At 62.0% G+C, this 56,316-nt stretch carries 54 protein-coding genes (2 of these 54 running past the window's edge); 29 read left to right on the top strand and 25 right to left on the bottom strand.

The window, feature by feature from the left end; translation table 11 throughout:
• The 5 genes from AC3ISR_RS19460 to puuE all read right to left on the bottom strand — a co-directional run.
• On the bottom strand, positions 1–811 hold the 5' portion of the coding sequence (locus AC3ISR_RS19460; protein ID WP_192296945.1) for a urate hydroxylase PuuD. 476 nt of this gene lie to the left of the window's left edge; only the first 811 of its 1,287 coding nucleotides appear in the window; its start codon is at positions 809–811; the stop codon falls past the left edge of the window.
• A gap of 51 nt (positions 812–862) precedes the next feature.
• Positions 863–1,366: an ureidoglycolate lyase gene (locus tag AC3ISR_RS19455; RefSeq protein ID WP_305392791.1), complete on the bottom strand. Its 504-nt coding sequence runs from the start codon at positions 1,364–1,366 to the stop codon at positions 863–865.
• 189 nt (positions 1,367–1,555) lie between these two features.
• Positions 1,556–2,551: an allantoicase gene (gene alc, locus AC3ISR_RS19450; protein WP_226455036.1), complete on the bottom strand. Its 996-nt coding sequence runs from the start codon at positions 2,549–2,551 to the stop codon at positions 1,556–1,558.
• A gap of 80 nt (positions 2,552–2,631) precedes the next feature.
• Positions 2,632–3,147, bottom strand: a complete 516-nt coding sequence (uraD, locus tag AC3ISR_RS19445; RefSeq protein ID WP_192296942.1) for a 2-oxo-4-hydroxy-4-carboxy-5-ureidoimidazoline decarboxylase — start codon at positions 3,145–3,147, stop codon at positions 2,632–2,634.
• Positions 3,144–4,070, bottom strand: coding sequence for an allantoinase PuuE (puuE, locus tag AC3ISR_RS19440; RefSeq protein ID WP_192296941.1), 927 nt, complete (start codon positions 4,068–4,070; stop codon positions 3,144–3,146). The genes uraD and puuE overlap by 4 nt, the downstream gene beginning before the upstream one ends.
• Before the next feature lie 386 nt (positions 4,071–4,456).
• Between puuE and uraH the strand changes: the two genes are divergently transcribed.
• Together uraH and AC3ISR_RS19430 are read left to right on the top strand one after the other, a co-directional pair.
• A complete protein-coding gene (gene uraH / locus AC3ISR_RS19435; RefSeq protein WP_192296940.1) occupies positions 4,457–4,810 on the top strand; it encodes a hydroxyisourate hydrolase in 354 nt (117 codons plus the stop codon).
• Between the two features lie 155 nt (positions 4,811–4,965).
• Positions 4,966–10,083, top strand: a complete 5,118-nt coding sequence (locus AC3ISR_RS19430) for a dermonecrotic toxin domain-containing protein (protein WP_463984530.1) — start codon at positions 4,966–4,968, stop codon at positions 10,081–10,083.
• Here AC3ISR_RS19430 and AC3ISR_RS19425 read toward each other — a convergent pair.
• The 3 genes from AC3ISR_RS19425 to AC3ISR_RS19415 all read right to left on the bottom strand — a co-directional run bounded on the left by AC3ISR_RS19425 (position 10,031) and on the right by AC3ISR_RS19415 (position 12,628).
• Positions 10,031–10,657, bottom strand: coding sequence for a LysE family translocator (locus AC3ISR_RS19425; protein ID WP_124529494.1), 627 nt, complete (start codon positions 10,655–10,657; stop codon positions 10,031–10,033). The two genes, AC3ISR_RS19430 and AC3ISR_RS19425, sit on opposite strands and share 53 nt — an antisense overlap.
• A gap of 12 nt (positions 10,658–10,669) precedes the next feature.
• Entirely contained in the window at positions 10,670–12,016 is a 1,347-nt protein-coding gene (locus tag AC3ISR_RS19420; RefSeq protein ID WP_463984529.1) for an NCS2 family permease, read from the bottom strand.
• Positions 12,017–12,193: 177 nt separating this feature from the next.
• On the bottom strand, positions 12,194–12,628 hold the full coding sequence (locus AC3ISR_RS19415) for a MarR family winged helix-turn-helix transcriptional regulator (protein WP_192296937.1): 435 nt from the start codon (positions 12,626–12,628) through the stop codon (positions 12,194–12,196).
• 81 nt (positions 12,629–12,709) lie between these two features.
• Between AC3ISR_RS19415 and AC3ISR_RS19410 the strand changes: the two genes are divergently transcribed.
• The gene (locus tag AC3ISR_RS19410) at positions 12,710–13,876 is read left to right on the top strand and encodes an aminotransferase-like domain-containing protein (RefSeq protein WP_463984528.1); all 1,167 of its coding nucleotides are present in this window, start codon (positions 12,710–12,712) and stop codon (positions 13,874–13,876) included.
• A gap of 10 nt (positions 13,877–13,886) precedes the next feature.
• Entirely contained in the window at positions 13,887–14,489 is a 603-nt protein-coding gene (locus AC3ISR_RS19405) for a glutathione S-transferase family protein (protein ID WP_192296935.1), read from the top strand.
• A gap of 104 nt (positions 14,490–14,593) precedes the next feature.
• Here the strand turns inward: AC3ISR_RS19405 and AC3ISR_RS19400 are convergent, their stop codons facing one another.
• Positions 14,594–15,490: a LysR family transcriptional regulator gene (locus AC3ISR_RS19400; protein ID WP_489324413.1), complete on the bottom strand. Its 897-nt coding sequence runs from the start codon at positions 15,488–15,490 to the stop codon at positions 14,594–14,596.
• Between the two features lie 111 nt (positions 15,491–15,601).
• Between AC3ISR_RS19400 and AC3ISR_RS19395 the strand changes: the two genes are divergently transcribed.
• From AC3ISR_RS19395 to AC3ISR_RS19385, 3 genes are read left to right on the top strand one after another with little or no spacing between them, the layout of a single operon-like run.
• Positions 15,602–16,894, top strand: coding sequence for a CitMHS family transporter (locus AC3ISR_RS19395; RefSeq protein WP_192296933.1), 1,293 nt, complete (start codon positions 15,602–15,604; stop codon positions 16,892–16,894).
• Between the two features lies 1 nt (position 16,895).
• Complete coding sequence (locus AC3ISR_RS19390; protein ID WP_463984527.1) at positions 16,896–18,218, top strand: acyclic terpene utilization AtuA family protein; 1,323 nt, start codon at positions 16,896–16,898, stop codon at positions 18,216–18,218.
• A complete protein-coding gene (locus tag AC3ISR_RS19385) occupies positions 18,215–18,535 on the top strand; it encodes an AtuA-related protein (protein ID WP_192296931.1) in 321 nt (106 codons plus the stop codon). The genes AC3ISR_RS19390 and AC3ISR_RS19385 overlap by 4 nt, the downstream gene beginning before the upstream one ends.
• A 142-nt stretch (positions 18,536–18,677) precedes the next feature.
• On the opposite strand, the gene AC3ISR_RS19380 is transcribed toward AC3ISR_RS19385, so the two are convergent.
• From AC3ISR_RS19380 to AC3ISR_RS19360, 5 genes are all read right to left on the bottom strand, one after another.
• Positions 18,678–19,049 (bottom strand): glutathione S-transferase N-terminal domain-containing protein, encoded by a 372-nt coding sequence (locus AC3ISR_RS19380; protein WP_192296930.1) that lies wholly within the window; start codon positions 19,047–19,049, stop codon positions 18,678–18,680.
• Positions 19,050–19,151: 102 nt separating this feature from the next.
• Positions 19,152–19,697 (bottom strand): GTP cyclohydrolase I FolE, encoded by a 546-nt coding sequence (folE, locus tag AC3ISR_RS19375; protein WP_003442011.1) that lies wholly within the window; start codon positions 19,695–19,697, stop codon positions 19,152–19,154.
• Between the two features lie 78 nt (positions 19,698–19,775).
• The gene (locus tag AC3ISR_RS19370) at positions 19,776–20,333 is read right to left on the bottom strand and encodes a Smr/MutS family protein (RefSeq protein WP_032888029.1); all 558 of its coding nucleotides are present in this window, start codon (positions 20,331–20,333) and stop codon (positions 19,776–19,778) included.
• Positions 20,334–20,408: 75 nt separating this feature from the next.
• The gene (locus AC3ISR_RS19365) at positions 20,409–20,729 is read right to left on the bottom strand and encodes a hypothetical protein (RefSeq protein WP_192296929.1); all 321 of its coding nucleotides are present in this window, start codon (positions 20,727–20,729) and stop codon (positions 20,409–20,411) included.
• 141 nt (positions 20,730–20,870) lie between these two features.
• On the bottom strand, positions 20,871–21,461 hold the full coding sequence (locus tag AC3ISR_RS19360; RefSeq protein WP_463984525.1) for a cysteine hydrolase family protein: 591 nt from the start codon (positions 21,459–21,461) through the stop codon (positions 20,871–20,873).
• 239 nt (positions 21,462–21,700) lie between these two features.
• Between AC3ISR_RS19360 and prmB the strand changes: the two genes are divergently transcribed.
• The gene (gene prmB, locus AC3ISR_RS19355) at positions 21,701–22,609 is read left to right on the top strand and encodes a 50S ribosomal protein L3 N(5)-glutamine methyltransferase (RefSeq protein ID WP_192296927.1); all 909 of its coding nucleotides are present in this window, start codon (positions 21,701–21,703) and stop codon (positions 22,607–22,609) included.
• 159 nt (positions 22,610–22,768) lie between these two features.
• Here the strand turns inward: prmB and AC3ISR_RS19350 are convergent, their stop codons facing one another.
• Together AC3ISR_RS19350 and AC3ISR_RS19345 are read right to left on the bottom strand one after the other, a co-directional pair.
• Positions 22,769–23,575, bottom strand: coding sequence for a hypothetical protein (locus AC3ISR_RS19350; protein WP_192296926.1), 807 nt, complete (start codon positions 23,573–23,575; stop codon positions 22,769–22,771).
• 98 nt (positions 23,576–23,673) lie between these two features.
• The gene (locus AC3ISR_RS19345; protein ID WP_305391279.1) at positions 23,674–24,636 is read right to left on the bottom strand and encodes an alpha/beta hydrolase; all 963 of its coding nucleotides are present in this window, start codon (positions 24,634–24,636) and stop codon (positions 23,674–23,676) included.
• Positions 24,637–24,779: 143 nt separating this feature from the next.
• Here AC3ISR_RS19345 and aroC point away from each other — a divergent pair, with 143 nt between their 5' ends.
• The 4 genes from aroC to AC3ISR_RS19325 all read left to right on the top strand — a co-directional run bounded on the left by aroC (position 24,780) and on the right by AC3ISR_RS19325 (position 28,094).
• The gene (aroC, locus tag AC3ISR_RS19340; RefSeq protein ID WP_192296924.1) at positions 24,780–25,871 is read left to right on the top strand and encodes a chorismate synthase; all 1,092 of its coding nucleotides are present in this window, start codon (positions 24,780–24,782) and stop codon (positions 25,869–25,871) included.
• A 64-nt stretch (positions 25,872–25,935) separates the two neighbouring features.
• A complete protein-coding gene (locus tag AC3ISR_RS19335) occupies positions 25,936–27,093 on the top strand; it encodes an MFS transporter (RefSeq protein ID WP_192296923.1) in 1,158 nt (385 codons plus the stop codon).
• The gene (locus AC3ISR_RS19330; protein WP_192296922.1) at positions 27,090–27,620 is read left to right on the top strand and encodes a 1,2-dihydroxy-3-keto-5-methylthiopentene dioxygenase; all 531 of its coding nucleotides are present in this window, start codon (positions 27,090–27,092) and stop codon (positions 27,618–27,620) included. The genes AC3ISR_RS19335 and AC3ISR_RS19330 overlap by 4 nt, the downstream gene beginning before the upstream one ends.
• Before the next feature lie 210 nt (positions 27,621–27,830).
• Positions 27,831–28,094, top strand: coding sequence for a response regulator transcription factor (locus AC3ISR_RS19325; RefSeq protein ID WP_192296921.1), 264 nt, complete (start codon positions 27,831–27,833; stop codon positions 28,092–28,094).
• Between the two features lie 56 nt (positions 28,095–28,150).
• Here AC3ISR_RS19325 and AC3ISR_RS19320 read toward each other — a convergent pair whose 3' ends face one another.
• Together AC3ISR_RS19320 and AC3ISR_RS19315 are read right to left on the bottom strand one after the other, a co-directional pair.
• Positions 28,151–28,429: a DUF3509 domain-containing protein gene (locus tag AC3ISR_RS19320; RefSeq protein ID WP_010208870.1), complete on the bottom strand. Its 279-nt coding sequence runs from the start codon at positions 28,427–28,429 to the stop codon at positions 28,151–28,153.
• Positions 28,430–28,578: 149 nt separating this feature from the next.
• Positions 28,579–28,785: a hypothetical protein gene (locus AC3ISR_RS19315; RefSeq protein ID WP_489324412.1), complete on the bottom strand. Its 207-nt coding sequence runs from the start codon at positions 28,783–28,785 to the stop codon at positions 28,579–28,581.
• Here AC3ISR_RS19315 and AC3ISR_RS19310 point away from each other — a divergent pair.
• From AC3ISR_RS19310 to AC3ISR_RS19290, 5 genes are all read left to right on the top strand, one after another.
• On the top strand, positions 28,784–30,610 hold the full coding sequence (locus AC3ISR_RS19310; RefSeq protein ID WP_489324411.1) for a long-chain-acyl-CoA synthetase: 1,827 nt from the start codon (positions 28,784–28,786) through the stop codon (positions 30,608–30,610). The genes AC3ISR_RS19315 and AC3ISR_RS19310 overlap by 2 nt on opposite strands.
• Before the next feature lie 112 nt (positions 30,611–30,722).
• Positions 30,723–31,229 carry an ankyrin repeat domain-containing protein gene (locus AC3ISR_RS19305; protein WP_226455052.1) on the top strand — a complete coding sequence of 169 codons (507 nt, stop codon included), beginning with the start codon at positions 30,723–30,725 and terminating at the stop codon, positions 31,227–31,229.
• 42 nt (positions 31,230–31,271) lie between these two features.
• Entirely contained in the window at positions 31,272–31,802 is a 531-nt protein-coding gene (locus AC3ISR_RS19300; RefSeq protein WP_489324410.1) for a hypothetical protein, read from the top strand.
• Positions 31,803–31,870: 68 nt separating this feature from the next.
• Positions 31,871–32,062: a PLDc N-terminal domain-containing protein gene (locus AC3ISR_RS19295; protein ID WP_003172956.1), complete on the top strand. Its 192-nt coding sequence runs from the start codon at positions 31,871–31,873 to the stop codon at positions 32,060–32,062.
• Positions 32,063–32,419: 357 nt separating this feature from the next.
• Positions 32,420–34,507, top strand: coding sequence for an LTA synthase family protein (locus AC3ISR_RS19290; RefSeq protein ID WP_489324409.1), 2,088 nt, complete (start codon positions 32,420–32,422; stop codon positions 34,505–34,507).
• A gap of 55 nt (positions 34,508–34,562) precedes the next feature.
• On the opposite strand, the gene AC3ISR_RS19285 is transcribed toward AC3ISR_RS19290, so the two are convergent.
• Positions 34,563–34,715, bottom strand: coding sequence for a DUF3309 family protein (locus tag AC3ISR_RS19285; RefSeq protein ID WP_015885095.1), 153 nt, complete (start codon positions 34,713–34,715; stop codon positions 34,563–34,565).
• Positions 34,716–35,014: 299 nt separating this feature from the next.
• Between AC3ISR_RS19285 and AC3ISR_RS19280 the strand changes: the two genes are divergently transcribed.
• The gene (locus AC3ISR_RS19280; protein WP_192296915.1) at positions 35,015–35,830 is read left to right on the top strand and encodes an SDR family oxidoreductase; all 816 of its coding nucleotides are present in this window, start codon (positions 35,015–35,017) and stop codon (positions 35,828–35,830) included.
• A gap of 252 nt (positions 35,831–36,082) precedes the next feature.
• Positions 36,083–36,280 carry a carbon storage regulator CsrA gene (gene csrA, locus AC3ISR_RS19275; protein WP_226455055.1) on the top strand — a complete coding sequence of 66 codons (198 nt, stop codon included), beginning with the start codon at positions 36,083–36,085 and terminating at the stop codon, positions 36,278–36,280.
• A gap of 5 nt (positions 36,281–36,285) precedes the next feature.
• Here the strand turns inward: csrA and AC3ISR_RS19270 are convergent, their stop codons facing one another.
• The 4 genes from AC3ISR_RS19270 to AC3ISR_RS19255 form a co-directional block, all read right to left on the bottom strand.
• Positions 36,286–36,513, bottom strand: a complete 228-nt coding sequence (locus AC3ISR_RS19270; protein ID WP_003192759.1) for a YheU family protein — start codon at positions 36,511–36,513, stop codon at positions 36,286–36,288.
• A gap of 59 nt (positions 36,514–36,572) precedes the next feature.
• Complete coding sequence (locus AC3ISR_RS19265) at positions 36,573–37,757, bottom strand: osmoprotectant NAGGN system M42 family peptidase (protein ID WP_192296913.1); 1,185 nt, start codon at positions 37,755–37,757, stop codon at positions 36,573–36,575.
• A 148-nt stretch (positions 37,758–37,905) separates the two neighbouring features.
• Positions 37,906–39,639, bottom strand: a complete 1,734-nt coding sequence (ngg, locus tag AC3ISR_RS19260) for an N-acetylglutaminylglutamine synthetase (RefSeq protein ID WP_463984521.1) — start codon at positions 39,637–39,639, stop codon at positions 37,906–37,908.
• A 3-nt stretch (positions 39,640–39,642) separates the two neighbouring features.
• A complete protein-coding gene (locus AC3ISR_RS19255; RefSeq protein ID WP_463984520.1) occupies positions 39,643–41,415 on the bottom strand; it encodes an N-acetylglutaminylglutamine amidotransferase in 1,773 nt (590 codons plus the stop codon).
• Positions 41,416–41,642: 227 nt separating this feature from the next.
• Here AC3ISR_RS19255 and AC3ISR_RS19250 point away from each other — a divergent pair, with 227 nt between their 5' ends.
• Positions 41,643–41,783, top strand: a complete 141-nt coding sequence (locus AC3ISR_RS19250; RefSeq protein ID WP_192296910.1) for a hypothetical protein — start codon at positions 41,643–41,645, stop codon at positions 41,781–41,783.
• On the opposite strand, the gene mnmC is transcribed toward AC3ISR_RS19250, so the two are convergent.
• A complete protein-coding gene (mnmC, locus tag AC3ISR_RS19245) occupies positions 41,784–43,763 on the bottom strand; it encodes a bifunctional tRNA (5-methylaminomethyl-2-thiouridine)(34)-methyltransferase MnmC2/FAD-dependent 5-carboxymethylaminomethyl-2-thiouridine(34) oxidoreductase MnmC1 (RefSeq protein ID WP_463984519.1) in 1,980 nt (659 codons plus the stop codon).
• A 141-nt stretch (positions 43,764–43,904) separates the two neighbouring features.
• Here mnmC and pap point away from each other — a divergent pair, with 141 nt between their 5' ends.
• From pap to AC3ISR_RS19230, 3 genes are all read left to right on the top strand, one after another.
• On the top strand, positions 43,905–45,419 hold the full coding sequence (pap, locus tag AC3ISR_RS19240) for a polyphosphate:AMP phosphotransferase (RefSeq protein WP_226455060.1): 1,515 nt from the start codon (positions 43,905–43,907) through the stop codon (positions 45,417–45,419).
• A gap of 297 nt (positions 45,420–45,716) precedes the next feature.
• Complete coding sequence (locus tag AC3ISR_RS19235; protein WP_192296907.1) at positions 45,717–46,901, top strand: thiolase family protein; 1,185 nt, start codon at positions 45,717–45,719, stop codon at positions 46,899–46,901.
• Positions 46,902–47,093: 192 nt separating this feature from the next.
• On the top strand, positions 47,094–48,050 hold the full coding sequence (locus AC3ISR_RS19230; protein WP_192296906.1) for a DMT family transporter: 957 nt from the start codon (positions 47,094–47,096) through the stop codon (positions 48,048–48,050).
• On the opposite strand, the gene AC3ISR_RS19225 is transcribed toward AC3ISR_RS19230, so the two are convergent.
• Positions 48,047–49,429 carry a class II fumarate hydratase gene (locus AC3ISR_RS19225; RefSeq protein ID WP_192296905.1) on the bottom strand — a complete coding sequence of 461 codons (1,383 nt, stop codon included), beginning with the start codon at positions 49,427–49,429 and terminating at the stop codon, positions 48,047–48,049. The genes AC3ISR_RS19230 and AC3ISR_RS19225 overlap by 4 nt on opposite strands.
• A 193-nt stretch (positions 49,430–49,622) precedes the next feature.
• Between AC3ISR_RS19225 and AC3ISR_RS19220 the strand changes: the two genes are divergently transcribed.
• The 6 genes from AC3ISR_RS19220 to AC3ISR_RS19195 form a co-directional block, all read left to right on the top strand.
• A complete protein-coding gene (locus AC3ISR_RS19220) occupies positions 49,623–50,141 on the top strand; it encodes a DUF2059 domain-containing protein (RefSeq protein WP_192296904.1) in 519 nt (172 codons plus the stop codon).
• 6 nt (positions 50,142–50,147) lie between these two features.
• Positions 50,148–50,444 carry a BolA family protein gene (locus AC3ISR_RS19215; protein WP_192296903.1) on the top strand — a complete coding sequence of 99 codons (297 nt, stop codon included), beginning with the start codon at positions 50,148–50,150 and terminating at the stop codon, positions 50,442–50,444.
• A gap of 119 nt (positions 50,445–50,563) precedes the next feature.
• Positions 50,564–51,505, top strand: coding sequence for an oxygen-dependent tRNA uridine(34) hydroxylase TrhO (gene trhO / locus AC3ISR_RS19210; protein ID WP_192296902.1), 942 nt, complete (start codon positions 50,564–50,566; stop codon positions 51,503–51,505).
• A 36-nt stretch (positions 51,506–51,541) separates the two neighbouring features.
• Positions 51,542–52,144, top strand: a complete 603-nt coding sequence (locus AC3ISR_RS19205; protein WP_192297236.1) for a DsbA family protein — start codon at positions 51,542–51,544, stop codon at positions 52,142–52,144.
• Complete coding sequence (locus AC3ISR_RS19200; RefSeq protein WP_192296901.1) at positions 52,137–53,939, top strand: ABC transporter ATP-binding protein; 1,803 nt, start codon at positions 52,137–52,139, stop codon at positions 53,937–53,939. The genes AC3ISR_RS19205 and AC3ISR_RS19200 overlap by 8 nt, the downstream gene beginning before the upstream one ends.
• Positions 53,940–54,010: 71 nt before the next feature.
• On the top strand, positions 54,011–56,316 hold the 5' portion of the coding sequence (locus AC3ISR_RS19195; protein WP_192296900.1) for an EAL domain-containing protein. 157 nt of this gene lie beyond the right edge of the window; the window shows 2,306 of its 2,463 coding nt (coding positions 1–2,306); the start codon lies at positions 54,011–54,013; its stop codon lies off the right edge, out of view.

The raw sequence follows: 56,316 nt of genomic DNA, 5'->3' as shown, positions 1-56,316 counted from the left end.
GCCGGGTGTTGAAGTAGTGCCGCACCAACACCGCCGCCACCGCGATACCCGCCAGGATCAGCCAGTTGTATTGGCTGCCGTAGGTGCTCGGGAAGTGGTTGCTGATCATGATGAACAGCACCGGCAAGGTGAAGTAGTTGTTGTGACGCGAACGCAGCAGGCCCTTGGCCGGCAGTGCCGGGTCCGGCGTGCGGTTCTCGGCGATGGCCGCGACCAGGGCGCGTTGCGCCGGCATGATGATGCGGAACACGTTGCCGACCATGATGGTGCCGATGATTGCACCCACGTGCAGGTAGGCGCCACGGCCGCTGAACACCTTGCTGAAGCCATAGGCCGCTGCAATCAACAGCACAAACAGGATGAAGCCGAGCAGGGCAGGGCGTTTGCCCAGGGCCGAGTCGCAGAGGAAGGAGTAGATGAACCAGCCGGCGAACAGTGAGCCGATGCCCAGCAATACGCCTTCGGTGCCGCTGAGGCTGCTGCCGGGGGCAAGCAGGTACAGCGTCGGGTTGAGGTAGAACACCACGCACAGCAGCGCGACGCCCGACATCCAGGTGAAATAGGCTTCCCATTTGAACCAGTGCAGGTTGTCCGGCATGGTCGGTGGGGCCAGTTTGTATTTTTCCAGGTGGTAGATGCCGCCACCGTGGATCGCCCACAAGTCACCGGCCAGGCCGTTCTTGGGGTTGACGCGATTGAGGTTGTTTTCCAGCCAGACGAAGTAGAAAGAAGCGCCGATCCACGCGACGCCAGTGATCATGTGAACCCAGCGCACGCTAAGGTTCAGCCATTCCAACAGATGTGCTTCCACAGTCTTTACCTCTCGCCTGTCACCCTTGTTGTCGGGTGATCAAGCCTTCTCTTATTGGTGGGGGGCGAGGATCAACCGCTCATCCTCTTTGAAAAAATGCTCATCGCAGTTATTGCCTGTGCCACTGCGATCAACCACCAGGAAGTCATCCCGCTTTTCGATCGTCAGCACCGGGTGGTGCCAGACGCCGCGATGGTAATTAATGCCCTGCCTGCCGTTGGTGACGAAGGCGCGGACCAAGCCCGATACAGGTTCATCGCCAAGTGGCGCGACCACGATCAGAAAGGGGTTGCCGAGCAGCGGAATGAAAGCCTGGCTGCCCAGCGGGTGTCGTTCCAGCATGCACACGGTCAGCGGCATGTCCTGCGCGTCGGCGCGGAAGATGCTGATGATGGCGTGGTCTTCCGGCTTGGCGGTTTCGACCGTGGCCAATTTGTGAAAGCGCATGGTCGACCCGTTGTTGATCATGAAGTGGTCGCGGCCAGAGGTTTCGATAACGTCTCCGAAAGGGGCGAAGGCTTCTTTGGTCAGGGGTTCGATCACTAGTGTGCGCATGGCTGTCTTCTTATCCGAATGCTGTGTTGGTTTTCTTGCTTTTGTGTAGTGAGCGGGCTTGCCCCGCGCGGGGTGGCGAAGCCGCCCCAAAACCCAGGTGCTGCGGTCTTGCTGAAACACCGCAGCGGTCTTGTTGGGGTGGCTTCGCCACCCCGCGCGGGGCAAGCCCGCTCACTACCCGTTCAGCGTTTACTTGGCGACTTTGCCGAGTACACGCAGGCGGCTCACGCCGCCATCCGGGAACACGTTCAGGCGGATGTGGGTGATCGGGCCCAGCGCCTTGATCTGTTCGGCGAAGGTATGTTCGGCGTGCATTTCCAGTTTCTGTGCCGGCAGCAGTTCGCGCCAGAACAGCGATTGGGTTTCGATCTGGCTGTCGGTGCCGCCTTTCACGAATGCGCCCTGGATCGAGCAGGTGTCTGGGTAGTTGCCCTTGAAGTGCAGGGTGTCGACGATGATTTTCTCGATCTCGCCCGGATGGCCCAGCGCGACGATGACCCAGTCATTGCCTGGCGTACGACGACGTGCGGTTTCCCAGCCGTCGCCCATGTTGATGCCACGGCCCGGGTTGAGGATGTTGCTCATGCGGCCGAAGTGTTCATCGGAGCAGGCCAGGGCACGACCGCCGTTGAGGGCGGCAGCCAGGTCGACCTGTTCGTTGTCGCCTACCGACGACCAGTCGCGGAACGGCACGCCGTACACGCGCAGACGGGCCACGCCACCATCCGGGTAGATGTTGAAACGCAGGTGGCTGAACGCCTGGTCGTTGCTGATCTCGTGGTAGTGGTGGCTGTTGCCTTGCAGCTCGACGGCCGACAGCACTTCCACCCACTGGGTGTTGGCGTCTGGCTCGCCCGAGGCGAGGAAGCAGGCTTCCAGGGAGGCCGATGGCGGGAAGTTGCCGGTGAAGAATGAAGTGTCGATGTCCACGCCCTTGATCGAGCCCGGCACGCCCAGGCGGATCACCGCGCTGTCGTAGCCTTCGAAGCGCTTGCGGCGTGACTCCCAGCCGTCCATCCACTTGCCGTTGTCATCGAAAACGCCCTCCTTCCACACGGCCGGGGTCGGCTGGAACAGGCGGTTGGCGTCGGCGAACCAGTCATCGGTCACGGAGATGATCTTGGTGCCCAGGCGGGCGTCGGCCAGGTTGACGAACTTCTCGAAAGGTACGGCGTAAGCTTTCATTCTTCTTGTCTGCCTTAGATAGAGTGGCTTGGGATGCTTGCCCGGCCCTGGGCGTCATGAGCGCTCGGGCCAGGGTTGCTTTAAAGGGTCAGTAAACGGAACAACGCGATCTTGTTGATCTCGGCCAAAGCGCATTGGAACTCGGCTTGCACCGAGTTGTGAATGCGCGTTTCGAACGCGGCCAGGATCTGGTGCCGGTTGCTGCCTTTTACCGCCATGATGAAGGGAAACTTGAACTTGGCCTTGTAGGCGTCGTTCAGCTCGGTGAAGCGAGAAAACTCTTCGGCCGTGCATTGGTGAATCCCCGCGCCAGCTTGCTCATCGGTGCTGGCTTGGGTCAGTTGGCCCTGGACGGCGGCTTTGCCGGCCAGGTCCGGGTGAGCGTTGATCAGGGCCAGCTGGCTGGCATGATCGGCGCTCAACAGGATGTCGCTCATGCGCTGGTGCAGGGTTTCGATCTCGTCGATCGAAGGGTCCTGGCCCAGGTCGAAGGCCTTTTCGGCCACCCATGGCGAATGTTCGTAGATGTCGGCGAAGGCCTCGACGAATGCGTCGCGGCTCAGGGTCGAGGGTTTCAGGGTCTTGAACGCAGTCATTTGGCCGCTCCCTTGAACGGGTGGGTTTCGTGCCAGTGGCGGGCAATATCGACGCGGCGGGTGAACCACACCTGTTCGTGACCTTTGACGTATTCGATAAAGCGCTTCAACGCGGCCAGGCGGGCAGGACGGCCGATCAGGCGGCAATGCAGGCCGATGGAGAGCATCTTTGGGGCATCCAAGCCTTCGGCGTAGAGCACGTCGAACGCGTCCTTGAGGTATTCGAAGAAGTCATCGCCCTTGTTGAAACCCTGCACCTGGGTGAAGCGCATGTCGTTGGTGTCGAGGGTATAGGGGATCACCAGGTGCGGCTTGCCGGTGGGGTTGCTTGGTTCCCAATAGGGCAGGTCGTCGTCGTAGGTGTCGCAGTCGTAGAGGAAGCCGCCTTCCTCCATCACCAGCCGGCGTGTGTTCGGGCCGGTGCGCCCGGTGTACCAGCCCAGCGGGCGTTCGCCGGTCAGTTCGGTGAGGATGCGGATCGCTTCGAGCATGTGCTCGCGCTCCTGGGCCTCGTCCATGTACTGGTAGTCGATCCAGCGGTAGCCGTGGCTGCAGATTTCGTGGCCGGCCTCGACCATCGCGCGGATTACATCCGGGTGACGCTGGGCGGCCATGGCCACGGCGAAGATGGTCAGCGGAATATCGAATTCTTTGAACAGCTTGAGGATGCGCCATACGCCGGCACGGCTGCCGTATTCGTACAGCGACTCCATACTCATGTTGCGTGCGCCTTGCAGCGGCTGGGCCGAGACCATTTCCGAGAGGAACGCTTCGGACTCCTTGTCGCCGTGCAAAATGTTGCGCTCACCGCCTTCTTCGTAGTTGAGTACGAAAGACAACGCAATGCGTGCCTTGCCCGGCCAGTGGGGGTGAGGAGGGTTACTGCCGTAACCGATCAGGTCGCGTGGGTAGTCAGCGCTCACTGCAGTCTTCCTTCTTGTTCGTGATCATTCATGTGGCGGCCGGGCAGCGAAATGACTGGGTGGCGTCACAGCGATGAGTGATTGTATACAACTTATCTGTCACTTTGTAAGCCTACATTTCTGCATTTTTTCCGTAGGCCTCTGTGTAAAGGGTGTAGCAAGAAACTTGCCCAGTTGGTCAGCTAATGGACAAAAGGTCGTTTAAAAGCAAGGATCACAGGTCAATCGCCTGCACAAGCAATGAGCGCGGGTGGATCGCAAGGTTTGTGATTTTTATTGTGTACAATTTTTTTGAAAAGTGTCTTAATCAGTCATCGCCGGCTTTTTCGCTGCCCTGAAAAAGTGCGGATCTCTCTTCTACTGACTTCGGGAGGCGCGTAGACGCCATGGGACGTTTGACCACACACGTTTTGGATGCCGCACACGGTTGCCCCGGCAGCGCGATCAAGGTTGAGCTGTACCGCGTCGAAGGCGCGCAGCTGGAACTGGTCGCCACTACCTTGACCAACAGCGACGGCCGCTGCGACGCACCTCTGCTGCAAGGCGACGACTACCGCAGCGGTGTGTACCAACTGCAATTCAACGCCGGCGACTACTATCGCGCCCGTGGCGTGCCATTGCCGGAACCGGCCTTTTTAGACGTGGTGGTGCTGCGCTTCGGCATCAGCGCCGAACAGGATCACTACCATGTCCCGCTCCTGATTTCGCCCTACAGCTACTCCACCTATCGCGGTAGCTAGCGTCACCTCGCTTCACACCCCCAAAGCTCTTCGTTGGTTTTTTGCCCGCCCACACTGCGGGCTTTTTTTCGTCTGCTCAAAGGCGCGGCAAGTATGTAAAGCACTGCGCGCAGCAAGCTGCTTAGGCTGGGCTTTTGTGTGGACAGGAGCCAGTCATGAGCAACCTTATCGACGCTCAACCTGAAGAATATGTTCAGACGCTGCTGACCCGGCGGATCAATGCCGTTGGCGAGCCCGGCAGGCTGATCAATCAGTTGCACGCTGCCCAGGCGCGCTGCGCCGCAACGGGCAAAGGGCTCAAGCGCTTGATCGCGCGTGCGCCGCGTATTTCACGGATGGTGCGGATGGCATTGCAGGATGCCTTCGCCCTGAACCCCGATCACCTCTTGTTTACCGAGCCGGGCCAGGTCAATAGCCTCACCGAGCGTGCATTGGCCTTGCTGGTCGATCCATTCATACCGGCCAATATCAACCAATTCACCCAGTTGAGCGTCAAGGACGACAGCGCGAGAAAACTGCCCTATACCCCCTTCCAGGTACTGGAGAAGGTCAAGGCGTTGGGTTTGCTGGAACGGTTCCACCAGGGCGTGGCGGCGTACTGGAGTCGCCTGGCCTATGGTTCCTGGCTTACGCGGCGCGAGCGTTGGGTGCAGTTGTATGCGGCGCAGTTTGCCGACCAGGCGTTTATCGCGTGTCAGTTGTATGAGTTGTCGGAACCGGCGTTTGCCATGGTCCGGCAATTGGCGGACGCGCCCACCCCCCAGGCGCGGCGGCTTGCCGGTGGCGAATGGACGGGGATGCAGGTACGTCAGTTGTTCTGGCCGGGGACCAACCAGGCGGCGCTGGCGGTTCCGGGGGCGCTGTATGTTTCACGGGGATCGCTGCACGTCGCCTATCTGCCCGGCCTGGCGCGTGGGTTTTATGAATATCAGTCCTGGACGCAGATGCAGCAAGGAGTGGGGGCGTTGCTGCAGGGGCGCTTGTTCACCCTGTTGTGGCAGTGCCTGGCGCTGCGGCGGCGCGACGCCGTCCTTGAACAGGGCCCGATCGTGCATGACGACGCGTTGGCCCACAGTGCATTGGCGCTGCTGGACGGGCAGTGGCACAACGAGCTGGCATGCGCCCTGACGATCAATCACCGCGCGGTCGCCACATCGGGGCAAGCACCGCCCCAGCCCCGTCGCTTTCTTGTCCAGATCGAAAAGGCCCGCAAGCACTTGGTGGGCGAGCCGCGCCTGGTGCCGTCAATGGCGGCCTTGTTGAAATGGGACGGGCAGCGGCAGGCGGCGCAGGTCATGTTGGGGCGCTTTAGCCCGGGGCTTTCACTGGCCGCTCGCGAACACCGGGTGCGCCGTCATGAAAAAGGCCTGTTCGCGTTGCTCGATAGCCAGGACCTGGCAAAAGACACTGAACCCTATCTGGCATTTGTGGCCCTGCAAGCGCGCTGGCAGGTGCAGCGCGAACGCGTGCGGCAGTGGGCCGAGGTTGCGCCCGAGCGTGCTTTCGACCCCGCATTCTGGCTGGAGCGCCCGGACGGCACCCGCAAGCGGGCGACCCTGATGCTTGAGGCCCGGCGCCAGGCGCTGCTTGCCGAAGCCGAGTTGCTGCGACGTGCACAACTGATCAGTGCGGCGCATCAGCAGTGCCTCGTCGATGTGCTGGAGACTCCCCTGGCCGGCCAACGCACCGACAGTGACGCGTGTGTGTTGCGTATCCGAGTGGGACGCGAAGCAGACCGCGGCGTGCCGTTGCACGATGTGTTTGTGGTGACCACGCGCAAGGGGCACAGCCACCCCTCGCGGCAACAGCCGGTATTGCTGGTGGTGGGCGGCGCGCACGGTGGGATGTCGGCGTTCAATTGCCTGGCTGACTTGAGCCACAGCCTGCAGGCCAGCCTGCAAAGCCCTGACCGATCGCCGTTGTGGCGCAGCGTTGCGCGGGATCAGCGTGCCCTGCGCGCAGCGAGGGTGGAAGTGACCTACGCGCCGGTCACGGGCAATGTCCTGCATGAAGGCTTCAATGGGCTGGTCAAACTGTATGCCCGGCTCGCCGCGCAACTCGATGACAAGGTGCGGCTGTACAGCGAGGTCAGCGACCCCGCCCTGGCTCGGCTGTTGCTGGCCGATGAGCTGCGCGAACATGTGCAGGTGCCGGTGGACGACGCCCGAATGCTGGCATTGGCCAATGTACAGTTGTTGCGCGTTGCCGCGACACAGGCGAAAAAACTGCCGGCATGGCTCGGCACCGCCACCGCAACCCTGCGCCAGCGCTACCGGCATTTGCAAAACCACTACCTGACCAGCGCCGTGGCGTTTGAGGAAAAACTCTGGAGCCTGCTGCCAGAGTTGGAAGATTTTGCCCGCGAGCGACTGATCGCACAGCTGACCCTGGATGGCTTCTATCCGCAACTGGATGTCGACCGCCCATTGTTCGATATTCCCGACGATGTCAGCGCGCATTTTTGTGGCTTGTCGAGCCAGTGCGCGGTGGGTGACCGGCACGTGAAAAAGGTCGTGAGCGTGCAACGCAGCACCTACAGCCTGCTGCAATTGGCCCTGCATAACCTTGACCCCCAGGCGCCATGGACCGAGTGGCGGCTGAACCGTGCCCGCTATCTGGACCCCGCCTGGAAAGACCGCCTGAGCGTGCGCTACCTGATCAAGACCCTGTCCGCCCTGGACATCGGCGGGCATTACGAAGCACGCATCCGCCAGGTGTTTTACCCGGAGTCGGACAACCCTGGCCTTTGCCCTGCACTCAGCTACCGGGTCGTTCGGCAGCACGCACGATGGCAGCTGTTTTCGGCCGAGCAGCAAGGCCTGAGCCCCCAGGGGCGCAGTCTGTTCAATACCGCCATCGCCGCCCGCGTCCCCGACGACCTGACGCGCAACGGTCATCGCGTGCAACTGTGTTTCGTCCGGTTGGTGGGCTACACCCTTGAGCATGACCGGCACATTGCCGGGATGCTGGTGTTGTTTGATCGGGTATCGCAACGCTGCGTGGTGTATTGGCCGGCGGCGCAGGGGTTTCCAGTGATCAGCGAATACCCGGACTGGGATGCCATGAGGGACAGCCTCAACCGCGACTGTGCTTTGCCCGCGCCGATCAAGGTGCTGGCGCGCCAGGTTGCACCTGGCTGGGCGCACGAGGCGCTGGCCAGTTATCCCGGGGCGCCGCCGTCAACCGAATCGGCGCGGGGCACCTTTAGGCGATTGCGCATGAAGGGCTTTTTTATCTTGACGATAGGCGAGGCCGTTGCCCGATTTGTGCGTTCGTTCAAGGTGCAGCATCGCGTGGCGTCCGTGTTGCCGGAGGAGATCGAGGCGCAGATTCGCGAGCAGATCCAGGCGGTTGCGCCACGTTGGCTGGACATCGCCGTCACTGACCACAGTCATGCGGTGGCGCTGCTGGTACATGCGCGGTTGTTTGAAATCCAGCATCGTAGCCAGGCCAGTGCCCGCTCCGCCCAGGCCTTGGCGGAGTATCGCGAGCGGCGCCTGGGTGAGCAGCGCTCGGCGTTGGTGCGCGGTGTACTGTCGTTTATTCCGTTGATTGGCGTAGGGATCAGTGTGTACGAGCTGCTGCTGGCCGCACGGCACTATCACCACAGTGGCGATCCCAAGGTGGCGGTGGACGTGGCCTTTTTGACGTTGATCGCCTTTGTCGATGTGCTGACGGCATTGGTGCCTGGCCCCAAGGGGCTGTCCAGCGCCGGCTCCGCGACCGCACGGGCGACGATGCGCAATGTCATGGTGCGCTTTTCGCAGCGCCCGGCACTGACGGGCCTGAAGCGATCAATGCCCAGGCCGCTGAAGCTGTTGGAGCGTTACAGGAAAGATGGCTTGCCCAGTGATGCGCTGCGGTTGCAAGGCTCGGGGAACAGAGGCAGCTACATCACGGACGGTGAGCAGTTTGTGGTTATCGATAGCGAGCGCTACCCGGTCTACCGGCGCAAGGATGAGCAGGTGCTGCGTTTCAGAAACCAGCAAGCTGACGGCCAGGATGAATTGATCCTGTACATCGATGAGCCGCGAGAGTGGCTGCTGGGCGCCGATGCGCCGCAGCCGCAGCCAGGCCCCAGTGCAGCCCCGTGGCGACCTTGGGCTTCGTCTTCGGCTGCCACTGAATGGGCCCGACCCGCGCAAGCGTTGCTGGAACAAGTGATACGTCAATCGCCAGAGGCGCCTGGCGGTTGGCAGGCGTGGGGGTTCGTGACGGAAATGACGTTGGTTGAAGCAACCCCGCCAAGAAATATCTTTACCGTGTCCAGCGCGACGCCCGACCAGGCCTTCAGCGTGTTGAGGCTGGGAACTCGTTATTACCGGCTATTGCCCGAGGCGCAGGAGGGGGTGTCGCAGCGCCTGGTGTTCATCACGCCCAACCATGCCGTGGTCCACCCGGCCTCGATCGACGTGTACTACTGGACCGGGCCCGGCATTGCACACCAACCGATCCCGGCGACCCTGGGGGCCAATGGCGTGTGGACGTTGCATCAAGGGTTGTTTACGGAACCGGTGTCGGCGTCGTTGAACCGGGCCTTTCCCTTGATGACCCGTGGCAGTCGGCATTTTCTGCTGGAGCGTCTGCTGCATCTGTCGGACTCCAGCCGCGGCACGCTGACCGCCACCCAGTGGTTCGATCTCAGGGCGACACTCGACAAATGGCTGGCCCCGTCGGCCGTTGGGCAGACGGACGATTTGTTGAGGCTGTTGCGACCCATCGAGAGCTCGACCAGAACCAGTATCTTCATTGGCGACGAAGGCCTGACCCCAGGGTTTGATCGCCTGGACTTCCATTTGCCACAGGCCCCCGAGGCTTCATTGCAAGTCGCGACGCAGCACAATCTGAGCGAGCGACGTCACTTGGCCCAGGGCCAGGTTCGAGGGCACCTTGAGCAGATGGGGTTCAGTTTGCACAGGGTGGAAAAACGTCCCGGCGCCTTGCTGGCATCGGATTTCTACTGCACGCACCCACAATCCGACACGGTGTATTTCGTCATGACGCGCTGGTCGAGTGGCAGCTCGCTGGATCTAAAGGCCCGCGTGGGTATTCAAATGACCGATGAATGGTTCCGGCAACGATTTTTCACCACACCCATCGCTGCTGCCCATGCGCCGATCGCTGCGGCGATGAGAGAAGGGCGCCTGGTGAAGATCATTGCCGGTGTGCAATGGACGCCCAGGCGTGACCCTTCGGTGTATTTCGTCCGGTTCGGCAACGTTATGCCCGGAGCAAGGCAGCAACGCCCGCGCTACCAAAAAAAGCGGCACTGACCCGGTTGAACCAGCCCTGGCCGCTGCCGCTGCGCAGATACCGGGCCGCTCCGTGTGCGCCGAGACCGTAGGCCAGCTTGCAGAGCAGGTCGAGCAGGGTCCAGGTGGCAATCATGATCAGCAGCTGTGGCAGGAACGGCTGCTGGCTGCTGAGAAATTGCGGCAGGAACGCGGCGAAGAACAGGATGTCCTTTGGGTTGCTGGCGCCCAGCACAAAGGCACGCCCGAACAGTGTGCGAAAGCGCGGTACGGCGGCCAGTTGCGGTACTTCGGCACCCTGGGCCGGTTGCCGCGACTGCTGCCAGCTCTGCCAGGCGAGGTAGAACAGGTACGCCGCGCCGACGATCTTCAGGGCGCTGAACAGTTGCTCGGAGGCCAGCAACAGCGCGCCCAGCCCCAGGGCCGAGGCGCTGAGCAGGCAGATCGAGGCAAACACCCCACCGAGAAACGCTGGATACGAACGGCGCAGGCCGTAGTTCAGACTGTTGCTGATCATCAACAGTGACAGCGGCCCCGGGATCAGGATCACCACCAATGCCGCGCCGCTGAACAGTAGCCAGGTTTCCAGGTTCATCATGTGTTCCTTTTATAGAAATATGAATTTGGCAATAAAGATCGCGCACAGCACCCACAGGCTGACGGAAATCTCGCGGTACTTGCCGGTGCCCGCCTTGAGCGCCACGTACGTGATAAAGCCCAGGGCGATGCCGTCGGCCACCGAGAAGGTCAGCGGCATCATGATCGCCGTGACAATCGCCGGAATGCTGTCGGTGGCTTCGTCCCAATTGATATGGGCCATGCTCGCCATCATCAGCATCGCCACGTAGATCAGCGCACCGGCGGTGGCGTACGCGGGAATCATGCCGGCCAGTGGCGCGAAAAACATCGCTGCCACAAACAGGATGCCCACAGTCACGGCGGTCAGCCCGGTTCGGCCTCCCGCGGCAACACCGGCGGCACTTTCCACGTAGCTGGTCACCGGCGGCACACCGACCATGGCGCCAAACACGCTGGACGCACTGTCGGCTTTCAGCGCACGGGACAGGTTATGGATCTTGCCATCGGCATTGACCAGTCCGGCGCGTTGCGCGACGCCCATCAGTGTACCTGCAGTGTCGAACATGTGTACAAAAAGAAAGGCAAATACAACGCTAATCATGCTGACATTGAATACACCTTTTACGTCCATGGCCATCCAGGTCGGCGCCAGGCTCGGTGGGGTGGAGATCATGCCGTTGTAATGCACCAGGCCCAGGCCCCAACCGGCCAGGGTCACGGCGATGATGCTGATCAGGATTGCACCGAACACGCGGTGGTAGCTGAGGATCGCGATCAGCAGGAAACACACGGCCGCCAGTAGCGGTGCCGGTTCATGCAGCGAGCCGAGCTTGATCAGCGTGGCCGGGCTGTCGACGATGATCCCGGCGGTTTTCAGGCCGATCACCCCGAGGAACAGCCCGACACCGGCACCCATGGCGTGGCGCAGGCTCACAGGGATGCTGTTGAGCAGCCACTCACGCACCCGCGACAGCGTCAGGCCCATGAACAGCACGCCCGAGATAAACACCGCACCCAGCGCGGTTTCCCAGGTGTAGCCCATGGTGCCGACCACGGTGTAGGTGAAAAACGCATTCAAGCCCATGCCCGGCGCCAGGCCTACCGGCCAGTTCGCGTACAGGCCCATCAACAGGCAACCGAGCGCGGCGGCGATGCAGGTGGCGACAAATGCCGCGCCATGGTCGATACCGGCGTCGGCCATGATGTTGGGGTTGACGAAGATGATGTAGGCCATGGTGATGAAGGTGGTGAGACCGGCGATCAACTCGGTCCTCACTGTGGTGCCATGCAAGCTGAGTTTGAACAGGCGTTCTAGCCAGCTGTTGGTGGGCGGGGCGACGTCCAGCGTAGGGGCTTCGGATTTGCGGCTATCCACAGCGAGTACTCCTCAAGAGTTTTATTGTTATTTCCAGCGCCGGTCACAGATGTGGGCAACAGCGCTTTGAGGTACAGGCGGGTTTTGTTGACCGATAGGTCAGGAACTCGCACGAGGCGAATTATGCTTTTGTATACAAAGAAAGCAAATAATGTTTTCGAATAGCTTTGCGCTGGGCTAGTTCGCCGCACTCAATGCCTGGTTTACGGCCAACCATCCGGCCACCGCTTCTTCACCGGCTTCACTGAACGCGCGTTGCAGCAGCTTCACCTGTTCGCGGCGCAACGACTGCTCGAAACGCAGGCCTTCCTCGCTCAATTCCAGCAAGCGTTTGCGCTTGTCGGTCGCGGAGGCAACGCTGTGCACCAGGTGCATTTCCTGCAATTGGCGCAGCGGCATGTTCAGCGCCTGTTTGCTCACGCCGAGCAGTTCCAGCAGTTCTTTCACGCTCAAGGTCGGGTAACGCGCGATAAAAAACACAATGCGTTGGTGCACCCGGCTCAGGCCCCGGCGTTCGAGCATTTCGTCGGCCTTGGCGGTAAACGCCTGGTAACCGAAGAAGAACGCTTGCATGGCTTCCTGCTGGGCGGTGGGGTTTTTAAGGTCAAGCATGTTGACGTATCCGTGGGCGCTGTCGTAATTTCGGTCAACCAGTTTGACGTATTTCCCACAGTCTTCGCTACCGGTGACCCCATGGCCTTCTCTGAACGTGTTACGCGCCTCAAAAGCTCCTTGATCCGTGAAATCCTCGCGGCAGCCCAGCGCCCACAAGTGATGTCGTTCGCCGGTGGCCTGCCGGCCGAAGCCATGCTGCCGGCGCTGAACTGGGATGACATGCCGTCGAACATCGGCCAATACGGCATGAGCGAAGGCGAACCGCAGCTGCGTGAAATGCTCGCCGCCCAAGCACGGGCCTTGGGCGTGCCGTGCCAGGCCAGCCAGGTGCTGGTGGTCAGCGGCTCGCAGCAAACCCTGGACCTGGCGGCCAAGTTGTACATCGACAAAGGCACACCGATCCTGTTGGAGGGCCCGACCTACCTGGCCGCGTTGCAGATCTTCCAGCTGTTCGGCGCCGACTGCCTCAGCGTCCCGTTGGAAGCCGACGGCCCCGACTTGAGCACCCTGCGCGCCAACCTCGAACGCCATCGTCCGGCGTTCATCTACCTGATCCCGACCTTCCAGAACCCGTCGGCCGTACGCTACAGCGAAGCCAAGCGCGAAGCGGTCGCCGCGTTGCTCGATGAGTTCGGCGTGACCCTGATCGAAGACGAGCCGTACCGCGAACTGAGCTTCGACGGCGGCAGCGCCAAACCCATCGTCGGGCGCCTGAAAAAAGCCAGTTGGATCTACACCGGCACCGTGTCCAAGACCCTGTTGCCGGGCCTGCGTGTCGGTTACCTGATCGCCAGCCCGGACCTGTTCCCGCACCTGCTCAAGCTCAAGCAGTCGGCCGACCTGCACACCAACCGCGTCGGCCAATGGCAGGCGATGCAGTGGATCGGCACGCCAAAATACCAGCAGCATCTGGAGCAACTGCGCAGCTTCTACCGCGAGCGCCGCGACGCTTTCCAGGCTGCGCTGGAGCGCCATTTCGCCGACCTCGCCGACTGGCAAGTGCCCCAGGGCGGATTATTCTTCTGGCTGACCTTGAAACAGCCGCTCGACACCCGCACCTTGTTGGCGCAAGCGTTGGATCAGGACGTCGCGTTCATGCCCGGTGAACCGTTCTTCTCCGAGCCCGACCAACACCTGGGTTCATTGCGCCTCAATTTCAGCCATATCGACCCGGCCCGCCTGGATGAAGGCCTCAAGCGCCTGGCCGCGGTGGTCCGTCAAGCACAGCACGCGCAAGCGGCATAAGGGGAGCCCCATGTACAAGGTTTATGGCGATTACAAATCGGGCAACTGCTACAAGATCAAATTGATGCTCAACCTGTTGGGCCTCCCGTACCAATGGATCGATGTGGACATCCTCAACGGCGATACCCAGACCGCTGAGTTCCTGGCCAAGAACCCCAACGGCAAGATCCCGGTACTGGAACTGGAAGACGGCACCTGCCTGTGGGAATCCAACGCGATCCTCAACTTCCTCGCCGACGGCAGCGAATTCCTGCCGACGGAACCGCGTTTGCGCACCCAGGTGTTGCAGTGGCAGTTTTTCGAGCAGTACAGCCATGAGCCGTACATCGCGGTGGCGCGGTTTATCCAGTTCTACCTGAACATGCCGGAGGATCGCCTGGAGGAATACAAGACCTGCCACAAGCGCGGCCACAAAGCGTTGAAGGTTATGGAGCGGCAGTTGCAAGCCACGCCGTACCTGGTGGGTGAGCAGTATTCGATTGCCGATATTGCGTTGTATGCCTACACGCATGTGGCGCATGAGGGTGGGTTTGATCTGACGCCGTATCCGGCGGTGCAGGCGTGGCTGGCGCGAGTGGCCAGCCATCCAAGACATGTGACGATGCTGGACTGACAATGAGGTAAAAATGTGGGAGCGGGCTTGCTCGCGAAAGCGGAGTGTCAGGCACTATATCTGTCACTGATACACCGCATTCGCGAGCAAGCCCGCTCCCACATTTAGCTCTGCGGTGTGTCAGGTAATGCTTCATTGAGCATATCGAAACAGCGCCGTGCCGCAGGGCTCAAACCGATCCCGCTACGACTGATCAAGCCGATCTCCCGATTCACCCCAGGATGATCGATGTTGATCCGCTTCAACCCCTCCAGGCTGTCCGCCGCCGACTCCGGCAGCACGCTGATCCCCAACCCCTGGCGCACCAGCGCCAACACCGTCGACATGTAGTTGGCCTCCATTCCCGCGTTCATCGTCAGGCGCGTTTCATCGAACAACGCGTCTACCTGCTCACGCACGCTGCTGTCGCGGCCGGTGAGGATGATCGGTTGGTCCGCCAGTTGCTCCAGGGTCAGCTGGCGATGGCGGGTGAGGGGATGATCCAGCGGCACAAAGGCACACAAACGATCATTCAGGACGGGGACGAACGCTAGGCCGTGGCTGAGTCGCGCGCGCACGCCGATGCCGAAATCCACCTCGCCGGAGCGCACCTGGGCATGAATGCGATGGGCCACCAGGTCATGCAGGCGCACTTCGATCCCGGCAAACCGCTCGCGAAACAGGCGCAGCACTGGCGGCAGGGCGCCAGCGCAGACGGAGGGCAGGGCGGCGATGGTGACGACGCCTCGGCGCAGGGCGGCAAGGTCGCGGGAGCCGGTGACGATGTTATCCAGGTCCAGCAGCAGCTTTTCCATCGGTCCGCGCGCTTCCTCGCCGGCGGCCGTGATGCTCACGTGACGCGGGCTGCGGTCGAGCAGGGCGACGCCGAGCCAGTCTTCCAGCTGTTGCACCTGCACGGTCAGCGCCGACGGTGACAGGTGCAGCTCGTTGGCCGCCTTGGTAAAGCTGCCGGTGCGGGCCACCGCGAGGAACGCTTGAATATGTTGGATACTGTTCTTCATTTTGTTTTTCCGAATGTGCTCGGCTGAATATTCCAATTTACAAAGACTAACCTGCTTCCAATACTCCAGGGAAAACAATAACCGGCCAACAAGGCCGCTCTGGAGTAACCCATGCTCGCTACCCTGGGTGTCATTACCATCCTGTGCCTGCTCGCTGCCGTCATGAGCAAACGCCTCTCGCCACTGGTGGCCCTGATCGCCTTGCCGATCATTGCCGCACTGCTCGGTGGGTTCGGCCTGCAAACCAGTGCCTTCATCATTACCGGTATCAAGAACGTCGCCCCCGTGGTGGGCATGTTTGTGTTTGCGATCCTGTTTTTCGGGATCATGACCGACGCCGGCATGCTTGACCCGATCATCGACCGCATCCTGCGCACCGTCGGCACACGTCCTACACGGATTGTCGTCGGCACCGCGACCCTCGCTTTATTGGTGCATCTGGACGGTTCCGGCGCGGTGACCTTCCTGGTGACGGTGCCGGCGATGCTGCCGCTGTATACGCGGCTGGGCATCGATAAACGTATTCTCGCCTGTGTTTGCGCGATGGCTGCCGGGGTCAACTTCCTGCCCTGGACCGGCCCTGTGCTGCGCTCGTCCGCTGCTTTGCATGTGCCCGTCGCGGACCTGTTCCAGCCGCTGATCCCGGTACAGATCGTCGGCCTGATCTTTGTGTTCGCCTGTGCCTGGTGGCTCGGCCGCCGGGAAGAAAAACGCCTGGGCCTGGGCGCCGGCACCCGCGTCGATGCCATGCCGCAACGGGTACTCAGCGAGGATGACATCAAGCTGCGCCGCCCGCGTCTGTTCTGGGTCAACCTGATGCTCACCGTGCTGGTGATGGTGGTGATGATCGCCGGCTGGGTCGATCCGGTGGTGATGTTCATGCTCGGCACCGTGGTGGCGCTGTGCATCAACTACCCGAACGTGGACGCCCAGCGCGCCCGTATCGATGCGCATGCCAAGACCGCGCTGACCATGGCCAGCATCCTGCTCGCCGCCGGGGTGTTCACCGGCATCATGCAAGGCACCGGCATGCTCAAGGCGATTGCCGAAGTGGCGGTGGCGCAGATTCCGGCGGGCCACGGCAAGTTGATCCCGGCCGTGGTCGGTTTCATCTCCATGCCGTTGAGCATGCTGTTTGACCCCGATTCCTACTATTTCGGCGTGATGCCGGTGATCGCCGAAGTGGGCAAGGCCCTGGGCGTCGACCCGCTGCAAGTGGCCCAGGCCTCATTGCTTGGTGTGCATACCACCGGCTTCCCGGTCAGCCCGCTGACCCCCGCGACCTTCCTGTTGGTGGGCCTGTGCAAGATCGAATTGGCCGATCACCAGCGCTTCACCATTCCGTTTCTGTTTGCCGCGTCGGTGTTGATGACCCTGACTGCGCTGCTCCTGGGAGTGATTTGAGATGAAAACCTTGCGCATCGGTTCCGGCGCCGGCTATTCCGGCGACCGTATCGAACCTGCCGTCGAGTTGGCCGAGCAGGGCGACCTGGATTACCTGGTATTCGAGTGCCTGGCCGAACGCACCATCGCCCTGGCGCAACAAGCGCGGATCAGCGACCCCGAAGGCGGTTATGACCCGCTGTTGAGTGAGCGCATGCGTCGCGTGTTGCCGTTTGTCGGCGACAAGAGCGGGCGTCGCCTGCGGGTGATCACCAATATGGGCGCTGCCAATCCCGTGTCCGCGGCGCTTGAAGTGCGGCGTATTGCCCGCGAGCTGGGCCTGGAACTCAAGGTGGTCGCCGTGGTTGGCGACGACGTGTTGGACGTGTTGCAGCCCGGTTCTTTGCTGGATAACGGCCAGACGGTTGGTGCCTTGGGCGATCGGCTGATCTCCGCGAATGCCTACCTGGGCGTCGAAGGCATCCTGGATGCGCTGCGTGCCGAGGCCGATGTGGTGATCACCGGGCGTGTGGCCGACCCGTCGCTGTTCCTGGCGCCGCAGATGTTCGAATTCGGCTGGGCCGCGGACGATTGGCAACGCCTGGGGCGCGGCACCCTGGTCGGGCATTTGCTGGAGTGTGCCGGGCAAGTCAGCGGCGGGTATTTTGCCGATCCGGGCTTCAAGGATGTGGACGACCTGGCGCGCCTGGGTTTCCCGTTGGCCGAGATCGATGCGGACGGTGAAGCAGTGATCACCAAGGTTGGCGGCTCCGGTGGGCGGGTCAGCCGCGCCACCTGCACCGAACAATTGATCTATGAAGTGCATGACCCGGCGGCATACCTGACGCCGGATGTGACCGCGGATTTTTCCCGGGTGGGGTTTGTCGAGGAGGGCGTTGACCGCGTGCGTGCCCAGGGCGCCGGTGGCCGCGCGCGTCCCGAGCAATTGAAAGTCAGCGTCGGCTATCTGGACGGTTGGATTGGCGAAGGGCAGATGTCCTACGGCGGCCCTGGCGCGGTCGCACGTGCAGAGTTGGCTCGGGCTGTCGTCCTCAAGCGCCTGGAGTTGATGGGCGTAAAGATGCAGGACGTACGCGCCGAGCTGATCGGCATGGACTCGCTGCACGGCCCGCGCAGCAGCGTCGAGCCTTGGGAGGTGCGCCTGCGCGTGGCCGCCCGCTGTGAGGCGCGCAGCGAAGCGGTGCGGGTCGGTAATGAAGTGGAAACCCTCTACACCAACGGCCCGTCCGGCGGCGGTGGCGCGAGCAAAAGTGTGCGGCAAGTGGTGGCGGTGGCGTCGCTGCTGCTGCCCCGTGACGCAGTCAACCCGAGGATTGAAGCATGAAGTTGCAGAGACTGGCCCATTCCCGCACCGGGGATAAGGGCGACACGTCGAACATTTCGATCATTGCGTATCGGGCCGAGGATTATCCGCTGCTCTGTGAGCAGCTGACGGCTGAGCGCGTGGCGCAGTTCTTTGCAGGGTTGCTGCCGCCGGGTGCGGCGCCGGTGCGGCGTTATGAGTTGCCGAATGTGCAGGCGCTGAACTTTGTGTTGCCGGGGATCTTGCGCGGCGGTGTAACCCGCTCGCTGGCGTTGGATGCCCATGGCAAGTGCCTGGGCTCGGCGCTGCTTGATCTTGATCTGATAACACCGAACTAAATGTGGGAGCGGGCTTGTGTGGGAGCGGGCTTGCTCGCGAAGGCGGTGGATCAGTTGATACATCTATGGCTGATACACCGTATTCGCGAGCAAGCCCGCTCCCACATGAGCCCGCTCCCACATTTTGATCTGTGCCAGCCTGTTAGATAGCGGCGAAGCGCTTGTCCAGGTAATCAATGATCACCTTGGAGTCATACATCCACGTGACCTGGCCATGTTCTTCAATGCGCAGGCACGGCACCTTGATCTTGCCGCCTTGCTCCAGCAGGGTCTGGCGGTCCTGTTCGTTGTTTTTCGCGTCCTTCAACGCCACCGGCACATTCAGGCGGTGCAGGGTGCGGCGGGTCTTCACGCAGAACGGGCAGGCGTGGAACTGATACAGCGTCAACTCCTTGGCCGCTGCGTTGACCTGAGCCTGTTGCTCGGCCGAACGCTGCTTTTTGCTTGGGCGCGTTAGAAAGTCGCCCGCGATGATGATGTGGCCGAGGCCCACACGAAGTGCTTTGACGAACATGGCTGAAACCTCATTGCCCATGAAGAAGGGGCCGCAGCTTACCTGATTTCTGCAGGCGAAAAAAAACCGACGATGAACGCCGGTTTTTTCCTACCCAGCCGTTTACTTGATCAGGCTGAGGAATTCGCTGCGGGTCGCCGCGTTTTCGCGGAACTCACCCAGCATCACCGAAGTGATCATCGACGAATTCTGTTTCTCCACACCGCGCATCATCATGCACATGTGCTTGGCCTCGATCACCACGGCCACGCCCAAGGCGCCGGTGACTTGCATCACCGCATCGGCGATCTGGCGGCTGAGGTTCTCCTGGATCTGCAGGCGGCGCGCGTACATGTCGACAATCCGCGCGACCTTCGACAGGCCCAGCACTTTGCCGCTCGGGATATACGCGACGTGGGCCTTGCCGATGAACGGCAGCAGGTGGTGTTCGCACAACGAGTACAACTCGATGTCCTTGACCAGCACCATTTCGCTGTTGTCAGAGCTGAACAAGGCACCGTTGGTGACTTCTTCCAGGGTCTGCTCATAACCGCGGCAGAGGTACTGCATCGCCTTGGCGGCACGCTTTGGCGTGTCGAGCAGGCCCTCGCGGGAAACGTCCTCGCCGAGTTGGCCGAGGATCGCGGTGTAATTCTGTTCCAGGGACATGAAACTACCTGTGGGATTTTTGCAAAGCGCAAGGTTACGGTGGCGGACACAACGCTGCAAGCCTGACGATGGCACCTGTTACTCGTCACGCCCTTCCATCATGGTGCGCTTGAGCATCACATACACCGCACCGGCCCCACCGTGGCGGGCCTGGCATGAGGTGAAGCCGAGCACTTGGGCATGCTGGCGCAGCCAGGTGTTGACGTGGCTTTTGATCATCGGGCGCTTGCCATCGAGCCGCACGGCCTTGCCGTGGGTGACGCGCACGCAGCGGATTTCGAATTTGGTCGCTTCGGCGAGGAAGGCCCAGAGGGTTTCGCGGGCTTTCTCCACGGTCATGCCGTGCAGGTCGAGGCTGCCTTCGAAGGGGATCTGCCCGACCTTGAGCTTGCGCATCTGGCTTTCCTGCACGCCGTCGCGGGCCCACATCAGTTCGTCTTCGGGGCCGACATCGATCACGAACTGGTCCGACAGGCCATCCACGGTGGTGGCATCGGTGCGCACGGTCGCGGCCTGGCGCAGCTTGGCGATCTGCGCGCGGTCGGCCTTGGGTTTGCCGGTGTCGGCACGGTCGTGCTTGATCGGCTTGACGCCGCGCAGCTCGTTTTTGAACAGGGAAAAATCGTCGTCTTGCATGTCAGCCTCCGCGAAGGGCGGGCAGTTTACCTAAATCGCGGCGGCCAGGGCGCAGGAAACGCTATCCAAGCGCCATCAGTCGTGCTTTTTCATCAGGTGTGCGGAGATGTTCAGCGACAACGGTTGACGCATTTTCCGACGGCTGCGTCGCCACAACCACACTCCCAACCACAGTACCAGCAGCCCGGTCCCCAGCAGAATCGCCGAGCCGCCGGGGCTGGCATTCAGTTCGCCAAGAGCCGGTGAGTGGCCAAATAAACCGGCGCCACCAGCACCGGCCAACAACAGACCTACGATCGCCAGCAGCGCAGCAAAGCCCGCCACCAGGCGCAGACGCCAGTTGCTCGGGCCCTTGGGGCGCAAGCGACGAGCATCAAAACCATCGGATATCTTCATTCCGACCTTTCCTCCAGGGTATCGGCCCTTCGACCGGACAATACACAGGTTGTTCCGGGGGGAGGGCTAAATGCGCCAAATGAGAAGGCTTTGCGGATGAGCGGGGCCATAAACACGCCGCTCACCGGCAGGACGATCAGATCAGATCAGATCTTTGGTCAACGCGAGGGTGGCGAAGTTGTCGGCCATGATGGCCATTTCGGTTTGCTGCACGTGTTCGGCGCTCAGGATGCCACCTTTGTAGGGCAGGTCGCGGGTGGCGCAGGCATCTTCCACCAGGGTGCAGCGAAAGCCCAGGTTCTTGGCGGCGCGCACGGTGGTGCTGACGCTGGAGTGGCTCATGAAACCGGCCACGATCAAGTCCAGGGACCCCAGGTCTTGCAGGTGTTTTTCCAGGCCGGTGCCGTGGAAGGCGCTGGGTAGCAGCTTGCCGATGATGGTTTCGTTGCCCACTGGCTCAAGGCCAGGAATGAACTCGCCGCGCTCGCCCTGAGGGTCGAACAGGCCGCCGACGGTGCCCAGGTGACGCACATGCACAATCGGGCGCCCGGCGTGGCGCGCCGCTGCAACCAGTTGCTTGATGTTGTCGACCGCGGCGTCCATGCCCGAGAGGGCGAGCGGGCCGCTGAGGTATTCCTTCTGGGCGTCGATGATCACGAGGGTCGCATGGTTGAGATTGGCTGCTGCGTAACCGCGACCGCTGAGTTGAAACATCGTCTTTGGAACGGACATTCTGGGGCTCCTGTGAGGGGGGCTTTTGCGACATTGTCCACTGGCTGAGCGGTTCTGTGAATCGCTACCATCGTAAGGTACGCCGTTGTTGACGTGCAGCGATGTCAAGAGGTGGGCTTGTTTAACGCAATGATGGCAATTTGGATGAAATCCGACGGATGGCGGCGGCGTTTCGTACATCGTCGGTACAGGCGAAGGCTGCTAGAATCGCCAGTCGTTTTTTCCAGGAGTCTGCCCCCGTGATCACTTCCCGCCTGCGCACCTTGCGCGACCACATCCGTTGGGCTGTCAGCCGTTTCCATGGGGAAGACCTGTTTTTTGGCCATGGCACCGACAATGCCTGGGACGAAGCCCGCCAATTGGTGCTTGGTGCCTTGAATTTGCCGTGGGAAATTGCCGACAGCTACCTGGACTGCAATCTCGAAGAAGAGGAAGTCTCCCATGTGCAGCGCTTGCTGCATCGCCGTATCCACGAGCGTGTTCCTACCGCCTACCTGTTGAAGGAGGCGTGGTTCTGCGGCATGTCGTTTATCGTCGATGAGCGCGTGCTGATCCCGCGCTCACCCATTGGCGAGCTGATCGAAAACCGTTTCGAACCCTGGCTGGCCCAGGCGCCGGCACGCATTCTCGACCTGTGCACGGGGTCCGGTTGCATCGGTATCGCCTGTGCTTACGAGTTCCAGGACGCCGAAGTGGTACTGGCTGACCTGTCCTTCGAAGCGCTGGAAGTGGCCAACCAGAATATCGAGCGCCATGGCGTCGATGAGCGCGTCTACACCGTGCAGGGTGACGGTTTCGACGGCCTGCCGGGCCAGCGCTTTGATCTGATCGTGTCGAACCCGCCGTATGTGGACGCTGAAGACTTCGCCGACATGCCCGACGAATACCAGCACGAGCCTGAGTTGGGCCTGGCCTGCGGTGACGATGGTTTGAACCTGGTGCGGCGCATGCTGGCCGAAGCGGCGGATCATCTGACCGAGAAGGGCCTGTTGATCGTTGAAGTGGGTAATAGCCAGGTGCATGTCGAGGCGTTGTACCCGGAAGTCGACTTTGCCTGGCTGGACTTCCAGCGCGGTGGGCACGGGGTGTTCATGTTGACGGCGGAGCAGTGCCGCCAGCATCAGGCGGTGTTTGCCGCCAGGGTCTGACCCGTCTATCCCTGTAGGAACAGGGTCAGTGTGGGAGCGGGCTTGCTCGCGAATGCGGTGGACCAGTTATCGGATGTATTGGCTGATCTACGGCTTTCGCGAGCAAGCCCGCTCCCACACAAGCCCGTTTCCACAGGTTGATTGCATTTCACCCCGCTGTCAGCGGTGCGTGGCAATCCAGATCAGCAGCCCCGCCTGGAACACGGTAAACGCCACCAGGCAGGTAATGGTAAAGCGCAGCCCGCTGTCTTCGCGCTTGAACTTGGTGACCTTTTCCTCTTCCTTGCGCAGCTTGATTTCCTGCTCCGCCAGGTTCTGCTCGGCCTGTTGCAGCATCTGCGCCGCTTCAAGGATCTCGACGAACTGCACCTTCTCGGTGTTCCAGCTCTCCAGCACATCGCCGACCTTGCCCGGCTGCACGTTGCCCTTGAGGTGCTGCACATCGGCGTAGGCCACATCAAAACCGTGGACCCGCAGGAAGTGGTCGCGACGCAGGCGCGTGGCTTCGTTCAGCGCGTCCTTGTTGGACAGGTCAACGCCGTCGATGCGGTAGCTGGCCCATCGTTTCTTCGCCCACGCCGCCCCTTGGGCCACCAGGAAGCGCCCCAGGCCGCGGTTGGGCGGTTCGATTTCGAGGCTGTTGCCCGGGCCGAAGTGCACGCGGTGTTTATCGTGATCAACCCACACATCCAGGTGATTCTGCTCGCGGCGCACCCGTTGCCCCGGCAACTGGATGACCATGCGCAACAGGCTGTGGTGCGCGTCATTGCGCTCGGCATAGCCAAACTGCACGAAACGCAGCGGCCGCACGCCGGTGGCACGGTCGGTGGCCAGGGGCGCGAGGCGCAGCATCTTGAAATGCTCGGCCTGAACATCCGCCCACGGCAGGGGCGCCGCGTCGACGGCCTCGGTGTTTTCAGCCTTGGTGTCGGCGGTGGGTTCCGGTGTTGCTTCTGTGGTTGTCATGCGGCGCGATCCTGTCCAAGCCCTGCTAGTCGACAGTCTTTTTGCGGTCGACACCCGCTTATCGGCCGCGTTCTGCAGGACTGGAGGCAAATTGTCGCTTAACGGGGCTGAAGTCCGGCGATAAAGCGCACCACGCGGTTGCCCAGCTCGGCGGCGAGGGGTAATTGCGGGTTGTTGTAGGAGGCCAATTGCTGCTTCACGTCGTTGGGCACGATGCGCATCACGTGGTTCATGCCCTCAATCAGCACGAGCTGCGCGTCGGGCTTGGCCTGCTTCAGTTGCCGGGCATCGGCCACGCCTACCTGGATGTCGTTGGTGCCCTGGATGATCAGCGCCGGCATATCCAGTCTGGCAAAGGCGGCCGATGGGTCGGCGCGGAACAGGCTGATCAGATACGGTTGCACACTCGGTCGGAAAATACCTTGCAACGGGTCCGGTACGTCCGCATCCACCTGGCCGGCCTTGAGGTGGTCGAGGATTTGATTGCTGCGCAGCAGCAGGGCAGGGGGCAGGTGATCGGCCAACTGTTGGCGGATCACCTGATCGACTGGCCTTGCACTGCCGGACAACGAAATCACTCCCGCCGGTTCCAGCTGCGGCGCGGCGAGGGCCGCGACCAATGCACCTTCGCTATGCCCCAGCACGACCAGCGGACCCATGCGCGGGTCGGCCTTGAGCAGCTTGCCCCAGGCCACGGCGTCGGCCACGTAGGCGTCGAGGGTCAGGTTGCGTTCGTCGGGGGTGGCGGCCAGGCTGGCGGCGACGCCGCGCTTGTCGTAGCGCACGCTGGCGATGTTATGCCGCGCCAGTACCCAGGCCAGGCGCTTGAGGCTGTCGTTGCGGGCGCCGTCGGCGCTGTTGCCATTGCGGTCGGTGGGGCCGGAACCGGCGATGATCAGCACCACTGGCACCGGTTTGTCGGATTGGGGCAGCAGCAATGAACCAAACAGCTCGCCGCTGCCGGTGTCCAGGCTGATCGGCCGTTGCAGCACCACGGGGGAGGCGGCGTGGGCCACGGCGGTAAACAGGGTGAGGGTCAGCAGTAAAACTCGAAGCATCATCGCGCCATCATCGTAGGAGGTGCCGGTTCGACCAATGTCTACCCGGAAGGTTTCGAGGATGAACTAGTCGGTTGGCCCGCGTATACTGGCGCGCTTGGTTATCACCCCTGAGTGATTACAACTGATTTCACGGAGCGCCCTGCATGTCCGGCAATACCTTCGGCAAGCTGTTCACTGTCACCACCGCGGGCGAAAGCCATGGCCCGGCGTTGGTCGCCATTGTCGACGGCTGCCCGCCCGGCCTCGAGCTGTCCCTGGAAGACCTGCAGCGTGACCTCGACCGCCGCAAGCCCGGCACCAGCCGCCACACCACCCAGCGCCAGGAGCCGGACGAAGTCGAGATCCTCTCCGGCGTGTTCGAAGGCCGTACCACCGGGTGCGCCATCGGCCTGTTGATCCGCAACACCGACCAGAAGTCCAAGGACTACTCGGCGATCAAGGACCTGTTCCGCCCGGCCCACGCCGACTACACCTACCACCACAAATACGGCGAACGCGACTACCGTGGCGGCGGCCGCAGCTCGGCGCGCGAAACCGCGATGCGCGTGGCCGCGGGTGCGATCGCCAAGAAATACCTGGCCACCCAGGGCATCGTGATCCGTGGCTACATGAGCCAGCTGGGCCCGATCGAGATCCCGTTCAAGACCTGGGACAGCGTCGAAGACAACGCCTTCTTCAGCCCCGACCCGGACAAGGTGCCGGAACTGGAAGCCTACATGGACCAGTTGCGCCGCGACCAGGATTCGGTCGGCGCCAAGATCACCGTGGTTGCCGAGGGCGTGAAACCGGGCCTGGGCGAGCCGATCTTCGACCGCCTCGACGCCGAACTGGCCCATGCGCTGATGAGCATCAACGCCGTGAAAGGCGTGGAAATCGGCGCCGGCTTTGCCTGCGTGTCCCAGCGCGGCACCGAGCACCGTGACGAGCTGACCCCGCAAGGTTTCCTCAGCAACAATGCCGGCGGCATCCTCGGTGGCATTTCGTCCGGCCAGCCGATCGTGGCGCACCTGGCGCTGAAGGCCACGTCGAGCATCACCACGCCGGGCCGTTCCATTGACGTGCACGGCAACCCGGTGGACGTGATCACCAAGGGGCGTCATGACCCGTGCGTCGGCATCCGTGCCACGCCGATTGCCGAAGCCATGATGGCCATCGTGCTGATGGACCACCTGCTGCGCAATCGTGGGCAAAACGCCGACGTCCGCGTCGACACCCCGGTGCTGGGCCAACTGTGACAGCCTGTTGCGGCGAGGGAGCTTGCTCTCTGTGGGCTGCGAAGCAGCCCCAACCCCAACAGACATGACGCTCCCCTACTGGCGCCTCTCCAGCTTCTACCTGTTCTATTTCGCCCTGCTGGGGGCGACCGCGCCATTCCTGGCCCTGTACTTCGACCACCTGGGATTCACCAGCGCGCGCATCGGCGAGCTGGTGGCCATCCCCATGTTGATGCGCTGCGTGGCGCCCAACCTGTGGGGCTGGCTCGGCGACTACACCGGGCGGCGCCTGGCCATCGTGCGGTTCGGCGCGGTGTGCACCCTTATCAGTTTTTCGCTGATCTTCGTCAGCAAGACCTACGCCTGGCTGGCCCTGGTTATGGCTCTGCACGCCTTCTTCTGGCATGCGGTGCTGCCGCAGTTTGAAGTGATCACCCTGGCCCACCTGCAACAACAGACCGCGCGCTACAGCCAGATCCGCCTGTGGGGTTCCATCGGCTTTATCCTCACCGTGGTCATCATGGGGCGCCTGTTCGACTGGCTGAGCCTGGACATTTACCCGGTGGTGGTCGTGGTGATCATGGTCGGCATCATCGGCGCCAGCCTGTGGGTGCCGAACGCGCAACCCGCCAGCCACGGCAACCGCTTGGCTGGCGATGGTTTTCTCAAGCAATTGCGCAGCCCCGGCGTGCTGGCGTTTTATGCCTGCGTGGCGCTGATGCAAATGAGCCATGGCCCGTACTACACCTTTCTTACGCTGCACCTTGAACATTTGGGCTACGCCCGTGGTGTGATCGGCCTGCTGTGGGCGTTGGGCGTAGTGGCTGAGGTGCTGATGTTCCTGGGCATGAGCCGCATCCTCATGCGCTTTTCCATCCGTCGGGTGCTGCTGGCGAGCTTTTTGTTGGCGGCGCTGCGCTGGTTGCTCCTGGGCACGTTTGCCGAATTTTTCTGGGTGCTGTTGCTGGCGCAGGTGATGCATGCCGCCACCTTCGGCAGCTTTCATGCGGCGGCGATTGCCTTTGTGCAACGCAGCTTCGGCGCCAAACAACAAGGCCAGGGCCAGGCGCTGTACGCCGCACTGGCTGGCACCGGCGGCGCGCTGGGCGCGTTGTACTCCGGCTACAGCTGGAACCTGTTGGGGCCGACCCTGACCTTTAGTATTGCCAGCATCGCGGCGCTGGCCGCCGCCATTATCATTGGCCTTCGATTGCAAGAGCCCAACAAAGGAACCGTGCAATGAGTTATGTCGCCGTCTACCACGTTGCTTCGCCGGATACCCCGAACAAAGTCCTGACCCACCTCGATGACATCGCGGCGACGTTGGCCGAGCATGGCGTACGTTTCGAGCGTTGGCAGCCGAGCCCTATCGAAAAGGGCGCCAGCGACGCGCAAATGATCGCGGCGTACCAGGCGCAGATCGACGCTTCGGGTTACGCCGGCGCACAAGTGTTCAGTGTCAGCGGCGATCATCCGCAAAAGGCGCAGCTGCGTGCGCAGTTCCTCGATGAGCATCGTTACAGTGAAGACGCCGCGTGTTTTTTCCTCGCCGGCCAAGGCTTGTTTAGCCTGCACATTGGCGACTACGTGTACGCCGTGCGTTGTGAGAAAAACGACCTGCTGGTCGTCCCGGCCGGATTGCCACATTGGTTTGACATGGGGGAGAACCCGCACGTAGTGGCACTGCGTTTGTTCAATGCAACGACCGTCCGGGTCCCCGAGTTCAGCGGCGATGACATTGCCCGACGGTTTCCCGGTTTGGATGACTAAGCACTAATCCTTGAATGTTCAACCCTGGCAAGGTGGAAGTTTCTGTGGGAAGTGCCTTATTTAGTTGTAGGGTTCGGATGTTTATTGTTGACCCTACGCACTAATACTATTCGTTATGTAACGCTCTCCGGCCTCAATGTTTATATCGCCTGTCAATAGGAGCAATCCGAAGGGTGATGGAGCATCAGCTAATAAAAAGGAGAGCACCCCATGAGCGTCCCCGAGGAATCGTTGCCGTATTCCGTGCCCACCGCTGTGAGAAGACGTCTGAACTTGTCCGGCAAGCCCTTGACGCCCACGGAGCGGGTCATCCTGCGATGGGCTTCGGAGGGCAAGACCGTCTGGGAGATCAGCCAGATTCGCAGCACCTCTCAAGCCACGGTCAAGTTCCACCTGCGCAATATCTACGGCAAGCTGGACGTCAACAACCGCGTACAGGCGCTGAATGCAGCGGCACGCCAAGGGCTGTGCTGAACCGAAAAAAAAGGCCGCGACACCTGGGGGCGTCGCGGCCTTTTTGTACCTGTCACTCAGGCTGAGTGATAGGTCGGCAAGGCAAAGCGGTTCTGGCTTTGCAGCATGGAAATCTGCGGCAGATCGCTGGCTTGTTCGGCCAGGTCGCGGCGAATCGCGCTGATCACCCACGTCAGTTGGTCGGCGGTGTGCAATTGCTGGTAAGAGATCGAGCGCTTGACCTGCTTGCCTTCGCTGTTGCGCAGGGTCAACAGGATGCCGCCGTCGGGACGTGGCTGAGTGGTGACGTCGTAGTTGGAGAATACTGAAGCGAATTTATCTTGGATCAGGCTCATGTCTATCAGCTCCGTTGGCTCAAGTTGGCAAGCATGGAGTGATAGGTGCAGTGATTGTGCCATCTAGTGATATTGAAAAATATCGTTATAAATCAACGAGATACAAAAAATGGAAATTTTCGTTTTCGTGCAATTTGCATGAATGGCCATCATGCATCCTGCATTTTGCGCTGCTCACGGGGGTGGTTTGGCGTGCCGATATGTTTAAAGACTGCCTGCGCGTCGCTAAATTCCTTTTTTCCATGCCCCGCCCGATGGGATACAAAACTTTTCAAATCCCGCGTGTACAGCGCCAGAACGGCTGACGTATTTTCCTGCAACGCATACGAACAATAAGAAAAAGGACGTTCCTCCATGAGCCACCCGCAAAACGACATGATCAGTTGGGGCATGCTGCTGCGTAAGGTGCCGGCCATTGTTCGCGCCTTGCCGCGGGTCCTGCGTGGCATGCGTGCCGCCAACGTCACCGACCCGGCGCAGCCCTGCGGCCTGGGCTGGCACTTCGAGCAGGCCACCTTGCGCAATCCGGACGGCATCGCGTTGTTGTACGGCGATCAGGTGCTCAGCTACCGCGAAACCAACCGCCGCGCCAACCGTATCGCTCATCACCTGCAGGCCCAAGGCATCCGCAAGGGTGACGTGGTGGCGCTGTTTATCGAAAACCGTCCCGAATTGCTGCTGAACGTGCTGGCCGTGGCCAAGATCGGCGGTGTCTGCGCGATGCTGAATACCGCGCAGACCCAGGCCGCGCTGGTACACAGCCTGAACCTGGTGAGACCGGTGGCGATTGTGGTGGGGGCGGAATTGGTAGGGCCCTATGACGCGGTGCGTGAACAGGTGGCGATCCCGGCCGAGCGCACCTGGTTTGTCGCCGATCAGGCCTCGAGTGCGCTGCCCGCGGGTTATGTCGACCTGCTGGCCGCCAGCGCCGAGAGCCCGGAGGGCAACCCGGCCTGCACCGCGCAGATCTTTTTCAATGACCCCTGCTTCTATATCTACACTTCCGGCACCACGGGCCTGCCCAAGGCCGGCATCATGAAGCACGGGCGCTGGACCAAGACCGCCGTCAGTTTCGGCAGCATTGCCCTGGACATGGGCCCGGACGACGTCCTCTATTGCACCTTGCCGCTGTATCACGCCACCGGCCTGTGTGTGTGCTGGGGCTCGGCGATTATCGGCGCGTCGGGTTTCGCCATCCGGCGCAAATTCAGCGCCAGCCAGTTCTGGGACGATGTGCGCAAGTTCAACGCGACCACCTTGGGGTATGTCGGCGAGTTGTGCCGCTACCTGCTCGACCAGCCTGCCAGCGCAAACGACCGTGACAACCGCGTGACCAAGATGGTCGGCAACGGCCTGCGTCCCGGCGTGTGGGCGCAGTTCAAGCAGCGCTATGGCGTCGAGCATATCTGCGAGTTGTATGCCGCCAGCGACGGTAACATCGGCTTCACTAACGTACTGAATTTCGACAACACCATCGGCTTTTGCCTGCAACACTGGGCGCTGGTGGACTACGCCCACGACAGCGGTGAGCCGTTGCGTGGCAGCGATGGCTTTATGCGCAAGGTGCAGACGGGCGGGCAGGGCCTGTTGCTGGCGCGCATCGATGAAAAATCCCCGTTCGATGGCTACACCGACCCGGAAAAGAACCGCAAGGTAATCCTCACCGACGTGTTCGAGAAGGGTGACCGTTACTTCAACACCGGCGATTTGCTGCGCAGCATCGGCTTTGGCCATGCGCAGTTTGTCGATCGCCTGGGGGACACCTATCGCTGGAAGGGCGAGAACGTCTCCACCACCGAGGTCGAGAACATCCTGCTGCAACACCCGCAGATCGCCGAGGTGGTGGCCTACGGGGTGGAGATCGAAAACACCAACGGCCGCGCAGGCATGGTTGCGATTACCCCGAGTGAGTCGCTGGCTTCGCTGGACATGCGCGAGTTGCTGCAATTTGCCCACGGCCAGTTGCCTCACTATGCGGTGCCGCTGTTCCTGCGGATCAAGGTGAAGATGGAGACCACCGGGACCTTCAAGTACCAGAAGGTCAAGCTCAAGGAAGAGGCGTTCGACCCGGACAAAGCCGGAAACGACCCGGTCTACGCCTGGTTGCCGGGCTCCGACTGCTATGTGCCGGTGACCGGGCAGTTATTGGCGCAGATCCAGGGCGGCCACTTCCGTTATTAAAAGCCGCGTTATTGATTCTGCCTATGGCGGCTTTTGGCAAAAAAACCATGACAGTGAGGAACTCCGTAGCGACACTGGCGCCCTATACAGCATCAGACAAGGAGCCCCTCACATGTCCAAACAAATGACCGAAACCGAAGCCGCCGAATTTGCCGAACAGGTCTTTGATGTCGCGCGCCGGGGCGACGCCGCGATGCTCGCCGCGCTGCTGGCCAAGGGCTTGCCGGCCAACCTGCGCAACCACAATGGTGACACCTTGTTGATGCTCGCGGCGTACCACGGCCATGCCGAAGCGGTAAAAGTGCTGCTGGAATTCAAGGCCGACCCGCAGATCCCCAACGACAAGAACCAGCTGCCGATTGCCGGCGCCGCGTTCAAGGGCAACCTGGACGTGGTCAAGGCGCTGATCGAAGGCGGCGCGCCGGTGGATGCGGCGTCTTCCGATGGGCGTACCGCGTTGATGCTGGCGGCGATGTTCAACCGCGTCGAAATGCTCGACTACCTGCTCGGCCAGGGCGCCAACCCCCAGGCCACTGACGCCCAGGGCGCCACCGCACTGGCGGCGGCACACACCATGGGCGCGGTGGATACGGCGGCGCGCTTGCAGAAACTGGTGTAGGCTACGCGCCCTCGAAAACCCGCCCGCCACAGGACCATCGCCATGAAAACCGCCCTCGTCGAACTCATCAGCAAAATCAGCGCCGGCGTCATGGGCGAGGACGAGGTGGCACGTATCGCCGACGAAGCGGCCCAGGCCTACGCGGACCCGACGGCGTTTCTGGCGGCCAACCCGGACATCAACTACGACGACAGCTTCCCGATCCCACTGGGTGAATGGGTTGTGGTCGGCAGCCTGCCGGACACCGTGCTGTTCCAGGCCGACACCTATGGTGACCTGTTCGCGCAGATCGTCGCCTCGTTCGGCCCGGGTGTGGCGTTCAACCTCAAGCCCAAGCAACTGGCCAAGACTGAAGCCCTGACCGCACTGAACCGCATCCAGATCCAGATGAGCGCCCTGAGCCCGCAGGACGGTGGCTACGTGCTGCTCAACTTCAGCGAATTGCTGGATGACGAGATCCAGGCGGTGCTGGTGTACGGCAACGACCTGCCGCGCGTGCTGGAACTGTGTGCCGAAGTCGGCATCAAGGCCGAGCCTTCGCTGGAAGCTCTACGAATCGCCCTACACGTCTGAAATAAAACGGAACCCCCGGCAGGGCTGACTATCCTACAAGTGCATGCCCTCACTTTAGGAGCGACACCATGGGTTCCACTTTTAATGGCTTGATCGGGCTGATCATCCTTGCGCTGGACATCTGGGCGATCATCAACGTGTTCAAAAGCGGCGCGAGCACCGGTGCCAAAGTGCTGTGGATTCTGTTGATCCTGTTGTTGCCGGTACTGGGCTTGATCATCTGGGCCATCGCCGGGCCACGGGGCAACGTGCGGATCTGATCACTCAAAGGATCTAGAGCAAGCAGCGTCGATGTGGGGGCGGGCTTGCTCGCGAATGGGGTGTGCCAGTCCAAGCATCTGTGACTGACACGCCGTATCCGCGAGCAAGCCCGTTCCCACAATGGTTTCAGTACAGTCATGAGATTTGTGTATCGAAATATTCGCTACACACAATTTTCACATTCCATCCAAGACAATTCGCCAGATTTCCTTCCCGCCGGGGCTCTATCTCAAGTGCCGTCACGGTGGAGCAGGTGTGCGCGCTCAGTAATTAATAGCCTTGCTGCTGTTGATCGGGCACCATTCGCGCCACTGCATTATCCAGCCACTTAAACTTCCAATGGGTCCTGAAACGACATGGCAAACCCGGACGCCCTGAATCAGCAGCGAGCTTCAACTCGCCTGCTGCAACCGACCGTCAAATCCCATCTGGCGTACACGCTGCTCTGCGCACTGGTCATGATGGTGATGTTCTCGCTGCTGCGCCTGGCGCTGCTGGTGTACAACCGCGAGATGATCCTCGACACACCGGCCTCGACCTTCCTCGAAGCGTTCGGTAATGGCCTGCGCCTGGACATCCGCCTGGTGGTCTACCTGATCATCCCGCTGCTGCTGGCATTGTTCAGCGTACGGGCCATGGCCGCGCGCGGGTTCTTCCGGTTCTGGCTGACGTTGGCGTCGAGCATCGCGCTGTTCCTCGGCCTGATGGAAATGGACTTCTACCGCGAGTTCCACCAGCGCCTCAACGGCCTGGTCTTCCAGTACGTGAAGGAAGACCCGAAAACCGTGATGAGCATGCTCTGGTACGGTTTCCCGGTGGTGCGCTACCTGTTGGCCTGGGCCGTGGGCACGCTGATCCTGAGCATCGCCTTCAAAGGCGCCGACCGTGCGACACGCCCACGCGGCCCATTCAGCGGCGGCAGCATCGGCACCCGCCAGGTGGCACCGTGGTACAGCCGCATCGCGGTGTTCGTGGTCTGCCTGTTGATCGCCGTTGTCGCCGCCCGCGGCACCCTGCGCCAGGGCCCGCCGCTGCGTTGGGGTGACGTGTACACCACCGACTCCAACTTCGCCAACCAACTGGGCCTCAACGGCACGTTGTCGCTGATCGCGGCGGCCAAGTCGCGCTTCTCCGAAGAGCGTTCGAATATCTGGAAGGCCACCCTGGACCAGCCGCTGGCGACCCAGACCGTGCGCGATATGCTGGTACTGCCGCAGGAAAAACTGGTGGATACCGACACCGCTGCCGTGCGCCGCGACTACACGCCACCGGCCGAGAAGACACTGCCGATCAAGAACGTGGTCGTGATCCTGATGGAAAGCTTCGCCGGTCACTCGGTGGGCGCCCTGGGCCGTCCGGGCAACATCACGCCGTACTTCGACAAACTGTCCAAGGAAGGCCTGCTGTTCGACCGTTTCTTCTCCAACGGCACCCACACCCACCAGGGTATGTTTGCCACCATGGCCTGCTTCCCGAACCTGCCGGGCTTCGAATACCTGATGCAGACCCCGGAAGGCAGCCACAAGCTGTCGGGCCTGCCGCAGCTGCTCAGCGCGCGCAAGTTTGACGACGTGTATGTCTACAACGGCGATTTCGCCTGGGACAACCAGTCGGGTTTCTTCAGCAACCAGGGCATGACCAACTTCATCGGCCGTAACGACTTCGTCAACCCGGTGTTCTCCGACCCGACGTGGGGCGTGTCCGACCAGGACATGTTCAACCGTGGCCTGGAAGAGTTGAAAGCCCGCGAAGGCGGCAAGCCGTTCTATGCCCTGCTGCAAACCCTGTCCAACCACACGCCGTACGCATTGCCGACCCCATTGCCGGTCGAGAAGGTCACCGACCGTGGCAGCCTCAACGAGCATTTGACGGCCATGCGCTACTCCGACTGGGCCCTGGGCCAGTTCTTCGAGAAGGCCCGCAAGGAGCCGTACTTCAAGGAAACCCTGTTCGTCATCGTGGGCGACCACGGCTTCGGCAACGAACAGCAGATCACCGAGATGGACCTGGGCCGCTTCAACGTGCCGATGCTGATGATCGCACCGGGCGTGCAGGAAAAGTTCGGCGAGCGTGACCACACCGTGGGTACCCAGATCGACATCGTGCCGACCATCATGGGCCGCCTGGGTGGCGACACCCTGCACCAGTGCTGGGGCCGTGACCTGCTGAACCTGCCGGAAGGCGACAAGGGCTTCGGCGTGATCAAGCCGTCGGGCAGCGATCAGACCGTGGCCCTGGTCACCGCAGACCGCATCCTGGTACTGCCCAAGGAAATGCCACCGAAGCTGTGGGAATACGAACTGGGCGCCGAGCCGACTGGTAAAGTGATTCCCGATTCGCCGGACGAGGCCGCACTCAAGCAGAAACTTGAGTCGTTCCTGCAGACCGCCACCAAGAGCCTGTTGGATAACACCGCCGGCGTGGTGGATGGCAAACCGGACTAACTAACCGGCAATAAAAAAGAGGCCCTCTAGAGGGCCTCTTTTTTTTGCCTGGTGTTTATATCCGGCCGAGTAACAACAGCACCAGCAACACTACCAGGACGACGCCGAGGATACCCGACGGGCCATAACCCCAATTGCGGGAGTGCGGGAATACCGGCAGGCCGCCGACCAGCAGGAGGATCAGGATGATGATCAGAATAAGGCTCATGGGTTACTTCCTTCTGGTTATTGAGCGATAGGCTTGCACGTTTAATTGCAGGCGCCTTAACAACTCCGACTGTGTTGTTGCGCGGAAAATTCCAAGTTTTTTTAAAGCTTTTCGCAAACTTGCTTATTTCTTTTAAACCATCGACTTAGTTGAAAAAGATTGAACTTACCCCTGCGTCCAGGCTCCGACCCGGCCGTGGGTTTGCCTGGGGCATTCATCAATCTGATGGTGCGTGGGTGCAGGAATAACCTTCGCTACACTGCCGATCACTTCTTCCGTGAACCACAAGGCTACTTCCTATGCAAAATCGCATGATGATCACTGGCGCCGGGTCCGGCTTGGGTCGTGAAATCGCTCTGCGCTGGGCTCGCGAGGGCTGGCAGCTGGCCTTGTCGGATGTCAGCGAACCGGGCTTGCAGGAAACCCTCAAGCTGGTGCGCGAGGCGGGTGGCGACGGCTTCGTGCAACGCTGCGACGTGCGCGACTACAGCCAGCTCACCGCGTTCGCCCAGGCTTGCGAAGTCAAGCTCGGCGGCATCGATGTGATCGTCAACAATGCCGGTGTGGCCTCGGGCGGGTTCTTCGCCGAACTGTCCCTGGAGGACTGGGACTGGCAGATCGCAATCAACCTGATGGGCGTGGTCAAGGGCTGCAAGGCGTTCCTGCCGCTGCTGGAAAAGAGCAAGGGCCGCATCATCAATATCGCTTCGATGGCCGCGCTGATGCAGGGTCCGGCCATGAGCAACTACAACGTGGCCAAGGCCGGTGTGGTGGCGTTGTCGGAAAGCCTGCTGGTGGAGCTCAAGCAACAGGACGTCGGGGTGCATGTGGTGTGCCCGTCGTTCTTCCAGACCAACCTGTTGGACTCGTTCCGTGGCCCGACCCCGGCGATGAAGGCCCAGGTAGGCAAACTGCTCGAAAGCTCGCCGATTTCGGCGGCGGACATTGCCGATTACATCTACCAGCGTGTGGCTGAAGGCGAATTCATGATCTTGCCCCACGAGCAGGGGCGGATGGCCTGGGCGTTGAAGCAGAAGAACCCGCAGTTGCTGTATGACGAAATGACCACCATGGCCGACAAGATGCGCGCCAAGGCGCAAGCCACCAAAGCCTGAGCGCAGCCCTGATGTAAATGTGGGGTGGGCTTGTGTGGGAGCGGGCTTGCTCGCGAAAGTGGAGTGTCAGTCGCTGAATGTGTAGCTGATATACCGCATTCGCGAGCAAGCCCGTTCCCACATTTTTAGCCGTGGTCTGTCAGGAAAATTACCTGTTGATGTAGGTCTCGCCTGATTTTGCCGCGAGCCATTGCTGCACTCCCTTGCAAGCGCGCATGGTCAAGGTCCTGTCACTCTCAAAGGACAACCGCCATGCTGGTACTAAGCCGCGCTGTAGGCGAAATCATCTCCATCGGCGATGACATCGCCTTGCACATCGTCGAGTTGAATGGCTCACAGGTGAAATTCGGCGTCCAGGCGCCGGTGGGGGTCAATGTGCATCGTGCCGAGGTGTATCAGAAAATCCTCGAACGCCAAGCCACAGAAACCCCCGCCGTTACCAACCCATAACCTTCTCAGTCGAACAGATGCTTGGGCACGTCGTGCTTGAGCATCAACTGACATTGCTCGCTTTCCGGGTCGAACACGATCAGCGCCTGGCCTTTGGTCAGCGCTTGGCGCACGCGTAATACGCGGGTTTCCAGGGGCGTGTCGTCGCCATTGTCGGTGCCGTCACGGGTGACGAAATCTTCGATGAGGCGGGTCAGGGTGTCGACTTCAAGTGCGTCGTAGGGAATCAGCATACAAGCCTCGGCTGGAGAATCCCGGCGATGCTACTGCGCCGGGACCCAGGTTGCCAGTCTCAGGATTTCTGACCGACCAGGCTGTCCACCGACGGCACCCGCGTGTCGCTCTCCATTTGCGTTTCATGTTCCAGCTGGTGACTGAACCGATCCAGTGAACCCTGGGCCGGTTGCGCGTCGCTGGCGAACACCGGCGGGCTGAGGATGTACGCGCCCAGCAGGCGACTCAACGCCGCCAGGCTGTCGATGTGGGTGCGTTCGTAGCCGTGGGTCGCATCGCAACCAAACGCCAACAGGGCGGTGCGGATGTCGTGGCCGGCGGTCACGGCCGAGTGCGCATCACTGAAGTAGTAGCGGAACAGGTCGCGGCGCACCGGCAGATCGTTGTCCGCCGCCAGCCGCAGCAGGTGCCGCGACAGGTGATAGTCGTACGGCCCGCCGGAATCCTGCATCGCCACGCTGACCGCATGCTCGCTGGAATGCTGGCCGGGGGCGACGGGGGCAATGTCGATGCCGACAAACTCGCTGACATCCCAGGGCAGGGCGGCGGCCGCACCGCTGCCGGTCTCTTCGGTGATGGTGAACAGCGGGTGGCAGTCGATCAGCAACGGCTCGCCACTGTCGACGATGGCCTTGAGTGCGGCGAGCAGGGCGGCCACGCCGGCTTTGTCGTCGAGGTGGCGGGCGCTGATATGCCCGCTCTCGGTGAATTCGGGCAGCGGGTCGAAGGCCACGTAGTCGCCGACGCTGATGCCCAGGGAGTCACAATCGGCACGGGTGGCGCAGTAGGCGTCGAGGCGCAACTCCACGTGGTCCCAGCTCACCGGCATTTCATCTACGGCGGTGTTGAACGCATGCCCGGAGGCCATCAACGGCAGCACGCTGCCACGGATCACGCCATTGTCGGTGAACAGGCTGACACGGCTACCTTCGGCAAAGCGGCTCGACCAGCAGCCTACTGGCGCGAGGGTCAGGCGCCCGTTGTCCTTGATCGCCCGCACGGCGGCGCCGATGGTGTCCAAATGCGCGGACACCGCGCGGTCGGGGCTGTTTTTCTGGCCCTTGAGGGTGGCGCGGATCGTGCCGCGCCGGGTCATTTCGAACGGGATACCCAACTCTTCCAGGCGCTCGGCGACGTAGCGCACGATGGTGTCGGTGAATCCGGTGGGGCTGGGGATGGCGAGCATTTCCAGCAGGACTTTTTGCAGGTAGTTCAGGTCCGGCTCGGGGATGGTTCGGCTCATAAAGACTCCTCTGTGCTTATGGTCAGGTGGTGCTTGTGCCAGTGCCTTCGCGAGCACGCCCGCGCCCACAGGGGAATGCGGTCTAAATGTGGGAGCGGGCTTGCTCGCGAAGGCGCCAGGTCAGGCAATGCACCTCTCAAGCCATCAGCTAACTGTGTGGAAATAACAAATCCACAAACCGCTCAGCCGTCGGTTGCGGTTCATGATTGGCCAGCCCGGCCCGTTCATTGGCTTCGATAAACACGTACTCGGGCTGGTCGGCGGCGGACACCATCAGGTCCAGGCCCACCATGGGGATGTCGAGGGCGCGGGCGGCACGCACGGCGGCGTCCACCAGCGTGGGGTGCAGGATTGCAGTGACGTCCTCCAGGCAACCGCCGGTGTGCAGATTGGCGGTGCGGCGCACGGCCAGGGTCTGGCCGCGTGGCAGGATGCTGTTGTAGTCGTAGCCGGCGGCGTGCAGGGTGCGTTCGGTTTCGGCGTCCATGGGGATTTTGCTTTCGCCGTCCGTGGCGGCCTGGCGGCGACGGCTTTGCGCTTCGATCAACGCACCGATGCTGTGATGCCCATCGCCGGTCACTTCAGCCGGGCGACGGATCGCGGCGGCGACCACTTCAAAGCCGATCACCAGGATGCGCAGGTCCAAGCCCTCGTGAAAGCTTTCCAGCAGCACGCGGCTGTCGAACCGCTGCGCCGCTTCGATCGCCTGCTGCACTTGCTCGATGGTCTGTAAATCCACCGCCACGCCCTGGCCCTGCTCGCCATCCAGCGGCTTGACCACGACGCGCAGGTGTTCGTCGAGGAATTCCAGGTTGTCATCGGCACCGCCCGCCAATTGTTGCGACGGCAGTTGCAGGCCGGCGGCCTTGAGCACCTTGTGGGTCAGGCTCTTGTCCTGGCACAGGGTCATGCTGATGGCGCTGGTCAAGTCGCTCAACGACTCGCGGCAACGTACGCGGCGACCGCCGTGGCTCAAGGTGAACAAGCCTGCATCGGCGTCATCCACCTGCACGTCGATGCCGCGTCGATGCGCCTCTTCGACAATGATCCGCGCATACGGATTGAACCCGGCTTGCGGACCAGGGCCGAGGAACAGCGGCTGGTTGATGCCGTTCTTGCGCTTGATCGCAAAGGTGGTCAGCGCGCGAAAGCCCAGTTTGGCGTAGAGGTTCTTGGCCTGGCGGTTGTCGTGCAATACCGACAGGTCCAGGTAGCTCAGGCCACGGCTCATGAAATGCTCGACCAAGTGACGCACCAGCACTTCGCCGACGCCGGGGCGCGTGCAGCGCGGGTCGACTGCCAGGCACCACAGGCTGGAGCCGTTCTCCGGGTCGTGAAACGCCTTCTGGTGATTGAGGCCCATCACGCTGCCGATCACCGCGCCGCTGTCTTCATCCTCTGCCAGCCAATACACCGGGCCACCTTGATGGCGCGGCGTCAGGCGGTCGGGGTCGACGGGCAACATGCCGCGCCCTTGGTATAACTGGTTGACCGCCTCCCAATCGGCGTCGCTCTGCACGCGGCGGATGCGAAAGCCGCGAAACACACGGGTCGCCGGGCGATAGTCGGTGAACCACAGGCGCAGGGTGTCAGACGGGTCGAGGAACAGCTGCTGCGGATCGATGCCGAGGATCTGCTGGGGCGCGGCCACGTACAGGGCGATGTCCCGTTCGCCGGCCTGCTCATTGAGCAACTCCAGGGCCAGGCTCGACGGGTCGGCAAAGGTGTGCCCGATCAACAGGCGCCCCCAGCCGCAATGCACGGCGATGGGGTCAGGGCTCTGCGGGCTGCCATCTTCGGCCAGTCGGGCTTGCAGGCGCTCGTAGGATGGCGCCTGGCCCCTCAGTAGGCGTTGGTTGTAAGCCGCTGCATGAGGTTTCATCAATCAGATTCCTTGTTCGCTGAGCCACAGGTTCAGCGCCGCCAGTTGCCAGAGCTTGGAGCCGCGCAACGGGGTCAGTTGGCCCTGCGGGTCGGTGAGCAGGCGGTCGAGCATGGCCGGGTTGAACAGGCCACGATCCTGGCTGGGGTCCAGCAGCAGGTCGCGTACCCAGTTCAGGGTGTCGCCTTGCAAATGCTTGAGGCCAGGGACGGGGAAGTAGCCTTTCTTGCGGTCGATGACCTCACTTGGAATCACTCGGCGCGCGGCTTCCTTCAGCACTTGCTTGCCGCCGTCGGGCAGCTTGAACTTGCCCGGCACACGGGCCGACAGCTCCACCAAGCGGTAGTCGAGGAACGGTGTACGGGCTTCCAGGCCCCAGGCCATGGTCATGTTGTCGACGCGTTTGACCGGGTCGTCCACCAGCATCACCGTGCTGTCCAGGCGCAAGGCCTTGTCCACGGCGGCAGTCGCGCCGGGCATGGCGAAATGTTCGCGTACGAAGTCGCCGGCGGCGTCATTGGCGGTCAACCATTGCGGCGCGACGGTGGCCGCATAGTCGTCGTAGCTGCGGTCGAAAAACGCTTCGCGATAGGCGGCGTAAGGGTCACTTGCACCATCCACCTGCGGATACCAGTGGTAGCCGGCGAACAACTCATCGGCGCCCTGGCCGCTTTGCACCACCTTGCAATGCTTGGCCACTTCCCGCGACAGCAGGTAGAAGGCGATGCAGTCGTGGCTGACCATCGGCTCGCTCATGGCGCGGAACGCCGCCGGCAGTTGTTCGATGATCTCGCTTTCGGCGATGCGCAGTTGGTGGTGACGGGTGCCGTAGTGCTTGGCGATCAGGTCCGAATACTGGAATTCGTTGCCAGCCTCGCCGCCGGCGTCTTCAAAACCGATGGAGAAGGTCGACAAGTCCTTTACCCCGGCTTCACGCAGCAGGCCGACGAGCATGCTCGAGTCGACGCCACCGGAGAGCAGCACACCCACATCCACGGCGGCACGTTGGCGAATGGCCACGGCTTCGCGGGTGCTGTCGAGGACGCGGTCGGTCCAGTCTTGCAGCGTCAGGTTTTGCTCGTCGCTATGTGGGCCGTAGGGCAGGGTCCACCAGACCTTCTGCTCGGTGGTGCCGTTGGCATGGATGCGCATCCAGCTCGCCGGCGGCAGTTTTTCAATGCCCGCCAGCAAGGTGCGCGGCGCCGGGACCACGGCGTGGAAGTTCAGGTAGTGGTTGAGCGCTACCGGATCGAGGATCGGGTTGATGTCGCCGCCTTTGAGCAGCGCAGGTAGCGCCGAGGCAAAGCGCAGGCGCTGGCCGGTGCGCGACAGGTACAGCGGCTTCACGCCGAGACGGTCACGGGCGATAAACAGGCGCTGGGTGTCGCGCTCCCAGATGGCGAAGGCAAACATGCCGTTGAGCTTGGGCAGCAGCGCCTCGCCCCAGGCGTGATAGCCCTTGAGCAGCACTTCGGTGTCGCCGTCGGAATGGAAGGCGTAGCCCAGGGCTTCCAGCTCTTCTCTGAGTTCCGGGAAGTTGTAGATCGCGCCGTTGAAGGCCAGGGACAGGCCCAAGTGGGCGTCGACCATCGGTTGGGCCGAGCCGTCCGACAGGTCCATGATTTTCAGGCGTCGGTGGCCCAGGGCAATCGGCCCCTGAGCGTGGAAGCCCCAGGCGTCGGGGCCACGGGGGGCCAGGTGATGGGTGATGCGTTCTATCGCTGCCAGGTCGGCAGGTTGTTGATCAAAACGTAGCTCGCCAGCTAATCCGCACATAAATTCCTTACCGGTTTTTCCGTTGGGGAGGGGGAAACACTCAATACGCCCGGAGGGCGCGTACCCAGAAACTGACACGGGGCTATGGTGGGAGTTTTAGATCAATAAGTTATAAGTCTGCTGGCCTGGCCCGCGCCTGCCCGCCCTTCGAGGCTGCGCGGGCCGCAGGGCAGGGGGATGCACAGGGATTATCAAGTGCACCCATGGGGGCAGGTTCGAGGGCTTGAATGAGCCTTACGATGGACGACAGCAGCTACCGCGAGCAGAGGAACATCATTCTCCATGAGCAGGAGAAAGCCGAGAACGCCGAGCTGGAGCGCTTGACCCTGGACGCCTTGAAGCAAGGCGAACTGAAGGGCTGCATCTAGTCAGGCCTTGTTCGCGTTGCTGCGCACCAGCCCGCGCACGGCAAACCGATTGGGGTGGCAGGCGTCCGCCACGTTGCGGGGCACCGGCAAGGGTTCGTTATCGAGCCAGGCCGCGAGCAGCTCGGCAGACAGTGGTGCGGTGATCAGGCCGCGGGAGCCGTGGCCGCTGTTGACGTACAAGCCGTCGAGCCAAGGGCAGGGTGTGTCCGGAACGCTGCGTGCGTCCTTGCGCAATACTGCGTAGGCCTGGTTGAACGCCATGCTGTCGGCCAGCGGCCCGACAATCGGCAAGTAATCCGGGCTGGTGCAGCGGAACGCAGCGCGGCCTTGCAATACGCTGGGGTCGAGCGTGTCGGCGTGCAGGCGCTGGGCCAGATCGGTGGAGATGTCGTGCAGCATCGTCAGGTTGCCGGCGTGGTCGGCAGCCGTGGGGGTGAGGTCTTCGTTCTTGAAGTCGAAGCTGGCCCCCAGGGTGTGTTCGCCCAGGCGCGGCGGGGCGACGTAACCTTCGGCACACACCACGGTGCTCAGGGCCTGGCTCTCGGCAGTCTGTGGCAGACGCGTGATCTGCCCGCGAATGCGTTTGAGGGGCAGGTCGGCAAAACGCTGGACCTCGGCGGCGCCGGCCAGGACCACCACGGGGGCGCTGGCCAGCAGGTGTTCACCGTCCCAGGCTTGCCAGTGATCGTCGACGCGGCGCAGGTCGAGCACATGGGTGTGGGGCAGCACCGTAATGCCGGTTTGGCTGGCTTGCCATTCGCATAGCGCGGGGGGATGTACCCAACCGCCTTCGGGGAAAAACAAGCCACCGTGTTCCAGCGCAATACCGGCTCTGGCTTGCGCCTGGTCGCGGTCAAGCAGGTGCAACAGGTCTGGCGCGAAGGCTTGCGCAAGCTGTGCCTGGCGCTGGGCTTCCTTGGTGTCGAAGGCCAGTTGCAATACACCGCAGCCGTCCCAGTCCACGCCGCGATGCAAGTGCTCCAGCAGGCGGCGCGTGTGGCCGAAACCGGCGACGATCATTTGCGACAACGCGGTGCCATGGGCCGAGAGCTTGAGGTAAAGCACGCCCTGGGGGTTGCCCGAGGCTTCCTGGGCGAGGGCGGCATGCCGCTCCAGCAGGCTTACTTGCCAACCCCGCGCGGCCAGGCTGGCGGCCGTGGCGCAACCGGCCAGGCCGCCGCCGATGACCAGGGCCTTGCGTTCGCCTTCCACGGGCGCAGGGCGGGCGAACCAGGGTTTGGCGCGGGTGGGCGGCGGGGCAGTTTCGGGCCAGCCGAGAAACTCGCCGCGCAGGATCTCCCACTTATGGCCGATGCCCGGCGTGCGCTTCATCTTGAACCCGGCGGCGTTGATCAGTCGTCGCACCCAGCCGGTGCTGGTGAAGGTGCTGATGGTCGAGCCCGGCGCGGCCAGGCGTGCCAGTTCGGCAAACAGCTCGGCGGTCCACATCTCGGGGTTCTTCGCTGGTGCGAAGCCGTCGAGAAACCATGCATCGACCTGCGCATCCAGTTGCGGCAATTGCTCCAGTACGTCGCCGATCAACAGGGTCAGGGTCACGCGGCCGTTGTCCAGCACCAGGCGCTGGAAACCCTGGTGGATGGCGACGTACTGCTGGAGCAGTTGCTCGGCGAACGGCTGCAACTCAGGCCAGAGGGCGAGGGCGCGTTGCAGGTCGGCGTGGCTCAGCGGGTATTTTTCCACGCTGACAAAATGCAGCCGCGCCCCGGCCACCGCGTGCTGTTCGAACAGCTGCCAGGCGCACAGGAAATTCAGGCCCGTGCCGAAGCCGGTTTCGCCAATCACCAACCGCCCACCTGCCGGCAAGGCCGCAAAGCGTTCCTGCAAGCGGTTCTGTTCGAGGAACACATAGCGGGTTTCTTCAAGGCCCGACTGGTCGGAGAAGTACACGTCGTCGAAGACCCGCGAGTGCGGGCGACCTTGTTCGTCCCAGTCGAGCTGGGCGTGGGTGATGGGGTTCATGGGCGGCTCGGTAAACACAAGGCCGTCATTCTAGCCGATCAATGGGGAATGAATTGACCCACGGCAAGCGCCGGTGGAATTTCCTCCCGCGTGTTGCTGCCCAATCCGCTAGTCTTGAGCCATCTTGAAACGGAGCTGCCCATGTTCGAATCCGCCGAAATCGGTCACGCCATCGACAAAGACACCTACGACGCCGAAGTGCCCGCCCTGCGCGAAGCCTTGTTGGAGGTGCAGTACGAGCTGCAACAGCAAAAGCGCTTCCCGGTGATCATCCTGATCAATGGCATCGAAGGCGCCGGCAAGGGCGAGACCGTCAAGCTGCTGAACGAATGGATGGACCCACGCCTGATCGAGGTGCGCACCTTCGACCAGCAGACCGATGAAGAACTGGCCCGCCCACCGGCCTGGCGCTACTGGCGACAGTTGCCGGCCAAGGGGCGCATGGGCGTGTTCTTTGGCAACTGGTACAGCCAGATGCTGCAAGGCCGGGTGCACGGGCAGATCAAGGACGCCCGCCTGGACCAGGCCATCGCCGGCGCCGAACGCCTGGAAAAAATGCTCTGCGATGAAGGCGCGCTGATCTTCAAGTTCTGGTTCCACCTCTCCAAGAAGCAGATGAAGGCACGGCTCAAGGCCCTGGCCGACGACCCGCTGCACAGCTGGCGCATCAGCCCGCTGGACTGGCAGCAGTCCGAGACCTACGACAAGTTCGTGCACTTTGGCGAGCGCGTGCTGCGCCGCACCAGCCGCGACTATGCGCCGTGGCATGTGATCGAAGGTGTCGACGCCAATTACCGCAGCCTCACCGTGGGCAAGCTGCTGCTCGAAGGCATCCAGAACGCCCTGAAGCTGCCCAAGGGCAAGGCCAGCGGCATGAACCCGGCGCCGTTGATTGCGTCGGTGGACAAGAAAAGCCTGCTCGACAGCCTGGACCTGAGCCAGCGCCTGGAAAAGGACGATTACGAAGAACAGCTGATCACCGAGCAGGCGCGGCTCTCCGGCCTGATGCGCGACAAACGCATGCGCAAGCACGCGCTGGTCACGGTGTTTGAAGGCAACGATGCGGCCGGCAAGGGCGGGGCGATCCGCCGTGTCGCGGCCGCGCTCGACCCGCGCCAGTACCACATCGTGCCGATCGCCGCGCCGAGTGAGGACGAACGCGCCCAACCTTACCTGTGGCGCTTTTGGCAGAAGATCCCGGCGCGCGGCATGTTCACCGTGTTCGATCGCTCGTGGTACGGCCGCGTGCTGGTGGAGCGTATTGAAGGCTTCTGCACCTCCGCCGACTGGATGCGCGCCTATGGCGAAATCAATGACTTCGAAGAGCAACTGCGCGACGCGGGTGTGATCGTGGTCAAGTTCTGGCTGGCGATCGACAAGGACACTCAGTTGGAGCGCTTCCAAGCCCGCGAGGAAATCCCGTTCAAGCGCTTCAAGATCACCGAAGACGACTGGCGCAACCGTGACAAATGGGATGACTACCGTGGGGCCGTCGGCGATATGGTCGACCGCACCAGCACTGAAGTCTCGCCCTGGACGCTGGTGGAGGCCAACGACAAACGCTGGGCGCGGGTCAAGGTGCTGCGCACCATCAACCTGGCGCTGGAGGAGGCGTTTGCCAAGTCCGACAAGCACGCCAAAAAGAAACACAAATAACCGACTGGTGACGGGCCCCCACCTTGCCTGTGTAGTGAGCGGGCTTGCCCCGCGCTGGGTGGCGAAGCCGCCCCAAACCCAGGCACCTCGGTCTTCCTGATACACCGCGGCGGATCGATTTGGGGCGGCTTCGCCACCCGGCGCGGGGCAAGCCCGCTCACTACGGGATGGCAGTTCAGCAGGGGATGATTTTTGTCTCCATGCTTTTGCATACGCCGGGTGAATGATCGTCGCGGTTGGAATCAGCTGGATCTATGCTCGATCCATCTCCCAACAACGACAAGATCGAGGTAGCCCATGCGTGAAGTAGTGATCGTCGACAGCGTGCGAACCGGCCTGGCCAAATCCTTTCGCGGCAAGTTCAACCAGACCCGCCCCGATGACATGGCGGCCCATTGCGTCAACGCGCTGCTCAGCCGCAACGGCATCGACCCGGCCACCGTGGAAGATTGCATCGTTGGCGCGGGTTCCAACGAGGGCGCCCAGGGCTACAACATCGGGCGCAACGTGGCGGTATTGTCGCAACTGGGCACCGGCACGGCGGGGATGACCCTCAATCGTTTCTGCTCGTCGGGCTTGCAGGCGATTGCGATTGCGGCCAACCAGATTGCTTCGGGGTGCAGCGACATCATCGTTGCCGGTGGCGTCGAGTCCATCAGCCTGACCATGAAAAGCGTCAACACCGACAACCTGATCAACCCGCTGCTCAAAGAGCAGGTGCCGGGTATCTATTTCCCCATGGGCCAGACCGCCGAGATCGTCGCTCGCCGCTACAACGTCAGCCGTGAAGAGCAGGACCTGTACGCCCTGCAAAGCCAGCAGCGCACGGCCCAGGCCCAGGCCGATGGTTTGTTCGATGATGAGATCGTGCCGATGGCGGTCAAGTACAAGGTCGAGGACAAGAATACCGGTGCGGTGCAGATCCTCGACGGTGTGGTCGACCGCGACGATTGCAACCGCCCCGATACCACCTTGGCCAGCCTGCAAGGCTTGAAGCCGGTGTTTGCCGACGACGGTTCGGTGACGGCGGGTAACTCGTCGCAGTTGTCCGACGGTGCGTCGATGACCCTGGTGATGAGCCTGGAAAAAGCCCTGGAACTGGGGCTCAAACCCAAGGCGTTTTTCCGTGGTTTTACCGTGGCCGGTTGTGAGCCGGACGAAATGGGCATCGGCCCGGTGTTCTCGGTGCCCAAGTTGCTCAAGGCCAAGGGTTTGCAGGTGGCGGACATCGATCTGTGGGAGTTGAATGAAGCGTTTGCGTCCCAGTGTTTGTATGCGCGCAATCGGTTGGAAATCGATAACGCGAAGTACAACGTCAACGGCGGTTCGATCTCCATCGGGCATCCGTTCGGCATGACCGGTTCGCGGCAGGTGGGGCATCTGGTGCGTGAACTGCAACGGCGCAACCTGCGTTACGGCATCGTCACCATGTGCGTGGGCGGCGGCATGGGGGCCACCGGCCTGTTCGAAGCCGTACGCTAAAGCTACTGAAGGTACCGGATCAAATTGTGGGAGCGGGCTTGCTCGCGAATGCGGTGTGTCAGCCAATACATGCAGCGACTGACACCCTGCATTCGCGAGCAAGCCCGCTCCCACATTTGAACTGCAGCGTATCGCGAGTCGTGTTCTTGCCCCTAGAATGCGGCTCCACTTCCTCTGGCTTCTGGGGCACTCATGCACATCTCTTCCGGCCGCTGGGTCTATGGCTTTCTGTTGACCCTGCTGACCGCGTTCCTGTGGGGCATCCTGCCGATCAAACTCAAGCAGGTGCTGCAGGTGATGGACCCGATCACCGTCACGTGGTTTCGCCTCACCGTTGCCGGTGGGTGTCTGTTCTTCTACCTCGCACTGACCAAGCGCCTGCCCAGCCACAAGGTGCTCGGCCCCAAGGGCGGCTGGCTGGTGGGCATGGCCGTGTGTGGCCTGGTGGGCAACTACGTGTTGTACCTGGTGGGCCTGCAACTGCTCAGCCCCGGCACCGCGCAATTGGTGGTGCAGATGGGCCCGATCTTTTTGATGGTCGCCAGTGTGTTTGTGTTCAAGGAGCGCTTCAGCCTGGGCCAAGTGCTCGGCCTGATCGTGCTGATCTGTGGCTTTGGTTTGTTCTTCAATCAACGCCTGGAGGAGTTGCTGACGTCCCTTGGCGATTACACGGCGGGCGTTCTGACCGTTCTGCTGGCCACCACCATTTGGGTGTTCTACGCCTTGGGCCAGAAGCAATTGCTCACCGCATGGAATTCGCTGCAAGTGATGATGGTGATCTACCTGTGTTGCGCCGTGTTGCTTACGCCGTGGGCACACCCGTTGGAAGCCTTGGACCTGAGCCCGCTGCAAGCATGGCTGTTGCTGGCGTGCTGCATGAATACCCTGGTGGCGTACGGTGCGTTTGCCGAAGCATTGGCGCACTGGGAAGCCTCGCGGGTCAGTGCGACTCTGGCGCTCACGCCGTTGGTGACTTTTGTTGCGGTGGCGGTGGCAGCGTGGTGGTGGCCGGATTATGTGCAGGCCGAAGAGATCAACGCCCTGGGGTATGCCGGGGCGTTGGTGGTGGTGCTGGGCTCGGCGACCGTGGCGCTGGCGCCTTCATTGATGGCCGGGCTCAAGGCCCGGCGGTTGCGCATGGCGTCTTAGGCTCCCAGCATGTTTTCCGGGCGCACCCACAGATCGAACTCGGCATCGGTGAGGTAGCCCAGCGCCAGGGCGGCTTCCCGTAGCGTCAGCCCTTCGGCGTAGGCTTTCTTGGCGATTTCGGCCGATTTGTCGTAGCCGATATGCGGGTTGAGCGCTGTCACCAGCATCAGCCCGCGCTCCAGGTGTTCGGCCATTTGCCCGGCGTCGGGCGCAAGCCCAGCCACGCAATGCTCCTGGAAGTTGTTGCAGCCGTCGGCCAGCAGACGGATCGACTCCAGCAGGTTGTGGATGATCACCGGTTTGTACACGTTCAACTGCAAGTGACCCTGGCTGGCGGCGAGGCCGATGGTCACGTCATTGCCCAGCACCTGGCAGGCCAGCATCGACAGGGCTTCGCACTGGGTCGGGTTGACCTTGCCCGGCATGATCGAACTGCCAGGCTCGTTGGCGGGCAACTTGACCTCGGCAAACCCGGCACGCGGGCCGGAGCCCAGCAGGCGCAGGTCGTTGGCGATTTTCATCAACGCCACCGCGAGGGTTTTCAGAGCGCCGTGCAGGGTCACCAGCGGCTCATGGCCGGAGAGGGCGGCAAACTTGTTCGGCGCGGTGACGAAAGGGAGCCCGGACAACGCCGCCAGCTCGGAGGCAATCGCCTCGCCAAAGCCATGGGGCGCATTCAGCCCGGTGCCCACCGCCGTGCCACCCTGGGCCAACTCGCACACCGCGGGCAGGGCGCTGCGCACGGCGCGTTCGGCGTAGTCGAGCTGGGCGATAAACGCCGAGAGCTCCTGGCCGAAGGTGATCGGCGTGGCATCCATCATGTGGGTACGGCCGGTCTTCACCAGCTTCATATGCCGTGCAGCCTGTTCGGCCAGGCCACCGGAGAGTGCGGCAATGGCTGGCAGCAAGCGTTGGTGTATCGCCTGGACCGCCGCAATGCTCATCGCCGTGGGAAAGCAATCGTTGGAGCTCTGGGAGCGGTTCACATGGTCGTTGGGATGCACCGGGCTCTTGCCGCCACGGGTTTTGCCCGACAGCTCATTGGCGCGGCCCGCGATGACTTCATTGGCATTCATGTTGCTCTGGGTGCCGCTGCCGGTCTGCCAGACCACCAGCGGGAACTGGTCGTCGTGCCTGCCTGCGAGGACTTCGTCGGCGGCCTGTTCGATCAGGCGGGCGATGTCGGCGGGCAGGTCGCCGTTACGGTCGTTGACCCGCGCGGCGGCCTTCTTGATCAGCGCCAGGGCGTGCAACACCGCCAGCGGCATGCGTTGCTCGCCGATGGCGAAATTCACCAGTGAACGTTGGGTCTGCGCGCCCCAGTAAGCGTCATCCGGGACTTCTACGTCTCCCAGGCTGTCGGTTTCGATACGGCTCATCGGGCACACTCCTTGAGATCGGTTTGCGCAGTTTAGGCCGTGATCGGCCGGTGGGGTTCCCTAAAAGACTTTTCATCGGATTCATCCGCGCAGAATCCTTGCCCGGCAAGGCCCGGGGTTGAGCCGCGAGGTTTTTTAGGCGCAGAATGGGCGCCCTTGGGGTCTTACCTCGCCTGCTAGAAAAGGAAACTCGATGACTCGTCTTCGTGCCATCTGTACCGCGGTTGCTCTGGTTTGCGCCAGCGGCCAGGTTTTTGCCGATACCGCCAGCCACAACGCCAGTGCCGAAGCCTTCCTTACCCTGGCCCACGCCGACAAGCTGGGTACCCCGGTGTACATGCAAGTGCAGCAAATGTTCGCCCAGCGTTTCGAACAGACCAAGGCACCTGCCGCCAAGCAGTCCGTGCTGGACAGCTACCAGGCCAAGGCCAACGCCGCCCTGGACAAGGCCATTGGCTGGGACAAGCTTAAACCGGACATGGTCAAGCTCTACACCACCAACTTCAGCGAATCCGAACTCAAGGACCTGGTGGCTTTCTACCAATCGCCATTGGGCAAGAAAGTCCTCGAAAAAATGCCGCAACTGACCCAGCAATCGGCCCAGATGACCCAGGCCAAGCTGGAAAGCGCCGTGCCGGTGGTGAACAAGCTGTTGGACGACATGACCAACGAGCTGGCGCCGAAAGCCGCCGCACCGGCCAAGAAGAAGTAAGCAGGAATGACCATGCAACAGCGTATCGAAACGGCGCTCGCCGCCCTGGGCCCGGACCACTTGAGCGTGCTGGATGAAAGCCACATGCACAGCCGTGGGTTGCAGACCCACTTCAAGGCCGTGCTGGTCAGCCCACAGTTCGAGGGGCTTAACCGCGTCAAGCGCCATCAGAAGGTCTACGCCACCCTGGGTGACCTGATGAGCGAGTTTCATGCGCTGGCGCTGCATACCTACACGCCTGAAGAATGGGCGAAAATCGACGCAGCCCCGGCCTCGCCGACCTGCGCCGGCGGGCATGATTGATGATCGGGTGTCTCTGACACCGGGCATTTGTTAGAATCCGCAACGCGCCGCTCAGTCGGCGCGTTTTTTTTTGCATCCGGTTCACCCTTTACGAGGGTAGCCACCTGGAGAGAACACCCATGACTCAACCGATTGTCGTGGCGGCACTGTATAAGTTCGTCACCCTCGAAGATTACGTCGCCCTGCGCGAGCCACTGCTGCAGGCGATGGTCGACAACGGCATCAAAGGCACCTTGCTGATCGCCGAAGAAGGCATCAACGGCACCGTTTCCGGTAGCCGCGAAGGCATTGATGGCCTGATGGCCTGGCTGAAGAACGACCCGCGCATGGTCGACATCGACCACAAAGAATCCTACTGCGACGACCAGCCGTTCTACCGCACCAAGGTCAAGCTCAAGAAAGAGATCGTGACCCTGGGCGTCGAAGGCGTCGACCCGAACAAGAAGGTCGGCACCTACGTGGATCCGCAGGACTGGAACGCGTTGATCAGCGACCCGGAAGTGCTGTTGATCGACACCCGCAACGACTACGAAGTGTCGATCGGCACCTTTGAAGGCGCAATCGACCCGAAAACCACCAGTTTTCGCGAATTTCCCGAGTATATCAAAGCCAACTTCGACCCGGCCAAGCACAAGAAAGTCGCCATGTTCTGCACCGGCGGTATTCGTTGCGAAAAGGCCTCCAGCTACATGCTCAGCGAAGGCTTCGATGAGGTGTATCACCTCAAGGGCGGCATCCTGAAGTACCTCGAAGAGGTGCCGCAGGCCGAAACCAAGTGGCAGGGCGACTGCTTTGTTTTCGATAATCGCGTGACTGTGCGCCACGACTTGAGCGAAGGCGACTACGATCAATGTCATGCCTGCCGCACACCCGTGAGTGTCGAAGACCGCGCGTCCGAGCACTACGTGGCTGGCATCAGCTGCCCGCATTGCTGGGACAAGCTGCCGGAGAAGACCCGCCGTAGCGCGATCGACCGGCAGAAGCAGATCGAGCTGGCCAAGGCCCGCAATATGCCGCACCCGATTGGCTTCAACTACAAGCAATCCCCTTCCGAGGCCTGAGCCATGTCCGCGCGCTTGCTCTATGTAATGGACCCGATGTGTTCCTGGTGCTGGGGGTTTGCCCCGGTAGCCGAAGCCTTGGTGGGGCAGGCCCGGGCCGCCGGTGTGGAACTGCACCTGGTGGTGGGCGGCTTGCGCACCGGCAGCGGTGCGGCGCTGGAGCCGACCACGCGGCGCTACATCCTCGAACACTGGCAGGCGGTGACCGACGCTACCGGCCAGCCGTTCAAGCGCGAAGGCGCGTTGCCCGACGGTTTTGTGTATGACACGGAGCCTGCGTGTCGCGCCATCGTCACCGCGCGCAGCCTGGCGCCGGATTGTGCATGGACATTGCTGGGGCTGATCCAGCGCGCGTTTTATGTCGAGGGCCGCGACGTGACCCTCGCCAGCGTGCTGGTGGAGCTGGCCGAACAGGCGGGCATCCCGCGTATCGAGTTTGCCGGTGCCTTCGACCGTGCCGAGCAGCACGCGGCCACGGCTGCCGATTTCACCTGGGTGCAGGACCTGGGCATCGCCGGTTTTCCGACGCTGCTGGCCGAGCGCAATGGCCAGCTGGCTTTGCTGACCAACGGCTACCAGCCGCTGGCCGAGCTGTCGCCGCTACTGGGCCGATGGCTGGAGCGAGCCACCTGTGCATGAACCGGCCCAGCGCACTGATCGACTGACCTGGGCGGAGATCCGCCGCCTGGCCCTGCGTCACAAGAAATCCCTGTGGATCGCCAATGGCGTCGCCGTCCTGGCGACCCTGTGCAGCGTGCCTATCCCGCTGCTGTTGCCGCTGCTGGTCGATGAAGTGCTGCTCGGCCACGGCGACGCCGCGCTCAAGGTGATGAACCACGCGCTGCCGTTGGGCTGGCAGAAAGCCGCCGGTTATATCGGCCTGATGCTGCTGGTGACGTTGTTCCTGCGCTGCGGCGCGCTGGTGTTCAACGTGGTGCAGGCGCGGCTGTTTGCGCGGCTGGCCAAGGACATCGTGTACCGCATCCGCGTGCGCTTGATCGAACGGCTCAAGCGCATTTCCCTGGGGGAATACGAAAGCCTGGGCAGCGGCACGGTCACCACCCATTTGGTCACCGATCTGGACACCCTGGACAAATTCGTCGGTGAAACCCTCAGCCGTTTCCTCGTGGCGATGCTCACCCTGGTGGGCACGTCGGCGATCCTGGTGTGGATGCATTGGCAGCTGGCGCTGCTGATCCTGCTGTTCAACCCGTTGGTGATCTACGCCACGGTGCAGTTGGGCAAACGGGTCAAACACCTGAAGAAACTCGAGAACGACAGCACCTCGCGGTTCACCCAGGCCCTGACCGAAACCCTGGATGCGATCCAGGAAGTGCGCGCCGGCAACCGCCAGGGGTTTTTCCTCGGCCGCCTGGGCCAGCGCGCCCAGGAAGTGCGTGACTATGCGGTGCACTCGCAGTGGAAAACCGATGCGTCCAGCCGCGCCAGTGGCTTGCTGTTCCAGTTCGGCATCGACATCTTCCGCGCGGCGGCGATGCTCACCGTGCTGTTTTCCGACCTGTCCATCGGCCAGATGCTCGCGGTGTTCAGCTACCTGTGGTTCATGATCGGCCCGGTGGAGCAACTGCTTAACCTGCAATACGCCTATTACGCGGCGGGCGGCGCGCTGACGCGGATCAACGAGCTACTGGCACGGGCCGACGAGCCGCAATACGCCGGCGGCGAAGACCCGTTCAGCGGGCGGGAAACGGTCGGTATCGAAGTCCGCGGGCTCAATTTCGGCTATGGCGAAGACCTGGTGCTCGACCAACTGAACCTGGCCATTGCGCCGGGCGAGAAGGTCGCGATCGTCGGCGCCAGCGGTGGCGGCAAGAGCACCCTGGTGCAGTTGCTGCTGGGGTTGTACACGCCGCAGGCGGGCAGCATCCGCTTCGGCGGTGCGACCCAGCAGGAAATCGGCCTGGAGACCATCCGCGAGAACGTCGCCGTGGTGCTGCAACACCCGGCGTTGTTCAACGACACCGTGCGCGCCAACCTGACCATGGGGCGCACCCGCAGCGACCAGGCCTGCTGGCAGGCCCTGGAAATTGCCCAGCTGGATGCTACCGTCAAGGCACTGCCGATGGGCCTGGACAGTGTGGTGGGGCGTTCCGGGGTGCGGTTTTCCGGCGGCCAGCGGCAACGCCTGGCGATTGCGCGGATGGTCCTGGCCGAGCCGAAGGTGGTGATCCTCGACGAAGCGACTTCCGCCCTCGACGCCGCCACCGAGTACAACCTGCACCAGGCGCTGGCGCGGTTTCTCAGCGGGCGTACTACACTGATCATCGCCCACCGTCTGTCGGCGGTTAAGCAGGCAGACCGGGTCTTGGTGTTTGACGGCGGGCACATTGCCGAGGATGGTGATCATCAACAACTGATCGCCGACGGTGGGCTGTACGCAAAACTTTATGGACACTTGCAACAAGTGCGTTGATTTAGCCTAGGCTGAGCTATCGGAAGCGGTTTTTCGCGTGCGTATCCAGCGGTGCATGTGCAAGGGACTTCATGAAGCAAAAGCGGACTCTCGGAACGCCTCGGCTGTTGGGCATTGTGTGGCCCTTTATCGCCGTCGTGCTGTTCCAGGCATTGTTAGGCTGCGTCAGTCTCTACGTGCTTTCGGCCGTGCGCGGCTACGTGGCAGGCGAAAGCTTGTGGTCCAAGGGCCAGAAAGATGCCATCTATTACCTGACCCTCTACGCCGACAACCGCGACGAAACCACCTACCTCAAGTACCAGCAAGCCATCGCCGTGCCCCAGGGCGGGCATGAACTGCGCATCGCCCTCGACCAACCCGCTCCCGACATCGCCGCCGCCCGCCAGGGCATCCTCAAGGGCGGTAACCATCCCGACGATGTCTCCAGCCTGATCTGGCTGTACCTCAACTTCCGCCATTTCAGCTACCTGGAAAAAGCCATCGAGCTGTGGACGGTCGGCGACGGCTACCTGCTGCAACTGGATGACCTGGCCCAGGAAATGCACCGCGCGATCCGCGCCGACCACGTCAGCGGCAACGACGTGCGGCAATGGAAGGCACGCATCACTGCGATCAATGAAGGCGTGACGCCGGCCGCCAAGGCCTTCAGCGACGCCTTGGGCGAAGGTTCGCGGATGATTCTGCGCCTGCTGCTGATCACGAACCTGGCGACCGCCCTGGGCCTGATCGTGCTGGCGCTGTTGCGCACCCACAAACTGCTGGCCCAGCGTCATGCGTTCGCCGACGCCTTGCAGGCGGAAAAGGAGCGTGCGCAGATCACCCTGGAGTCTATTGGCGATGGGGTGATCACCACCGACGTCGATGGCGCCATTGCCTACATGAACCCGGCGGCCGAGGCGTTGACCCACTGGAAGTCCGCCCAGGCCCAGGGCCTGCCCCTGGCCGCGTTGTTCAAACTGCTCGACGAAAACGCCGAGCCCGACGGTTTTACCCTGATCGATCACATCATCAAGGGCCGGCTCAGTGGTGGCAGCGAGCATTCCAAGCTGATCCAGCGCCTGGACGGCAGTACGGTTTCGGTGACGCTGGTGGGGGCGCCGATCTGCAGTGCCGGCAAGGTCAGCGGGGCGGTGCTGGTGCTGCACGACATGACCCAGGAGCGCCAGTACATTGCCAACCTGTCGTGGCAGGCCACCCACGATGCGTTGACCGGCCTGGCCAACCGTCGCGAATTCGAGTTCCGGCTGGAGCAGGTGCTGCATCACGTGGGGCGCCAGCAGAACCCACGGCATGCGTTGATGTTCCTCGATCTGGACCAGTTCAAGCTGGTCAACGACACCTGCGGCCACGCGGCGGGCGATGAACTGCTGCGGCACATCTGCGCGCTGCTGCAATCGGACCTGCGCGACGGCGACACCCTGGCGCGCCTGGGCGGCGACGAGTTCGGCATCCTGCTGGAAAACTGCCCGGCGCCGGTGGCGGAGAAAATCGCCGAGAGCCTGCGCCATACCGTGCAAAGCCTGCATTTTGTGTGGAAGGGCCGGCCGTTCATGACCACCGTCAGCATTGGCCTGGTGCATATCTCCCAGGTCCCGACCACCCTGGAGACGTCACTGCGGGCGGCGGACATGGCCTGCTACATGGCCAAGGAAAAGGGCCGCAACCGGGTGCAGGTCTATCATGCCGACGATTCGGAACTGTCCCTGCGGTTTGGCGAGATGGCCTGGGTGCAGCGCTTGCACATGGCCCTGGAGGAAAACCGGTTTTGCTTGTACGCCCAGGAAATCGCGCCCCTGGGGTATACCGATGGCGGCACCGGGCATATTGAAATCCTGCTGCGCCTGCATGACGAAGGCGGTCGCATCATCTTGCCCGACAGTTTTATCCCGGCCGCCGAGCGCTATGGCTTGATGACCTCGTTGGACCGTTGGGTGGTGGATAATGTGTTCAAGATCATCGCCGACTGCATGCGCGAGCGGCCGGGCCTGCCCATGGCGATGTGTGCGATCAATCTGTCGGGTATTACCATCGGCGATGACGACTTCCTCGGCTTTTTACGTGAGAAATTCAATAGCTACGGTATACCGCCGGCGATGATCTGTTTTGAAATAACCGAAACCAGTGCTATCGCCAACCTCGGCAGTGCAATTCGCTTTATTAATGAACTCAAAGCCTTAGGTTGTCATTTCTCGCTCGACGACTTTTGTGCCGGAATGTCCTCATTCGCTTATCTCAAACATTTACCTGTAGACTTCCTGAAGATCGATGGAAGTTTCGTAAAGGATATGCTGGACGACCCGATTAACCGCGCCATGGTCGAAGTGATCAATCACATCGGCCACGTCATGGGTAAGCGCACAATTGCCGAGTTTGTTGA

The organism is Pseudomonas sp. GL_117, from assembly GCF_057835125.1.
Note: the sequence above shows the minus strand (reverse complement) of the source record. Positions and strands in the feature narration are given on the sequence as shown.

Coding starts and splice junctions, on each gene's coding strand:
- AC3ISR_RS19455 (WP_305392791.1), bottom strand. CDS start 1,366: ATGCGCACACTAGTGATCGAACCCCTGACCAAAGAAGCCTTCGCCCCT.
- alc (WP_226455036.1), bottom strand. CDS start 2,551: ATGAAAGCTTACGCCGTACCTTTCGAGAAGTTCGTCAACCTGGCCGAC.
- uraD (WP_192296942.1), bottom strand. CDS start 3,147: ATGACTGCGTTCAAGACCCTGAAACCCTCGACCCTGAGCCGCGACGCA.
- uraH (WP_192296940.1), top strand. CDS start 4,457: ATGGGACGTTTGACCACACACGTTTTGGATGCCGCACACGGTTGCCCC.
- AC3ISR_RS19430 (WP_463984530.1), top strand. CDS start 4,966: ATGAGCAACCTTATCGACGCTCAACCTGAAGAATATGTTCAGACGCTG.
- AC3ISR_RS19425 (WP_124529494.1), bottom strand. CDS start 10,657: ATGAACCTGGAAACCTGGCTACTGTTCAGCGGCGCGGCATTGGTGGTG.
- AC3ISR_RS19415 (WP_192296937.1), bottom strand. CDS start 12,628: ATGCTTGACCTTAAAAACCCCACCGCCCAGCAGGAAGCCATGCAAGCG.
- AC3ISR_RS19410 (WP_463984528.1), top strand. CDS start 12,710: ATGGCCTTCTCTGAACGTGTTACGCGCCTCAAAAGCTCCTTGATCCGT.
- AC3ISR_RS19405 (WP_192296935.1), top strand. CDS start 13,887: ATGTACAAGGTTTATGGCGATTACAAATCGGGCAACTGCTACAAGATC.
- AC3ISR_RS19400 (WP_489324413.1), bottom strand. CDS start 15,490: ATGAAGAACAGTATCCAACATATTCAAGCGTTCCTCGCGGTGGCCCGC.
- AC3ISR_RS19395 (WP_192296933.1), top strand. CDS start 15,602: ATGCTCGCTACCCTGGGTGTCATTACCATCCTGTGCCTGCTCGCTGCC.
- AC3ISR_RS19390 (WP_463984527.1), top strand. CDS start 16,896: ATGAAAACCTTGCGCATCGGTTCCGGCGCCGGCTATTCCGGCGACCGT.
- AC3ISR_RS19385 (WP_192296931.1), top strand. CDS start 18,215: ATGAAGTTGCAGAGACTGGCCCATTCCCGCACCGGGGATAAGGGCGAC.
- AC3ISR_RS19380 (WP_192296930.1), bottom strand. CDS start 19,049: ATGTTCGTCAAAGCACTTCGTGTGGGCCTCGGCCACATCATCATCGCG.
- folE (WP_003442011.1), bottom strand. CDS start 19,697: ATGTCCCTGGAACAGAATTACACCGCGATCCTCGGCCAACTCGGCGAG.
- AC3ISR_RS19370 (WP_032888029.1), bottom strand. CDS start 20,333: ATGCAAGACGACGATTTTTCCCTGTTCAAAAACGAGCTGCGCGGCGTC.
- AC3ISR_RS19365 (WP_192296929.1), bottom strand. CDS start 20,729: ATGAAGATATCCGATGGTTTTGATGCTCGTCGCTTGCGCCCCAAGGGC.
- AC3ISR_RS19360 (WP_463984525.1), bottom strand. CDS start 21,461: ATGTCCGTTCCAAAGACGATGTTTCAACTCAGCGGTCGCGGTTACGCA.
- AC3ISR_RS19350 (WP_192296926.1), bottom strand. CDS start 23,575: ATGACAACCACAGAAGCAACACCGGAACCCACCGCCGACACCAAGGCT.
- AC3ISR_RS19345 (WP_305391279.1), bottom strand. CDS start 24,636: ATGATGCTTCGAGTTTTACTGCTGACCCTCACCCTGTTTACCGCCGTG.
- aroC (WP_192296924.1), top strand. CDS start 24,780: ATGTCCGGCAATACCTTCGGCAAGCTGTTCACTGTCACCACCGCGGGC.
- AC3ISR_RS19335 (WP_192296923.1), top strand. CDS start 25,936: ATGACGCTCCCCTACTGGCGCCTCTCCAGCTTCTACCTGTTCTATTTC.
- AC3ISR_RS19330 (WP_192296922.1), top strand. CDS start 27,090: ATGAGTTATGTCGCCGTCTACCACGTTGCTTCGCCGGATACCCCGAAC.
- AC3ISR_RS19325 (WP_192296921.1), top strand. CDS start 27,831: ATGAGCGTCCCCGAGGAATCGTTGCCGTATTCCGTGCCCACCGCTGTG.
- AC3ISR_RS19320 (WP_010208870.1), bottom strand. CDS start 28,429: ATGAGCCTGATCCAAGATAAATTCGCTTCAGTATTCTCCAACTACGAC.
- AC3ISR_RS19310 (WP_489324411.1), top strand. CDS start 28,784: ATGAGCCACCCGCAAAACGACATGATCAGTTGGGGCATGCTGCTGCGT.
- AC3ISR_RS19315 (WP_489324412.1), bottom strand. CDS start 28,785: ATGGAGGAACGTCCTTTTTCTTATTGTTCGTATGCGTTGCAGGAAAAT.
- AC3ISR_RS19305 (WP_226455052.1), top strand. CDS start 30,723: ATGTCCAAACAAATGACCGAAACCGAAGCCGCCGAATTTGCCGAACAG.
- AC3ISR_RS19300 (WP_489324410.1), top strand. CDS start 31,272: ATGAAAACCGCCCTCGTCGAACTCATCAGCAAAATCAGCGCCGGCGTC.
- AC3ISR_RS19295 (WP_003172956.1), top strand. CDS start 31,871: ATGGGTTCCACTTTTAATGGCTTGATCGGGCTGATCATCCTTGCGCTG.
- AC3ISR_RS19290 (WP_489324409.1), top strand. CDS start 32,420: ATGGCAAACCCGGACGCCCTGAATCAGCAGCGAGCTTCAACTCGCCTG.
- AC3ISR_RS19285 (WP_015885095.1), bottom strand. CDS start 34,715: ATGAGCCTTATTCTGATCATCATCCTGATCCTCCTGCTGGTCGGCGGC.
- AC3ISR_RS19280 (WP_192296915.1), top strand. CDS start 35,015: ATGCAAAATCGCATGATGATCACTGGCGCCGGGTCCGGCTTGGGTCGT.
- csrA (WP_226455055.1), top strand. CDS start 36,083: ATGCTGGTACTAAGCCGCGCTGTAGGCGAAATCATCTCCATCGGCGAT.
- AC3ISR_RS19270 (WP_003192759.1), bottom strand. CDS start 36,513: ATGCTGATTCCCTACGACGCACTTGAAGTCGACACCCTGACCCGCCTC.
- AC3ISR_RS19265 (WP_192296913.1), bottom strand. CDS start 37,757: ATGAGCCGAACCATCCCCGAGCCGGACCTGAACTACCTGCAAAAAGTC.
- ngg (WP_463984521.1), bottom strand. CDS start 39,639: ATGAAACCTCATGCAGCGGCTTACAACCAACGCCTACTGAGGGGCCAG.
- AC3ISR_RS19255 (WP_463984520.1), bottom strand. CDS start 41,415: ATGTGCGGATTAGCTGGCGAGCTACGTTTTGATCAACAACCTGCCGAC.
- AC3ISR_RS19250 (WP_192296910.1), top strand. CDS start 41,643: ATGAGCCTTACGATGGACGACAGCAGCTACCGCGAGCAGAGGAACATC.
- mnmC (WP_463984519.1), bottom strand. CDS start 43,763: ATGAACCCCATCACCCACGCCCAGCTCGACTGGGACGAACAAGGTCGC.
- pap (WP_226455060.1), top strand. CDS start 43,905: ATGTTCGAATCCGCCGAAATCGGTCACGCCATCGACAAAGACACCTAC.
- AC3ISR_RS19235 (WP_192296907.1), top strand. CDS start 45,717: ATGCGTGAAGTAGTGATCGTCGACAGCGTGCGAACCGGCCTGGCCAAA.
- AC3ISR_RS19230 (WP_192296906.1), top strand. CDS start 47,094: ATGCACATCTCTTCCGGCCGCTGGGTCTATGGCTTTCTGTTGACCCTG.
- AC3ISR_RS19225 (WP_192296905.1), bottom strand. CDS start 49,429: ATGAGCCGTATCGAAACCGACAGCCTGGGAGACGTAGAAGTCCCGGAT.
- AC3ISR_RS19220 (WP_192296904.1), top strand. CDS start 49,623: ATGACTCGTCTTCGTGCCATCTGTACCGCGGTTGCTCTGGTTTGCGCC.
- AC3ISR_RS19215 (WP_192296903.1), top strand. CDS start 50,148: ATGACCATGCAACAGCGTATCGAAACGGCGCTCGCCGCCCTGGGCCCG.
- trhO (WP_192296902.1), top strand. CDS start 50,564: ATGACTCAACCGATTGTCGTGGCGGCACTGTATAAGTTCGTCACCCTC.
- AC3ISR_RS19205 (WP_192297236.1), top strand. CDS start 51,542: ATGTGTTCCTGGTGCTGGGGGTTTGCCCCGGTAGCCGAAGCCTTGGTG.